Annotated in this window: 49 protein-coding genes and 4 pseudogenes (1 of these 53 running past the window's edge); 26 read left to right on the top strand and 27 right to left on the bottom strand. The window is 69.3% G+C overall.

Features of this window, described 5'->3' with window-relative positions; genetic code table 11:
- Positions 1-430: 430 nt before the first annotated feature.
- The 5 genes from IEZ15_RS32340 to IEZ15_RS32360 all read right to left on the bottom strand — a co-directional run bounded on the left by IEZ15_RS32340 (position 431) and on the right by IEZ15_RS32360 (position 5,914).
- Positions 431-598, bottom strand: a complete 168-nt coding sequence (locus tag IEZ15_RS32340; protein WP_189280539.1) for a hypothetical protein — start codon at positions 596-598, stop codon at positions 431-433.
- 133 nt (positions 599-731) lie between these two features.
- On the bottom strand, positions 732-1,094 hold the full coding sequence (locus IEZ15_RS32345; protein ID WP_189280540.1) for a hypothetical protein: 363 nt from the start codon (positions 1,092-1,094) through the stop codon (positions 732-734).
- Positions 1,094-2,344: an IS256 family transposase gene (locus IEZ15_RS32350; RefSeq protein WP_189280541.1), complete on the bottom strand. Its 1,251-nt coding sequence runs from the start codon at positions 2,342-2,344 to the stop codon at positions 1,094-1,096. The genes IEZ15_RS32345 and IEZ15_RS32350 overlap by 1 nt, the downstream gene beginning before the upstream one ends.
- Before the next feature lie 129 nt (positions 2,345-2,473).
- Positions 2,474-3,712 (bottom strand): IS110 family RNA-guided transposase, encoded by a 1,239-nt coding sequence (locus IEZ15_RS32355; protein ID WP_189280542.1) that lies wholly within the window; start codon positions 3,710-3,712, stop codon positions 2,474-2,476.
- A 603-nt stretch (positions 3,713-4,315) separates the two neighbouring features.
- Positions 4,316-5,914, bottom strand: a complete 1,599-nt coding sequence (locus tag IEZ15_RS32360; RefSeq protein WP_189280543.1) for an ISL3 family transposase — start codon at positions 5,912-5,914, stop codon at positions 4,316-4,318.
- Between the two features lie 256 nt (positions 5,915-6,170).
- Here IEZ15_RS32360 and IEZ15_RS32365 point away from each other — a divergent pair, with 256 nt between their 5' ends.
- The 7 genes from IEZ15_RS32365 (at position 6,171) to IEZ15_RS32395 (ending at position 14,797) form a co-directional block, all read left to right on the top strand.
- The gene (locus IEZ15_RS32365; protein WP_189280544.1) at positions 6,171-6,752 is read left to right on the top strand and encodes a hypothetical protein; all 582 of its coding nucleotides are present in this window, start codon (positions 6,171-6,173) and stop codon (positions 6,750-6,752) included.
- 153 nt (positions 6,753-6,905) lie between these two features.
- Positions 6,906-7,055 carry a hypothetical protein gene (locus IEZ15_RS32370; protein ID WP_189280545.1) on the top strand — a complete coding sequence of 50 codons (150 nt, stop codon included), beginning with the start codon at positions 6,906-6,908 and terminating at the stop codon, positions 7,053-7,055.
- A gap of 1,331 nt (positions 7,056-8,386) precedes the next feature.
- Entirely contained in the window at positions 8,387-12,553 is a 4,167-nt protein-coding gene (locus tag IEZ15_RS32375) for a hypothetical protein (protein ID WP_189280546.1), read from the top strand.
- Positions 12,554-12,615: 62 nt separating this feature from the next.
- Complete coding sequence (locus tag IEZ15_RS32380; protein ID WP_194535979.1) at positions 12,616-13,509, top strand: hypothetical protein; 894 nt, start codon at positions 12,616-12,618, stop codon at positions 13,507-13,509.
- A gap of 1 nt (position 13,510) precedes the next feature.
- The gene (locus IEZ15_RS32385) at positions 13,511-13,987 is read left to right on the top strand and encodes a hypothetical protein (protein ID WP_189280548.1); all 477 of its coding nucleotides are present in this window, start codon (positions 13,511-13,513) and stop codon (positions 13,985-13,987) included.
- 188 nt (positions 13,988-14,175) lie between these two features.
- Complete coding sequence (locus IEZ15_RS32390; RefSeq protein WP_189280549.1) at positions 14,176-14,370, top strand: hypothetical protein; 195 nt, start codon at positions 14,176-14,178, stop codon at positions 14,368-14,370.
- A gap of 43 nt (positions 14,371-14,413) precedes the next feature.
- Complete coding sequence (locus IEZ15_RS32395) at positions 14,414-14,797, top strand: IS5 family transposase (RefSeq protein ID WP_189280550.1); 384 nt, start codon at positions 14,414-14,416, stop codon at positions 14,795-14,797.
- Here the strand turns inward: IEZ15_RS32395 and IEZ15_RS32400 are convergent.
- On the bottom strand, positions 14,767-15,063 hold the full coding sequence (locus tag IEZ15_RS32400) for a hypothetical protein (protein WP_189280592.1): 297 nt from the start codon (positions 15,061-15,063) through the stop codon (positions 14,767-14,769). The genes IEZ15_RS32395 and IEZ15_RS32400 overlap by 31 nt on opposite strands.
- 184 nt (positions 15,064-15,247) lie before the next feature.
- Between IEZ15_RS32400 and IEZ15_RS32405 the strand changes: the two are divergent.
- The 5 genes and pseudogenes from IEZ15_RS32405 to IEZ15_RS32425 all read left to right on the top strand — a co-directional run.
- A pseudogene (locus IEZ15_RS32405) lies at positions 15,248-16,039 on the top strand (IS630 family transposase); the annotation flags it as partial.
- A gap of 573 nt (positions 16,040-16,612) precedes the next feature.
- Positions 16,613-17,863 (top strand): group II intron reverse transcriptase/maturase, encoded by a 1,251-nt coding sequence (gene ltrA / locus IEZ15_RS32410; RefSeq protein ID WP_189280551.1) that lies wholly within the window; start codon positions 16,613-16,615, stop codon positions 17,861-17,863.
- Positions 17,864-17,958: 95 nt separating this feature from the next.
- A pseudogene (locus IEZ15_RS32415) lies at positions 17,959-18,504 on the top strand (IS630 family transposase); the annotation flags it as partial.
- A 461-nt stretch (positions 18,505-18,965) separates the two neighbouring features.
- Positions 18,966-20,222 carry a hypothetical protein gene (locus IEZ15_RS32420; RefSeq protein ID WP_189280552.1) on the top strand — a complete coding sequence of 419 codons (1,257 nt, stop codon included), beginning with the start codon at positions 18,966-18,968 and terminating at the stop codon, positions 20,220-20,222.
- Between the two features lie 163 nt (positions 20,223-20,385).
- Entirely contained in the window at positions 20,386-21,423 is a 1,038-nt protein-coding gene (locus IEZ15_RS32425; protein ID WP_189280553.1) for an NUDIX hydrolase, read from the top strand.
- Here IEZ15_RS32425 and IEZ15_RS32430 read toward each other — a convergent pair.
- Together IEZ15_RS32430 and IEZ15_RS32435 are read right to left on the bottom strand one after the other, a co-directional pair.
- Positions 21,382-21,702 (bottom strand): annotated as a pseudogene (locus IEZ15_RS32430) (MBL fold metallo-hydrolase); the annotation flags it as partial. The gene IEZ15_RS32425 and the pseudogene IEZ15_RS32430 sit on opposite strands and share 42 nt — an antisense overlap.
- 382 nt (positions 21,703-22,084) lie before the next feature.
- On the bottom strand, positions 22,085-23,449 hold the full coding sequence (locus IEZ15_RS32435) for a dipeptidase (protein WP_189280554.1): 1,365 nt from the start codon (positions 23,447-23,449) through the stop codon (positions 22,085-22,087).
- 183 nt (positions 23,450-23,632) lie between these two features.
- Between IEZ15_RS32435 and IEZ15_RS32440 the strand changes: the two genes are divergently transcribed.
- Positions 23,633-24,847 (top strand): geranylgeranyl reductase family protein, encoded by a 1,215-nt coding sequence (locus tag IEZ15_RS32440; RefSeq protein WP_189280555.1) that lies wholly within the window; start codon positions 23,633-23,635, stop codon positions 24,845-24,847.
- 40 nt (positions 24,848-24,887) lie between these two features.
- Here IEZ15_RS32440 and IEZ15_RS32445 read toward each other — a convergent pair whose 3' ends face one another.
- A complete protein-coding gene (locus IEZ15_RS32445) occupies positions 24,888-25,340 on the bottom strand; it encodes a nitroreductase/quinone reductase family protein (protein WP_189280556.1) in 453 nt (150 codons plus the stop codon).
- A 128-nt stretch (positions 25,341-25,468) separates the two neighbouring features.
- On the opposite strand from IEZ15_RS32445, the gene IEZ15_RS32450 reads away from it, so the two are divergent.
- The 4 genes and pseudogenes from IEZ15_RS32450 (at position 25,469) to IEZ15_RS45335 (ending at position 28,843) form a co-directional block, all read left to right on the top strand.
- Positions 25,469-26,185: a TetR/AcrR family transcriptional regulator gene (locus tag IEZ15_RS32450; RefSeq protein WP_189280557.1), complete on the top strand. Its 717-nt coding sequence runs from the start codon at positions 25,469-25,471 to the stop codon at positions 26,183-26,185.
- 104 nt (positions 26,186-26,289) lie between these two features.
- Complete coding sequence (locus IEZ15_RS32455; protein ID WP_189280558.1) at positions 26,290-27,531, top strand: sensor histidine kinase; 1,242 nt, start codon at positions 26,290-26,292, stop codon at positions 27,529-27,531.
- Complete coding sequence (locus tag IEZ15_RS32460) at positions 27,528-28,193, top strand: response regulator (protein ID WP_114243129.1); 666 nt, start codon at positions 27,528-27,530, stop codon at positions 28,191-28,193. The genes IEZ15_RS32455 and IEZ15_RS32460 overlap by 4 nt, the downstream gene beginning before the upstream one ends.
- Positions 28,194-28,541: 348 nt before the next feature.
- A pseudogene (locus tag IEZ15_RS45335) lies at positions 28,542-28,843 on the top strand (MarR family winged helix-turn-helix transcriptional regulator).
- 78 nt (positions 28,844-28,921) lie between these two features.
- Here IEZ15_RS45335 and IEZ15_RS32465 read toward each other — a convergent pair.
- The 3 genes from IEZ15_RS32465 to IEZ15_RS32475 form a co-directional block, all read right to left on the bottom strand.
- Positions 28,922-29,677 (bottom strand): maleylpyruvate isomerase family mycothiol-dependent enzyme, encoded by a 756-nt coding sequence (locus tag IEZ15_RS32465; RefSeq protein ID WP_189280559.1) that lies wholly within the window; start codon positions 29,675-29,677, stop codon positions 28,922-28,924.
- A 21-nt stretch (positions 29,678-29,698) separates the two neighbouring features.
- Positions 29,699-30,067, bottom strand: a complete 369-nt coding sequence (locus IEZ15_RS32470) for an SCO4225 family membrane protein (protein ID WP_189280587.1) — start codon at positions 30,065-30,067, stop codon at positions 29,699-29,701.
- An 80-nt stretch (positions 30,068-30,147) separates the two neighbouring features.
- Positions 30,148-31,362, bottom strand: a complete 1,215-nt coding sequence (locus tag IEZ15_RS32475) for an MFS transporter (protein ID WP_189280560.1) — start codon at positions 31,360-31,362, stop codon at positions 30,148-30,150.
- 121 nt (positions 31,363-31,483) lie between these two features.
- Here IEZ15_RS32475 and IEZ15_RS32480 point away from each other — a divergent pair, with 121 nt between their 5' ends.
- On the top strand, positions 31,484-32,698 hold the full coding sequence (locus tag IEZ15_RS32480) for an ROK family protein (RefSeq protein WP_114243126.1): 1,215 nt from the start codon (positions 31,484-31,486) through the stop codon (positions 32,696-32,698).
- Between the two features lie 32 nt (positions 32,699-32,730).
- Here IEZ15_RS32480 and IEZ15_RS32485 read toward each other — a convergent pair whose 3' ends face one another.
- The gene (locus IEZ15_RS32485) at positions 32,731-33,300 is read right to left on the bottom strand and encodes a TetR/AcrR family transcriptional regulator (protein WP_189280561.1); all 570 of its coding nucleotides are present in this window, start codon (positions 33,298-33,300) and stop codon (positions 32,731-32,733) included.
- Between the two features lie 200 nt (positions 33,301-33,500).
- On the opposite strand from IEZ15_RS32485, the gene IEZ15_RS32490 reads away from it, so the two are divergent.
- Genes IEZ15_RS32490 through IEZ15_RS32500 form a run of 3 tightly spaced genes read left to right on the top strand, consistent with a single transcriptional unit; the run spans position 33,501 to position 37,160 of the window.
- On the top strand, positions 33,501-33,791 hold the full coding sequence (locus tag IEZ15_RS32490; RefSeq protein ID WP_189280562.1) for an SHOCT domain-containing protein: 291 nt from the start codon (positions 33,501-33,503) through the stop codon (positions 33,789-33,791).
- Entirely contained in the window at positions 33,788-34,585 is a 798-nt protein-coding gene (locus IEZ15_RS32495) for an ABC transporter ATP-binding protein (RefSeq protein WP_189280563.1), read from the top strand. Before IEZ15_RS32490 ends, IEZ15_RS32495 begins: the two co-directional genes overlap by 4 nt.
- A gap of 4 nt (positions 34,586-34,589) precedes the next feature.
- Entirely contained in the window at positions 34,590-37,160 is a 2,571-nt protein-coding gene (locus IEZ15_RS32500) for an ABC transporter permease (RefSeq protein ID WP_189280564.1), read from the top strand.
- Between the two features lie 51 nt (positions 37,161-37,211).
- On the opposite strand, the gene IEZ15_RS32505 is transcribed toward IEZ15_RS32500, so the two are convergent.
- The gene (locus IEZ15_RS32505) at positions 37,212-37,733 is read right to left on the bottom strand and encodes an ATP-binding protein (protein WP_229846243.1); all 522 of its coding nucleotides are present in this window, start codon (positions 37,731-37,733) and stop codon (positions 37,212-37,214) included.
- Positions 37,734-37,916: 183 nt separating this feature from the next.
- Positions 37,917-38,234: a hypothetical protein gene (locus IEZ15_RS32510; RefSeq protein WP_114243122.1), complete on the bottom strand. Its 318-nt coding sequence runs from the start codon at positions 38,232-38,234 to the stop codon at positions 37,917-37,919.
- A gap of 208 nt (positions 38,235-38,442) precedes the next feature.
- Between IEZ15_RS32510 and cds1 the strand changes: the two genes are divergently transcribed.
- Complete coding sequence (cds1, locus tag IEZ15_RS32515) at positions 38,443-39,576, top strand: L-cysteine desulfhydrase Cds1 (protein WP_189280565.1); 1,134 nt, start codon at positions 38,443-38,445, stop codon at positions 39,574-39,576.
- A gap of 38 nt (positions 39,577-39,614) precedes the next feature.
- Here cds1 and IEZ15_RS32520 read toward each other — a convergent pair whose 3' ends face one another.
- The 4 genes from IEZ15_RS32520 to IEZ15_RS32535 all read right to left on the bottom strand — a co-directional run bounded on the left by IEZ15_RS32520 (position 39,615) and on the right by IEZ15_RS32535 (position 43,162).
- Positions 39,615-40,094: an SRPBCC family protein gene (locus IEZ15_RS32520; RefSeq protein WP_189280566.1), complete on the bottom strand. Its 480-nt coding sequence runs from the start codon at positions 40,092-40,094 to the stop codon at positions 39,615-39,617.
- 87 nt (positions 40,095-40,181) lie between these two features.
- Positions 40,182-41,693 (bottom strand): SDR family oxidoreductase, encoded by a 1,512-nt coding sequence (locus tag IEZ15_RS32525; protein WP_229846244.1) that lies wholly within the window; start codon positions 41,691-41,693, stop codon positions 40,182-40,184.
- Between the two features lie 114 nt (positions 41,694-41,807).
- The gene (locus IEZ15_RS32530; protein ID WP_114243119.1) at positions 41,808-42,260 is read right to left on the bottom strand and encodes an SRPBCC family protein; all 453 of its coding nucleotides are present in this window, start codon (positions 42,258-42,260) and stop codon (positions 41,808-41,810) included.
- Positions 42,261-42,325: 65 nt separating this feature from the next.
- Positions 42,326-43,162, bottom strand: a complete 837-nt coding sequence (locus IEZ15_RS32535; RefSeq protein WP_189280567.1) for a DeoR/GlpR family DNA-binding transcription regulator — start codon at positions 43,160-43,162, stop codon at positions 42,326-42,328.
- Between the two features lie 270 nt (positions 43,163-43,432).
- On the opposite strand from IEZ15_RS32535, the gene IEZ15_RS32540 reads away from it, so the two are divergent.
- On the top strand, positions 43,433-45,742 hold the full coding sequence (locus IEZ15_RS32540; RefSeq protein WP_373302665.1) for a hypothetical protein: 2,310 nt from the start codon (positions 43,433-43,435) through the stop codon (positions 45,740-45,742).
- Here IEZ15_RS32540 and IEZ15_RS32545 read toward each other — a convergent pair.
- The 5 genes from IEZ15_RS32545 to IEZ15_RS45340 form a co-directional block, all read right to left on the bottom strand.
- Entirely contained in the window at positions 45,712-48,150 is a 2,439-nt protein-coding gene (locus IEZ15_RS32545) for a right-handed parallel beta-helix repeat-containing protein (protein ID WP_189280569.1), read from the bottom strand. The two genes, IEZ15_RS32540 and IEZ15_RS32545, sit on opposite strands and share 31 nt — an antisense overlap.
- Positions 48,151-48,302: 152 nt before the next feature.
- Positions 48,303-48,911 (bottom strand): Rv1733c family protein, encoded by a 609-nt coding sequence (locus IEZ15_RS32550; protein WP_189280570.1) that lies wholly within the window; start codon positions 48,909-48,911, stop codon positions 48,303-48,305.
- Between the two features lie 248 nt (positions 48,912-49,159).
- Positions 49,160-49,633 carry a DUF6643 family protein gene (locus IEZ15_RS32555; RefSeq protein ID WP_114243114.1) on the bottom strand — a complete coding sequence of 158 codons (474 nt, stop codon included), beginning with the start codon at positions 49,631-49,633 and terminating at the stop codon, positions 49,160-49,162.
- Positions 49,634-49,638: 5 nt separating this feature from the next.
- Positions 49,639-50,160 carry a transposase family protein gene (locus IEZ15_RS32560; RefSeq protein ID WP_189280571.1) on the bottom strand — a complete coding sequence of 174 codons (522 nt, stop codon included), beginning with the start codon at positions 50,158-50,160 and terminating at the stop codon, positions 49,639-49,641.
- Positions 50,161-50,245: 85 nt separating this feature from the next.
- A complete protein-coding gene (locus tag IEZ15_RS45340) occupies positions 50,246-50,470 on the bottom strand; it encodes a GNAT family N-acetyltransferase (protein ID WP_229846246.1) in 225 nt (74 codons plus the stop codon).
- Positions 50,471-50,865: 395 nt separating this feature from the next.
- On the opposite strand from IEZ15_RS45340, the gene IEZ15_RS32570 reads away from it, so the two are divergent.
- Positions 50,866-51,573, top strand: a complete 708-nt coding sequence (locus IEZ15_RS32570; RefSeq protein WP_189280589.1) for an ArsR/SmtB family transcription factor — start codon at positions 50,866-50,868, stop codon at positions 51,571-51,573.
- Between the two features lie 903 nt (positions 51,574-52,476).
- Here the strand turns inward: IEZ15_RS32570 and IEZ15_RS32575 are convergent.
- From IEZ15_RS32575 to IEZ15_RS32585, 3 genes are all read right to left on the bottom strand, one after another.
- The gene (locus tag IEZ15_RS32575; RefSeq protein WP_189280572.1) at positions 52,477-54,123 is read right to left on the bottom strand and encodes a pyruvate, phosphate dikinase; all 1,647 of its coding nucleotides are present in this window, start codon (positions 54,121-54,123) and stop codon (positions 52,477-52,479) included.
- 77 nt (positions 54,124-54,200) lie between these two features.
- Positions 54,201-54,833: a transcriptional regulator gene (locus IEZ15_RS32580; RefSeq protein ID WP_114243109.1), complete on the bottom strand. Its 633-nt coding sequence runs from the start codon at positions 54,831-54,833 to the stop codon at positions 54,201-54,203.
- Positions 54,830-56,035 carry a helix-turn-helix domain-containing protein gene (locus tag IEZ15_RS32585; RefSeq protein ID WP_189280573.1) on the bottom strand — a complete coding sequence of 402 codons (1,206 nt, stop codon included), beginning with the start codon at positions 56,033-56,035 and terminating at the stop codon, positions 54,830-54,832. The genes IEZ15_RS32580 and IEZ15_RS32585 overlap by 4 nt, the downstream gene beginning before the upstream one ends.
- A 444-nt stretch (positions 56,036-56,479) precedes the next feature.
- Between IEZ15_RS32585 and IEZ15_RS32590 the strand changes: the two genes are divergently transcribed.
- Together IEZ15_RS32590 and IEZ15_RS32595 are read left to right on the top strand one after the other, a co-directional pair.
- On the top strand, positions 56,480-56,623 hold the full coding sequence (locus IEZ15_RS32590; protein ID WP_157987047.1) for a hypothetical protein: 144 nt from the start codon (positions 56,480-56,482) through the stop codon (positions 56,621-56,623).
- 558 nt (positions 56,624-57,181) lie between these two features.
- Positions 57,182-57,245, top strand: partial view of a ParB/RepB/Spo0J family partition protein gene (locus IEZ15_RS32595; protein WP_189280574.1) — the start only. The gene runs 998 nt beyond the window's last position; the window shows 64 of its 1,062 coding nt (coding positions 1-64); the start codon lies at positions 57,182-57,184; its stop codon lies off the right edge, out of view.

Raw genomic sequence — 57,245 nt, forward strand, 5'->3', positions numbered from 1 at the left:
ACTCCCGCCTCGGCCAGATCAGCCCGATCGCCTACGAACAACGATCAACTACGCTGGCCACCGCCGCATGACAACCGGTGTCCACGATCAAGGGGAAAGCCCCTCCCTACCAGGTTGGATAGTTCCACGGATGCCTACGCCGGACGGCATATGCCAAGCTCCCCTCCGAGCCGCCGGGCCCACCCCAGCCCCCGGGGCCGCCGCCGTAATCCCCCGGACGGCTGCGGCCCCGTGTCGGTCCGGAGCGCCCGGCGGTTCTCCAAGACCCCTTGTGCCGAAGGCCAGCGCACGCCGCCCTCGGGGCAGCCGACGCTCGCAGGACCGGCAGGCCGGCACGCAGCTCCGCGCGGGGCAGCCTGCGCGAGCCCCGCAGCGAGGACGACCGTCACCCGGCCGCGGACCGGGTCATATCCCCCCGGGGAACGGCTCCTCACGCCGGGCGCTGTCGAGCATTCTGCGCAGGAACTCCATGAAGGGGCACGCCGCCGTCCATCCGCATCCGGTCCGGCTCCTCGTCGTGGTACCAGACGTGGACGCGGTCGTCACCCTCGTGCTGGAGCGAGAGCAGAGCGAAGTTCGCGTACCCGTCATGGCCCATGACCGGCATCATCCTCGTCATATCCGCGACGCCCGCGTTCTCCTCGTGCCAGCCGTCGTGCAGCCAGCGGGTGTAGACCGTGTGCGCCCCCGGAATGGAGTAATTGTCAATTCCTGTGGATCGGTGGTGCGCTTCAGCCTTCCTCGGGCTTCTGACCGTTGGCTTCGAGGAGGTGGCGGAGACGTCGGATCTCGGCGATCAGGCGGGGAATGTCCTGGCGGGCGTTGGCGATGAAGTTGGCGTTCTCGTCCCAGCGTTCGTCTGCGACGTCGACATATCGTGGCTGCTGAACCAGGGTGGCGGCCACGATCTGCCGGTGGTCGAAGTCTGGCCAGCGTTCGCCGGCTCCGGTGTCGGGGACAGTGCTGATGGCGACGAGGCTCATGGCGAAGTCGTCGTCCAGTTGGCGCACGTGCCAGGGGCCGGGAGTCGCAGCACTGGCAAGCTCCTCGATCACGGCGAGTTCCTCGTCGGTCAGCGGATTGGGGGTGTCCATCAGGCTGCCCGCTCCTCGCGCTCAACGAGCTGACCGCGTTTGAAGCGGGCTCCGGCCCGGACAAGGGCAACGAGGTGGGGTGCGTTCACGGCTCGCCAGCGGGCCTGAGCGGACTCGATTAGCTTGAAGGCCATGGTCAGTCCGGCCGCGCGGGAGCCGGCGCCCCTGGTGACCTTGGTCCGCAGACGCACGGTGGCGGAGGTCGACTCGATCGGGTTGGTGGTCCGCAGATGGATCCAGTGCTCGGCGGGAAAGTCGAAGAACGCCAGGAGTTCGTCCTCGTCGTCCGTGATCCGCTTGACGACCTTGGGGTACTTGGCCCCGCAGGCCCGTTCGAAGTCGCGTACGGCCCGGGCCGCGTGCTCCTTGTCCTCGGCGTTGTAGATCTCCTGGATCGCACGCTTGGCCGCGGGCTGGGCTGACTTCGGCAGCGCGTCCAAAACGTTGGCGGTTTTGTGAACCCAGCACCTTTGATGGCGGGTGTCGGGGAAGACCTCGCTCAGCGCGTTCCAGAAGCCGAGAGCGCCGTCGCCGACGGCCAGGACCGGGGCCCGCATGCCCCGGCGGGCGCAGTCCCGCAGCAGGCCCGCCCATGCCTCCGACGACTCGCGGTATCCGTCGGTCATCGCGATCAGCTCCTTCGTGCCGTCCGCGCGTACCCCCATCAGCACCAGGACCGCGGCCTTCGCCTCCTCCAGGCGGATGCGCAGGTGAACGCCGTCCGCCCAGACGTACACGTAGTCCGTGGCGGACAGCTCCCGGTCCATGAATGCCGTGTGGTCGGCCTGCCAGTGAGCAGTCAGCCGCGTCACGGTGGCGGGCGAGAGGCCGGCCGAGGATCCGAGAAACTGCTCCAGCGCGGGCACGAAGTCGCCGGAGGACAGGCCGTGCAGGTAGAGCAGCGGCAGTACCTCACTGATCTTTGGGGACTTGCGGCACCAGGGCGGCAGGATCGCCGAGGAGAACCGCTTGCGCTCACCCGTCGTGTCATCGACGCGCTTATCGTTCACGCGCGGGGCCCGCACCTCGACCGTCCCGGCGGCCGTGGTGACCTTCCTCGGCTGGTGGTAGCCGTTGCGCACGACCAGGCGGCGACCGTCGCCGCCCCGTTCACCGGCCAACTCGGCCATGTCGCTGTTGACTTCGGCTTCCAGCGCGGCGGCCAGCATCCGCCGGGCGCCCTCGCGGACGATCTCGTCGATCAAGGAGCCGTTTGGCGTGGAACCGTCAGCATTGACTACCGTGAGCACGGGCGTACCTTCCCGACCGACGCGCCAACGTCGGCCTACTCGATGACCATCACAGGATCATTCGGGAAGGTACGCCCTTCGCGTTGCCTCCCCGACACCGATCCACAGACATCCGAGCTTGGTAGGAAGTCAAGCTGCGAGCGTCACCGGCGCCGTGGACGCGGCGGGGAACGCCTTGCCGGGATCGAACTTCTGCCCGGTCTGCAGGCAGTGGTAGAGGCACCCCAGGAAGCGGTTGAAGACGTTGCGCATGGCGGCGGTGTGCCGGTCCCCAAGGTCCCGGCGTCGGTCGTATTCGGCCTTGACCTGTGAGGAGGGCAGTGCCCCGAAGATCCATACGTAGCCTGCGGCGGTCAGCCGCTGGTTCTTCACCCGCCGGTGGCGCACGAGGTGGCTCTTGCCGCTGGCGATGGTGACCGGCGCCGAGCCGGCATACGCCTTCAGGGCGCGGGCGTCGGCGAAGCGGGTGCGGTCGTCACCGATCTCGGCCAGAACGCGTGCGCCGGTGAGCGGCCCAATCCCGGGGAAGCTGCCCAGGATTTCGGCGTCCGGATGCGTGGCGAACGCCTCGGCCGCAGCCTCGGCGAGGTCGTCGGCCGCCCGGCAGGCGGCATCCAACTGGGCCACCAGCGCGAGGGTTTGCCGCCCCATCGCCTGCTCGATGAGCGACGGCTGGTGCAGGTATTCGCCGGTGAAAATGGTGCGCAGCCGTTCCGCCCAGACCTCGATGTTCCGCTGCCGTCCGGATCTGCGCAGGGCGGCCCGCAGTTGGGCATGGGTCAAGCGGGCGGCGGTGTGCGGGTCGGGTGCCACGGCGAGGACCGCGCGGGCCTCCCGGGAGTCCAGGCCCACGCCGCGGACGGCGAACGCAGCGAGGGCGGCCAGGTAGTACTGCTTGAGGTGCGAGCGCAGCTGGTTGTTGAGCTGGGCTCGGTTCCACACCGTGTCCTGCTGGGCGCGGGCGAGAACGGCGATCGCCCGTACCAGTTCGGAGTCGGCGGGCAGGGGCCGGTGCACGTCGGCGTCGGTCCGCAGGAGGTTGGCCAGTGTCATCGCGTCGGCGTGGTCGGACTTCGCGCGGGCGCTGCGGTGCCGCTCGCGGTAGCGTGCCACGGCCATCGGGTTGATCGAGTACGCCTTGCGGCCGGTGGTGCGCAGGCAGGCGAACAGCAGGCCGCGGGCGGTCTCCACCGCGACCGGTATCGGGGCTTGAGCGCAGTCACCGGCTTCAGCGAGCAGGGCAAGCAGCTGGCGGAAACCGCCCGCGTCGTCCTTGATGCGCTGCTTGGCGACCAGTTTTCCCGTCTCGTCGACCAGCGCCACGTCGTGGTGGTCTTCCGCCCAGTCGATCCCGCAGGTGATTGTCAACTTCAAGCTCCCTACTCTTCGTGCTCGTCCTGGTGTGAGCCTGCGCAGGGCGCGCCGCGACCTAATAGGAGGGCTCGACGGCCCGACATCCGATGAGCAGTTCGCAGCCCCAGCTCCCCGCACGGTCCCCGGTCTCTGGAAGGAGCTCGGCGGCTCGCGTGGTGAGGGAGAGGTGGCCGTACGGACGGCTCAGGTCACGATCATGACGTCATCGTGGAGATGTTTGACGCGCTTCGGCAGGTGCACGGTGACGGGGCCCTCTGCCTGTGGAGAGGAGTCCGGCTCCAGGCCTTGAGTAGGGGTCACCCGTCACCGTGCACAGCTATTAGGTCTTGAGCATTGCTCGGACCGGGGCGTGATCTCGTCTCTGCGATCTTGTGGTGGCAGGACAGGTGTTGGCGCGGTATTGAGGCTGCTGCGGACTCTGGAGACCTCGCGATGATCCGTCTCCGTGACGTTGGGGCAGTGACAGAGGTGCAGGAGGCGTATCAGTGGGTCTCCGATCACCGGGTCAATATGGATCGTGCCTTGCGCTGACCAACGGGGTGCCGGTCATCTCACGAACAAGAGCTGGTTATGGCTGAATATGGGCTGCCGCTCTCCTTACGACAGCAGAACTCGTTTGCGGAGAAGTTGGAAGCCGGCTCGGCCGAACATCTGGCGCTTGAGCATCTTGATCCGGTTGACGTGTCCTTCGACGACGCCGGAGTTCCAGGGCAGGGTGAGGCCGGCGATGACGGCGTCACGGTCGCGGTCGATGCCTGCGGCGAGGGTGTGGAGGCTGGGCAGGTTGTCCTTGCGGACGGCGTCGAGCCACTCCGGTAGCCGTTCGCCCTCGCGCTCGGTGAGCATTCGGGCGAAGGACCGGACGTGACCGGTGAGGGCGTTCAGCTCCGGGCAGTGGGCCAGCACGGCCTTGAGCCGCATCTGTTCGCTCTCTGTGAGGCTTTCGGGGTGCCGCAGAATCCACCCGGAGACCGTCCGAGGGGTCGGCGGCCGGGCGGAGGCCGTTCCGGGTGAGAGGCGTTTCTCCCGTAGGTAGGCGCGGACTCGCTGGTAGCTGCCCTTGTAGCCGAACGGCACGATCTCTTCCCACAATGCCCAAGCACTGGTGCATCCCTGGTTCCAGCGGTCGTCCAAGTAGGGCTTGTATTCATCAAGGACGGTGGGGCGGTTTTGCCACTGCCCCTGGAAGAGGTCTTCGGGGGCGGCGGCGTCAGCCAGGCGCTTGACGGTGCGGTGGGTCATGTGGAGCCGGCGGCCGATTGAGCGTCGACTGTGTCCTGCCGCCAGCAGGGTGTGGACAGTGGCGTGCCTGTCCCGAATACGGTCGGCGAACCGGTGCCCTGTTGGCCATGGTGATCCGGTCATCTCCTTGGGCGGTGGAGCCGCAGCATCTGACTCGGCTGGCTCACGAGCCAGGACTCCAAGGCAGCCGCGGTGCTGGGAAACGCACCGCTCGGCAGCCTCGCTCGGGTTGTGCCACAAGTGCCATCTGCCTGCGACTTGCACGGCCTGGGGCGCCCCGGCGGTGGCTCCTTCCGCGAAGAACGGTGCGCGGTCGCGGCAGACGACCTCAATGCCGGGGCGTTCGGCCAGCCAGGCGGCCAGGCTGGATGCTTCCCGGTCGGGCAGCAGGTCCACCGGCCGCCGGGTTTCGACGTCGACCAGAACGGTCCCGTAGAAGCGGCCCTTGCGCGTCGCGTACTCGTCGACGCCGACCACCCGCGGCACCGGTGGTTCGGGATCGGGCAGGGCCTTGACCAGCCGGAGCACAGTGCTGCGGCTGACGGACACTCCGAAGACACTGGCCATGCGGGCACCGGCCCGACCGGCGAGCGCGAGGCCGATCGCGGCCCATGTCGACCGCAGGCGCTCGGTCCACCGGCCATACCGCCGGGTCAGCCCGGCTATCTGCTCGACAAAGGTCCGCCGTTCACACAACGGGTTCTCGCAGACGAACCGGCGAACCCGCAGGCATAGCCGAACCCGCTTGCCTGCACTGGGCACGTCAGCGGGAAACCGCAGATAGGAGCTGTGAACCCGCTCCGACCAGCCGCCGCACCCAGCGCACTCGGCCCCAACCATCGTGCACCGAGTCTCGATCCGTATCGCCTCATTGCTCACGTCGACCGACAGCACCGCAATGTCCCGGACCGACGAGAACAGCAGCTCCTCCAACCGGAGCACCATCTCTTCCACGGACCCGAACTGTCAGCCATCCAAGATCGCCACTGATCATTTTCAGGCAACTTCCCGAAAGCCAACACGACCCCCGACCGTCACTCACAGTGCCCCCGTGACGGAATGTGTGCCGGAACCCGTACTCGTCGATACCGGGATGGGGACGCCGCAGGCGCCTCCCAAATCCATCGAGAAGCGCCTTCACTGCTGCTCGATAAAGCCACCGGCATGACCGTCGAGAACACGGAGGACCTTCCACTGTAGGAGGTCCTGCGTGCCCACGGTCTCCAACACGGGTTGCCCCTTCTCGGTACGCCACCACCGTCAGTGGGACGCCATGGTGAAGCAGCTCGCCGGCGGCATGACCCTCATTCAGCTGATTCGCGGCTCCTGGGTCGACCCCGTCAGCCAGGAGGACTTCGCCGAGCGGATGATCCCCGTCCGGATCATGTGCACCAGCGAGCAGATCGTCGGGATCTGCAAGGAGACCGCCCGGTTCTACGACGAGTTCTCCGTGCTCGCCACCCTCGTGGCCACCGAGCCGGTGCTGGTCAAGCCCCCCGCACGCCAGCAGGCCCGCTTCATCGAACTGACAGGAGGAAAGACATGCCCAGCCCTGATCACGACAAGTACCGGCCGCCGGCCGAGGAGCGCTGGACCGACGACATGCGCACGGAACCCGTGCAGATCACCGTGCGCACCGAGTGGCTTTACAGTGAGTACAACCCGAAGGCTCTCCTTCCTGAAGGCCGTACTCGCCATCCGTTCTCGCGCAGCGGCAGGGTCACTGCCTCGGATGTGCCCGGCGTCTACGCGCACATGCAGGACCTCGCCGCGCATCTGCACCGCGCCGTAGCCGCCTTCGGCGACGACAAGGACCTCGTGATCGAGGTTCGGCTCGCCGGGGACGGCCCCGCCGTCCCGAGAAGGCCGAGCGTTCCGCGACGCCCGGCCCAGAGATCGTCCCTTCGGAACCCGCGTCCTGCCCACCGGCTACCGGGAGTCCCCGTTGATCGATCAGCAGCACTTCCAACTGAGAGTCTGCTGGCGCGAGGTGGAGCCCGAGACCGGCGAGGACCGCTGGGCCGTGGTGCGCACGGGCTCGTACCTCGCCGCTGACGGGACCTGGGAGCACGAGCTGCTGCCGTCGACTGGCTAGCGCGCTACAAGTTCACGCGTGAGGAGGCGTTGGGGCTTGCCGTCTCCTCCGCCAACGAGGTCGTGATCAACGGCCACACGCTCGCCCAGTGGGAGCAGCACTTCGCGTCACGTTCCGATGGTTGATGGAGTGACCCCCTCGACTTTGCCACCTACAGGCGTCGGCCTCCGGGTTCTGGGTCGGCGTAGCCGACCCGGGTGCGCGAACATCCGGCCCGTTTCCTGCTTGTACGCCGACGTCTCGTCAGGGGCAGCACCGGGACTCGGGGATGCCCCTGACGAGACGTCTTGCTGCCACGGGCCGGACGCGAGGGCGACACCGATGACCGATGTACCGAGCCACACCGATGAGACCCGTCGGTGCTTCGGTCGGGACACCCATCGGCCGTCAACCAGACACGTAGGGCCTTTCTTCTGGATCAGGCTGGATCAGGGAGCGGGGTCCGGTGCGTGTGATCGCAAGGCGGAGGAGGGAGACAACGCGGAGCGTTGGCGACCGACGGCAACGCGGCGAGCGCGCGTACCGGGGCACGCGACCCCAGCAAAATCCAATAGACAGGCCCTAGGCCGGCGCCGCTCGCCCGCGTCCGGACACCTGCTGTCCGTCCCCTCTCCTCACCCGCGCTTCGAGGACCAGTGGGCCAACTCGGCTTGCCCGTAAGGGAAGAGAGCAGCGTCCCTTGATGCTGCCTTCGTGGTCCTTATCCTCCCGCGCCGGTTCGTGGAGGCTCGGCTCGGACGCTTCCGCACCATCGCTGACAGGACCGGCCTGCCGTGCACGCTCACGAAAGCGCGCCCGATAAAGACGACCCGAAAGCCCCGAAGCCGCAATCGGAGCCGCGCGAAGAGCAGCGGACTCGGCAGTCCGCGGTACGCGGCGGCGGCATGCCCGACGTCCGGTCCATTCAACGATTGCAGCGAGGCGCGGGAAACGCCGCTGTGTCGCGGCTGCTCACGGCGCAGCGGCCGCCCTCGTCACCGTCACGGCAAGGGCCGCCGGGTGGAACGGCCAGCCCGGCTGGTTCCGCCGGTCCGGCGGGCATGGCCGTGCCGGCTGGTCAGGTGGAGCAGCCGGGGCAGACGGGTCAGCCGGGGTACGCGGGGCAGGCGGCGACAGGGGTCGCCGCGCCGCGCTTCGCCACCCCTCGTACAGGCGCACCTGGTACAGCCGATGCTCCCTCGGGCAGCCTATCCGCCGCCAACCCCCCTTCCGTCCGGCGAGCGACGGATGGCGAGAAACCGGGGCGGCCGCAACGGGACAGTCCACCCGCGAGCGCGTCGACACTGCCCGAGGGGCTCCCCCAGGGCGGTGCCGCCGCTGCCGCCGCCACGGTGGAAGCGCGCCAGAGCGAGCTACAGGCGACCCGTACGAGGGAGCGTCCCGCCGTATCGCTCCTGAAGAAGCAGCGCGAGGCCCGGAAACAGCAAGGAGAAGGAGGGAAAGGAAAAGAGAAAGGGGGTCGGGACCACGACCCACATGGCGGCCCGTCTCCCCGCCACGGCCCCGGCCGGACCGCCCAGGACGACGCGGTCGGCGCCGGTCACCGTGAGGGCAGCGGGTCGGAGGTCGACTTCGTCGACCTGGACCTGGAGCCGCTGCTACCGCCGTTGTGGGGGCAGTCGCCACAGCAGCACGAGACGGAGGTTCAGGGCTACAAGCAGGGACTGGCCCAGGACCGGGGCGTCGCCAAGGAGAAGGTGGAGGCCTTCACCGCGAGCCGCCGGGCCAGATCGGCGGAGTTGGCCGCCCTCGGACCCCAGTTGACGCAGCAGGTCCAGGCGGCCGACGCGGCGGCACTGGCGAAGATCGGATCCGCCGAGACCTCGAGTGTGGCGAGGGTGCAGGCCGCGGTGCAGGGTGCCCGGTCGCGAATCCGAGCACAGGCGCAGACGGCCCGGGGGCAGGTGACGGCCGGTCATGCGGCGACGGTCGCGGCGATGGGTACGGCCGCCTCGGGGGCGCGTACGGCCATGGACGGCGGATTCCGTACGGCGGGAGAGGCCGTCACCGGCAAGCAGAACAACCAGATCACCAAGCTCGGCGAGCTGTACGGCCACACGGAACAGCGGATCCGGGACGCCGCGAAGCATGCGGGGGAACTGGCGGCCGGCGAGGGCAGGAAGCGCGCCGCGCAATACCGCTCCAAGATGATCCACCGCGACGACAACTTCTGGGACGGTCCGCTCACCGACAACCGGTGCAAGGCGCAGGCGGAGGCCGCCACCGCGGTCGGCGATGCCTACAAGGACGAACTGCCCAAGGCGGCGGACGAGCCCATCGCCGACATGCAGAAGGGCAAGCCGGACGCCGAGAAGACGATCGGCAAGATCGCCGATGACGTCCGCGAGAGCCTGAAGACCGTGCTCAAGCAGTGCCAGGAGGGCCTGGCCGACGGGCACAAGCAGGCGTCGCAGGGCGTGGACGGCGCCAAGGCTGCCGCGCTGGCGGGTATCGGGCAGGCGCAGAGTTCGGCCGAGGCGAGCCTGACCCGGCTGCAGAGTGCGCAGATCGCGGCGGTCAGGGCCCAGGCCGCGCAGCAGCGGCAGGCCGTCCAGCGGAACGCGGCCGCGGCCACCGCCGCGATCGGCAAGGGCGTGACGACGGCGCGCGGCGGACTGGACCGCAGCCTGAGGAAGTTCGTACGGATCCTCGGCCAGGACGCGGTGCCCGATCCCCAGCAGCTGGAGGAGGTGCTGCGGGACACCGGCGCGCAGTTCGACGAGCGGCTGGAGGGCGTGGCGGAGCGGTTGCGCGCTCAGGCGGCCGGGGCCGGCAAGGCGCTGGCCACGGCGGCGGAGGGCGCGGCGCAGGGAATGGCGAAGACCGCCGGGGCCGCGGCGGAGTCGGCCGGGCGGACCGCGACGTCCGCCGGCGCGGCACTGAGCCATACCGCTTCGCAGACGGTGAGCGGGCTGCGGCAGGTCCAGCAGTCCTTCGCCGAGACCGCCAAGGCTATGCAGAAGGGCTGTGCGGACGCCGACAAGCAGGTCCTCGAAGGGTTGGACAAGGCGTACACGGAGCTCGCAGGCAAGTTCAAGGAGGGGGCGGACGGGCAGGTCAAGGCCATCGCCGAGGCCTTGGAGAAGGCGGCCACCGGGACGGGCGAGAAGGACATCCATCCCAAGATCACCGAAGAGGCGGACAAGGCGCGCGCCAAGGTCAAGCCTCGCTGGCACACCGTCCTCACCTTCATCGTCGTCATCGTCGTCGTCATCGCGCTGACGATCGCGCTCGGCCCTTTGGTCATCGGCGCCGTGACCGCGGGGGCCACGGCCCTCGGCGCCGGGGCCGCGGCGGCCGCGATCGGGACGATCGTCGGTGGCGCCCTCGTGGGCGCGGCGGCGGGCGCCGTCGGCGCGGTGGTGAGCAACGTGATGAACGGCGCGCCGGTGCTGGAGGGGGTCGGCAAGGCGGCCCTGTTCGGAGCCATCGGCGGAGCGGTCGGAGGCGGCGCGTCGGCCGCAGTCGGCAAGACCGCACTGAGTACGGGTGCCCGGGTCGCGATCGAGATGGCCGTCGAGGTGACAGTCGAGGTCGGCCTGGAGGCCGGGGACGCCGCCCTCAGCGGCCGGGAGTACAGCTGGCAGCAGGCGCTGCTGACCGCGGCCACGACGGTGGCGGTCACCGGGGTGATGGCCCACCCGCGCGTCCACGCGCTGACCGGCCGGGTCCAGACGGGCACGGAGAACCTCCTGGGCAAGATCGGCATCAAGGTCCCGTCGCCGGGGGAGGTCGAGGCCCCCGGGACTCCGGATACCCTCGGCGCTCCCAAGGTCGATGTCCCGTCCCCCGATGCCGCGTCCGCGCCCAAGACTCCGGACGCGTCCGGTCCGTCCCCCGACGGCGCCACCGGCGGAGCCCCTGACGGCAGGCCGCAGCCGGGCCGTGGCCCCGACGGCGTGACGTCCTGGGACGGCTCCCGTATCGACCCGACGGGCGGTCAGGGCAGCGCGGACGGCCCGATACGTCCTCGCGACCAGGACGCGGTCGAGGCGGAACTCCGCAAGGCGCTGGGCCCGTTGGGCGACCAGGTCGACGTCAGGATCGACCCCAAGCTGCCCGGCCGTACCGTGCGCGTCCACTACGACGTCGACGACAACGGCCTGATCACCAACGTCCGCATGGCCGCCGGCCCTTCCGCCACGCCCACCGACATCCGGCTCCACACCCCCACCGCCCGCACGATGATGCGCTACGGCGGGCTGTCCGGGCGCGTACGCCAGATGCTGCGGCAGGTGGGCGCATGGGTCGGCGTCCATGGCTCACCCCCGGTCGGCTCCCGCGCCTGGGAGGCCCGCCTCGAACTCCGCAAGCTCCCCGACATCATCGTCGACCGCGCGCGTGCCTACGCGGACGCCGATCCGGCGGCACGCGCCGAACTCGAATCCGAACTCGACTCCCTCATCCGGCAATTCGAGACCCATGCCGAGACCCTCAAGCAGTGGAACCTGGATCCGGGGCGGGGGTACGTCGCCGCCGAGAGTCCGGAAGTGGCCAACATCAGGAAGAACTGGAGCAATCTTTCCGAATTCGACAAGACTAAATGGCCGAACGGTTTCCCGACGCCGAAAGAGGGGGAGTTCTATCGCTTCATGTCCAAAGATAAGCCACCCCGGCTCGAGTTCCGCGGGAAGGTCACCGCACCGGACGGCAAGGTGACGACAGAGGTGCTCCACCAGTGGAACACGGAGACGGGCGCCGAGATACCCAAGGGGCAGACCACGCCGCCCAAGAGGTTCGACCCCGATACCTCCCAGGAAGACGCCTTCCAGAAATTGATCGACGAGAGTCCAGGGTTCGAAGGGTACGTCAAGGCCCTTGAGGAGCTGGGCATCATCACAGATCGCAGTGAGATGCTCCGCAACATGCCGGACGATCCATCAGGCATGACCTACGATGACGTGCGGCACGCCTTGAAGAAGGACTACAAGGACAAGATGCTCGATGAAATCAAGGATCACAAGACATTCTTGAAGATCAGTCAGTTGCTCGGCGTCAAGGACAAGGGAAATCTCGGCGAGCGATGGTTCGCGAAGATGGAGGGCTTCGAAGGGCAAAGCGGAGTTCTCAGCGAGGTGCGCATACCGAAAGATGTCGTCGACCCGCCCCTCTCGTCGTCCCGAAGGATCGACCACTTCAAGGACGGCACTCTGTATGAGATCAAAAACGTCGAAGCGTACGACTCGGAGATCAAAGCACAACTGGATGACTACCTCCGGCTTGTCCATACGGATGTTCCCAACCTGGGGAAGCCCAGCCGGCTACAGGTAGTCTTCCTCAATCCGAAGGGGCTGACCGAAAACGCTTCCTGGCTGCGGGGATTGCTACGGGACAACGAGGGGAAGCTTGAGGTAGGCGTCTACGACAAAGACGGGAAGAAGTGGCCGGATAAAGATCCCATCACGGATTCCATGCTCGACTTCAAGGGCAAGAACGGGAAGCTGAACGAAAAAGCTCAAAGACTTTTGAATTTCCTGGATGGCAAGAGCGACGCGTAACGCAACCGATCGACCGATGCGAACAGCGGAGAAGGGTAAGTCCCATGCAAGGAATGATCGCGATGGCACTCGAGGGGAAAGATGTCGTCAGCCTGGCGGAGTCCGCACGAGAACGCCACCTCTGGGGACCTGGGGCGACACCGGAGAATGTCGAAGTGGACTCCCTGCCGGCGAAGGCGTCGGAGCGCTGGATCGAGCAGTACTCGGATACAGGAAAGAGAGTTTCCGCGTACTTCGACGAGAATTACGAAAACTACCTCATCATGCATCCCGCAGCGAAAACGGTTCGGGCTTCCTTCAACTTTTCAGGCGACCTCCCGAAGCTAATCGAACTATTGAGTGATCTACCTTTCGAGGTTGCGTCATTCGCGCCGAGATATCGCGTCTGGTACAACAAGTACAGGGATATCCCGGGTTTCGGCGGATACCACTTCACGCATGGCTGGGCCTGCGCTTTCCGAGGGGACGGACATGCCCGCCTGGCTTCCCGCCGCTGGTTGGATCACGGGCCCTGGCGTCTGTATCGCGGAGCGAACGACACCTCCTTCGTGCAATTCCACGACCTCGAACTCGACGAAGATCTCGCGTACGCCCAGGCGAAATTCGCTCATCAGCGTATGGGCATTACGGACGAGGGTGGGTACCTTCAGTCGGACTATGTATACCAGGACGATATCCGGGGGTTCTACAATTCGGCGCGGCGCGTGCTCGAACTAGTCGTGATCGGCCGGACCGTCTCGGCGCGGGAAATGCGCGACGCGTGTGCGGCACGCCGAGACCAAGTACTCGGCCCGGAGCAGCCGATCGACAATGTCGCCTTCGTCTTCCTCGACCCGTCCGAGGCCGACACGCACGTACCCAGGCTGTGGCCGTACGGGTTGGAGTGCTGGACGATTATCAATGAGGTCAAGACCCGCCTGGACAGCGAAGAACCGCCAGAAGGGACAGGTGCCTGACATGAGCCCCGATCACGTGGGTGACGAGGCTGCGGAGACTGCTCGGTTCCTGGGCTCGCTGCAGGCGCTCGCGGTCGCGGCCACGGCGCGGGGCAGGGATGCCCAGCGGGTACGGGAGGAAGCGGTCGCCGCTCTCTCCGAGTTGGCGGATCCGCCTGGCGAGGAAGAGCCGGCCGTTGACATCTCGCACATTCTGCGCGGCATCACCCCCGGTGACCGAGCGCTGCTCGGCGAAGCCTTGGAGATGTTCGCCCAGTGGATTCGGGAGCCGGGGGAGGAGAGCGGGCACGGGGTGGACGCCATGGTCCAGCGGTTGCGGAGCGAGTTGGGACCGTTGATCGTGCGGGATCGGGAAGCCGAGAAGGCGGCGGAGCGGGAGCGGCTTCGCCGGGAGGTGCGGGAGTCCCTCAGGTTTCGGCTTCGGGAGGCGGGGGTTGTGGGCGCCCAGGGCAGCTCGCGCGAGGGCGATTCGGAATAGTCGCCCGGACACGTCCTGGTCGTACAGGTCGGCCTGAACGAACTCCGCACCCGGGGTGCCGTGTGGGGGGCGCCGGTCCAGGAGGCGCAGCGGCACTCCTCGGTGGCGAGGTCGGCGGTGACGAGGTGCGGTAGGCCGGTTCGTTTGGGTCACTTCCGCTGGCCGAGGTTGTCGTTGATGATGTCCGTGTGACTCACCGCATCAGCGCTCTGATCTCGGCCTTCGGCGTCCTTGCCAGCGTGATACTGCTCGTTTTTGCCGTTCGTGAGTACCGCTCTGGGGCGTCGGTCCTCTGGCTCGTGGCTGGAGCCGCGATCTTCTTCGGCGCTTCGTACACGCTCGCGCGGGACGTGCGGCGGCTCCGCACCGGGCTGGCCGCCTGACAGTTGCACCGTTCCAACCAGCCCCGCCAGTCGTTGTTCGTGCGTGCCGTTGACTGACGCGCAGTGGGCGCGAATCGAGCCGTTACTCCCAGATCGGACACCGCGGCGGGGTGGCAGGTGGAGAGACCACCGAGAGGTGATCGACGCGATCGCCTGGAAGTTCCAGACAGGATCGCAGTGGATCCACCTCCCCGAGAAGTACGGCAACTGGCGAGGCGTCTACAACCGGCTGCGGATGTGGGCCATCGACGGCACCTGGGAGCGGGTGCTCACCACGCTGGTCGCGCAGGCCGACGCCGAGGAAGACCTCAACTGGGCCGTCTCGGTCGACTCGACCGTAGTGCGCGCACACCAGCACGCGGCCGGAGCCCGCAAAAAGTGCCCCTATGGGTTTGGTCAAGCAGCGGCGGTGGGTGCGGGGTCGTAGAACGTGCCGTCTCGGAGCATCGCGAAGAGCACGTCGATGCGGCGCCGGGCCTCACCGATGTCGCCGACCTCCGGCTGCGGCCGCCGGTGATGTTCGCCAAGGCCGCCGCGTCGCTGGAAGGAGATCCGGTCCGTGAGGGCGGACAGGTGGGAGATCAGGGTCCAGGCCTCAAGGTGACCGGGCTGGTACGGGTTGTCCTGGACGGCGATGTAGTCGAGGCCCGAGCCCTCCGCCCTGCGGGCCAGGAGCTTGTCGACGTTCCCCATGGTGACCAGCCCGCGCCGGGCGAGTCGAGTGGTGCCGGCCTGAGCCCGGAGGTCGTGCGAAAGGCGACGTTCGAGGAGGCTAGGCGGACGATGCCGAACGTCGCGATCGGCGACCTGGATGCGTTCGGTGAAGAGCTAGTGTGATGCGCCAGAAAAGTCGATCTTAAGTCTGTAGGCTGTTTTTATGTCGCATAGAGGCCCGCGTGCTGTCGAAGTCGTGCTGTCCGCTGGGGAGCGTGCGGAGTTGCTGCGCTGGGCGGGTGGCGGGGTGCCGGCCCGTGTGGCGGAGCGGGCGCGGATCGTCCTGGCTTGTGCGGACGGGTCGTCAAATACCTCTGTGGCGGCGGACTCTGTGGTCTCTGTGGAGACGGTGCGCAAGTGGCGTTCGCGGTTCGTGGCCCGGCGGCTGGCGGGTCTGGTGGATGAGCCGCGGCCGGGCCGGCGCAAGCCGGACCTGGTGCTCAGCGAAGCCGAGCGGGCGGAGCTGACGCGCTGGGCGCGGCGGGCGAAGACCGCGCAGTTCCTGGCCCTGCGCGCGAGGATTGTGCTGCGGTGTGCGGAGGGCGGGACGAACAAGGAGGTCGCGGCGGAACTCGGCATCGCCCACGCGACGGTGAACCGCTGGCGCTCCAGGTTCATCACCCTGCGTCTGGACGGGCTGATGGACGAGCCCCGCCCCGGCAGGCCGCCCTCGGTCCTGCTCGACCAGGTCGAGGACGTACTCGTGGCGACTCTGGAGTCCGTCCCGGGCAAGGACACGCACTGGTCGCGTGCCTCGATGGCGAAGCACAGTGGGCTGTCGAAATCGACCGTCGGGCGGATCTGGAAGAAGTTCGACCTCAAGCCCCACCTGCAGGACTCCTTCAAGCTGTCCACCGACCCGCAGTTCGTCGCCAAGGTCGTCGACGTCGTCGGCCTCTACCACCATCCGCCGGAGAAGGCGGTGGTTCTCTGCGTCGATGAAAAGAGCCAGATCGTGTGCCACGAACGCTGAAGGAGGCGTTGATGTAACAGCTTCTGGAAGCGGTGCTGTGCAGGAGATGGAGGTAGGTCCTCCGGAGTCGCTCTGCAGGGGGAGGCTCCAAACCACCGCAGGCTGCGTCGGTTAAATGCCGGTCGTGGTGAGCGCTGTGGAAAAGGCGCGGCAGTGATCGCGTCAGGTATGGGTCAGGAAGGCGAGCGTGAGCGAACCGCTGATGACGTGTCGTAATCTTTCTCATTGGCGTCGAAACCGGGGCATGATCTGGGCTCCGGGACAAGTCTGGGGGAAGCCTGTTGACTGCCCAGACGGCGTCCGGCATGGAGGCGGCGCGAGCCTGGCCCGGGCTCTTGCGCGGAACGTGGGAACCTGTCGCCCCGATACTGCGGCTGGCCTGGTAGGCCGGCGGCGAGAGGGAGAACCCCAAGCGGACAAAGCCGCGAGGGGTCGAGTACCGATGCGGGGCACGGGGGCGGACCGTCTCGTAGTAGCCGTGAAATCCGGTAATGCGGATGGAGCGAAGGGGACGGATCGTCCGGGTCTGCTTGGTGGCCAACCGGAGTGCCCGGGATGAACCAGACGAGCGGATCGAAGTCGTTCGAGATCTCGAAACACCTCGTGTTCGAGGCGTACTTGAGGGTCAAGGCCAACAAGGGTGCGGCGGGTGTCGACGGCGAGTCGATCGAGCAGTTCGAGGCGGACCTGAAGGGCAACCTCTATAAACTGTGGAATCGCATGTCGTCGGGCTGCTACTTCCCGCCACCGGTCAAGATGGTGGAGATCGACAAGCCGGGAGGACGCGGGGTCAGGGTCCTCGGCGTGCCCACGGTCGCGGACAGAATCGCGCAAACGGTGGTGGCCATGGTGCTGGAGCCACTGGTGGAACCTGTGTTCCACCCGGACTCCTACGGCTATCGGCCCCGCCGCAGTGCGCTGGATGCGATCGCGGCATGCCGGGAACGGTGCTGGAAGACAGACTGGGTGATCGATATGGACATCCGGGGGTTCTTCGACAACCTTGATCATGATCTCGTCCTCAAGGCCGTCGGGCACCACACCGACCAGCGGTGGGTCCTGCTGTATGTGGAGCGATGGCTCAAAGCCGCGCTTCAGAGGCGGGACGGCAGCCTGCAGGCCCGGGACTGCGGCAGCCCGCAGGGCTCGGCGGTTTCACCTGTGTTGTCCAACCTGTTCATGCACTACGCGTTCGATACGTGGATGGCCCGGGAGTACCCCGGCGTCCGGTTCGAGCGGTACTGCGACGACGTGGTGGTCCACTGCCGCAACGAGGTTCAGGCGCACCAGGTGCGTCAGGCCATCGGCGGGCGGCTGGCCGAGTGCGGTGGTCTGGAGTTACATCCGGACAAGACCCGCATTGTGTACTGCAAGGACCGGAACCGGCGTGGCTCGGCCGAGCACACGTCGTTCACGTTCCTGGGGTACGGGTTTCGCGTGCGAAGGCTCCGGACGAAGCGCGGAGATTACTTCTTCGGCTTCAATCCGGCCATCAGCGACGAGGCAGCCAAGCAAATCCGGATGCAGATTCGCCATTGGAGACTGCACCTGCGTAGTGACACGACCCTGGAAGAGCTCGCCCGGGAGATCAACCCGGTCGTGCGGGGCTGGATCAACTACTTCGGGCGGTTCCACCCGTCTGCGTTGCTCTCCACCCTCAACCGCATCAACGACTATCTGGTGCGGTGGCTCGTCCGCAAGTACAAGCGGTTCAAGCGGAAGCGAGCGAGAGCACGAGAGGCCCTGAACCGTCACGCCAGGCGGTTCCCCGGACTCTTCGCTCACTGGAAACTCGTCAAACCGTAACCGTGCACGACTGGACGATGGGAGCCGTGTAAGCCGAGAGGTTTACGCACGGTTCTGAGAGCGGCGGCGGGTGAAACTCCCGCCGCCGACTCACCCAGGCACTGGACCGCTCGCAGCCGGTACTGCCGATGATGCCGGGCATGCCCGAACGCCGCACCCACGACTACTACCGGCACGGGATCACCAGCCTGTTCGCCGCCTTCAACATCGCCGACGGCACCGTCATATCGGAACTGCACCGCCGCCACCGCGCCATCGAGTTCAAGAAGTTCCTGATCCGGATCGACAAGGCCGTGCCCACCGGACTCGATGTCCACCTGGTCTGTGACAATTACGCCACCCACAACACCGCCGAGATCAAGACGTGGCTGGGTAAACACCCCCGCTTCCACGTCCACTTCACCCCGACCGGCTCTTCCTGGATGAACCAGGTCGAGCGCTGGTTCGGCCTGCTGACCGACAAACTCATCCGCCGCGGCGTCCACACCTCTGTGACAGCCCTGGAGAAGGACATCACCGCCTGGATCGACACCTGGAACGAGAACCCGAAGCCGTTCACCTGGACCAAGACCGCTGACGAGATCCTCAAGTCCCTCGCCGACTACCTCACCAAAATCAGCCCACCCAGCACCAAAAACTAGCAGCAGATTTAGGACCGCCTTTTCTGGCGCATCACACTAGTCGAGGTCCTACGGAGGGGAGGGCATGTGTCGGAGTGAGATGTGGGTGAAGATGTCCGGCCGCACAACCGCTCGGCCGTTGCTGGATTGTGACGTTCCAGATTGAGGATTCCTTACATTCATTCCCCTGACGCACACTCGTTCGGCATGTCACTCTGGCCAGGGCCCACCCTGGGAGGTCTCCGTACGGGAGCTAGGGGGATCGGTGGGAAACGTCATCAGTCTGGAATTGGGGCCGCAGGACAGCCCAAGTAGCAGTAGAGGTGGTGTGTGTCCTGCCCTCCAGAATTGCCCAAGATTGCGGTCTTCAGGAACGCACGAGACAGCTCATGAAGGCACCGGGACTCGACTGCTCATCATGTCGCAGTTGCCTCGTTGGGTAAACGCAATAGGGCAGGCAGTGGGAGGTGCCGGCGGAAGGGATGCTCGCCAGCACCCCGCGCACCACTCGTCAATCATCGGTGGGATGGCAGGTGCCCTACATAGAAGTGCGCGGAAACAGCATCCGCGTGAAGTGGTGGAGCGGCGAGTACAAGCTCGGCGCTGACGGCAATCCGACGAAGAAGAAGCGGTACGAGTCCGCCAGCGGCCCCGAGCCCGGCGTGACGTTCCAGGACACGAACGAGGCGTACACCTACGGCCTCGACCGAGAGTCTGACGTCCGCAACAAGCGCAACCGCCGCATGGCGGGTGACCCTATGAACATGGCGGTCTACATCGACCGCTGGTTCAAGGAAGCAGACCTGCGGGCCAACTCGAACAGGACCAATGCGTCGCGGCTGAACGCGGTGATCAAACCGTACTGGGCGCAGTGGGACGTCGAAGAGATCACGCCGCTCGAGTACGACGCCTTCCGTAACTACGTTACCGGCAAGTACTCGGAAAACTACAGCAAGAATATCCTCGGGCTTTTCAAGATGCTGATGGACGACGCGGTCGTAAAGTACAAGCTCCGCGAAGAAAGCCCGATCGTGGAACAGCATCGCTGCGGCCGGTACAAGCGAAAGCAGACCCGCCGCGTCATGCGCAAGCTGTCCATCCAGTCCGTGCACCAGTTGGCCGTGAACGCCCACACGTTGTGGGGCTTCACCGGCTGGGCGTACATCTGGACCGTGGCTTTCACCGGCACCCGTCCTCCTGGCGAGATGTTCGGCCTCCAGCGGGGCTACTCGTCGCCCTACTGGCCCGCCTCCGAGCCTGATGACGAAGTGCGCGAGGAGGCCGAGCAGCGGTACGAGGCACTGCACGCGATGCGGGTGCAGTATCAGACGTACGTCGCGGACAAGCAGCACGTGCTGGCAGCTCCGAAGTACGACTCATGGCGAACACCGGTGATGCCGCCCGTCCTCCATGAGATGCATGTGGCTCTGCTGGCGTCTCATGAGAAGCCGTGGACGTTTCTGTCTGTCACGGGGAAGCCCCTTCTGGGGACGGATTTCGATCGGGACTACTGGTACCCGATGCGGGACGGCGACGAGGAACGGGACTCCGGGCCGCGGTATGCGCGGTGGGCGCGGCCCGCGATGCCGGCAGTCCCGGAGATGGCCGGGCAGGACATCTACCGACTGCGCCACTGGCACAAGGCGAAGCTGGATGAGTCGGGGACATTCCGCGCGTGGCGGTGGAGGCCCGAATGGGGCATGAGCTTCCGGGTGTGGAGGGTGTGTACAGCGAGGTGACGGTCGGGATGGAGGAGAGGATTGGGGAGTACCTTCAGCGTGTGTGGGAGAAAGAAGTAGTGGGTGCGGGGTTGTGGACGCCTCTTTTTCCCATGCCGCTCCCAGATGGCCTGCACGATGCTGCTCCGCCCCTGTTCAGTGGCCTACCAGTCCTGGAGTACGAATGATCGTCTGGATCAACGGTGCGTTCAGCGCGGGCAAGACGAGCGCCGCGCGCGAGCTGGTCGATCTGATCCCGAACAGCACGTTCTACGACCCTGAGCTGATCGGCGCAGGGCTGCGGTATCTGCTGCCCCAGAAGAGACTTGCCGAGGTGACGGACTTCCAGGACCTGCCGATCTGGCGGCGTCTGGTGGTGGACACCGCCGCGGCCCTGCTCGCCGAGGTGTCCGGGGTGCTGGTGGTTCCTATGACGCTGCTGCGACAGGAGTACCGCGACGAGATCTTCGGAGGGCTCGCCTCCCGGCGCATACCGGTGCGCCATGTACTGCTCTCACCTGAGGAAACGATCCTGCGCAAACGGATCGCCGACCGGGTGGAGTTCGCCGACGACCCGGAGCACAGCGAGCGCATCCGGCAGTGGGCCTACGAGCACATCGAGCCCTACCGGGCGGCGCTCGGCTGGCTCAACCGGGACGCCCACACCATCGACACCAGCGCGCTCACTCCGTACGAGACGGCCGAGCGGATCGCCGAGGCGGTCCGCACCGGAGCGGCCACCGCATGCGAGATCGTGCAGACGCCCGAGCCGACTGCGGAGACCGTCGCGGCCGGCGTGCTGCTCTTCGACGAACACGACCGGGTGCTGCTCGTCGACCCGACGTACAAGCCCGGCTGGGAGTTCCCGGGCGGAGTGGTCGAGACCGGCGAGGCACCGGCACAGGCCGGGATCCGTGAAGTGGCCGAGGAGATAGGCATCGATCTCGAACGGGTGCCGAAACTCCTCGTCATCGACTGGGAGGCGCCCGAACCACCCGGCTACGGAGGGCTGCGGATGCTCTTCGACGGCGGCCTGCTGCCCGGTGCGGACGCCGACCGGCTGCTGCTGCCCGGCTCCGAACTGCGCGGCTGGCGGTTCGTCACCGAGGAGGAGGCGGCCACCATGCTTCCTCCGACCCGGTACGAACGGCTGCGCTGGGCACTGCGCGCCCGGGAGCGGTCAACCGTGCTCAACCTGGAGGCCGGAGTCCCGGTCGGCTGAGGCACGCAGCACCGCGGCGGTGTCGACGGTGAGGGGATCGCCGTGCCCGAAGCAGACCGTGGCCGGTTCCGGAGCGGCCAGCCGTCGGAACGAGGCCACGGCCTGCGGCCGGTCGATGTTGAAGACGCCCAGCATCACCTGACCGGCCCCGGCCACGCAGTCGCCGGTGAACAGCACTCCGTGGTGCGGCAGATGGATACCGATGGAGCCGGGGGTGTGGCCCGGTACGTGGACCACACGGGCCCCCGATCCGAAGCGGATCTCGTCGCCGTCGGCCAGTAGGCCGGCACCATGCCGGATGTCAGCACAGGGACGCACGTCCGGCCGGTCACGGGGTCGTACTGCGAGGGGAGCGGGGCGGTGAAACCGGGGGTGTCGGCGTGCAGTCGGGCGACCATCACATGGAGCCGGCAGCGCGAGAGCGCGTCGAGGACCGCTTCCGTGTTTCTGCTCGCCCCGGACTCCTGCAGCAGTCGTTCGGCCTCCGTCGGCGGCGCCCGGCCGATCCCTGTCCCCGTTGTCACGGGCCGATCCTGTGAAACCGGGCCCGGACCGGCCTGTGGCGGGTGGTCCGGACCCGGTCCGCCGCGGACGGAGCGGCGGACCGGTCGGCCCTGCGAACAGGAGATCCGCAGGGACACGGGGCATCAGTGACGCGAAGTCAGGCCCGCTTGGACTCCGCGTAGTTCCGCAGGAAAAGGGCCTCGGCGAGCGAAAGCCGCTCCAGCTCCTCGGGTGACACGCTCTCGTTCACCGCGTGGATCTGTGCCTCCGGCTCGCTCAGGCCGATCAAGAGGATTTCGGCCTGCGGGTAGAGGGCGGCGAGGGTGTTGCAGAGCGGGATCGAGCCGCCCATCCCGGACGTCTGCATCTTCTCGCCGGGGTACGCGGCCTCCATCGCCTGCGCCATGGACGTGTACGCCGGGCTGGAGGTGTCCGCGCGGAACGGCTGGCCCTGGCCGACCTGTTCCACCGACACCTTGGCCCCCCACGGGGCGTGCGCCTTGAGGTGAGCAGTCAGCAACTCGGTGGCCTCAGCGGCGTCCTGGCCCGGCGGCACCCGCAGGCTGACCTGCGCCCGCGCGCTCGCCTGGAGCGACGGTGTCGCGCCGACCACCGGCGGGCAGTCGATACCGATGACGGTGACGGCGGGCCGTGCCCAGATCCGGTCGGCGACCGTACCCGTGCCGATCAGTCCGACGCCGTCGAGGACCTTCGCGTCCTTGCGGAACTCGGCCTCCGCGTACTGCAGCCCGTCCCATTCGGCGTCCGTGGCGAGCCCGTCGACGGTCGTGGTGCCGTCCTCGGCGCGCAGCGACGACAGCAGCTGGATCATCGCTGCCAGCGCGTCCGGGGCGGCGCCGCCGAACTGTCCGGAATGCAGGTTTCCTTCGAGGGTGTCCAGCGTGACCCGCAGCATCGTCATACCGCGCAGCGTCGCGGTCACCGTCGGCAGACCGACCCGGAAGTTGCCGGTGTCGCCGATGACGATCGTGTCGGCGGTCAGCAGTTCGGGGTGCGCCTCGGCGTACCGCTCCAGGCCGCCGGTGCCCTGCTCCTCGGAGCCCTCGGCGATCACCTTGACGGAGACCGGGACGCCGCCGTTCGCCTTGAGGGCGCGCAGGGCGAGGAGATGCATGATGAAGCCGCCCTTGCAGTCGGCCGCGCCGCGGCCGAACCAGCGGCCGTCGCGCTCCGTCAGCTCGAACGGCGGGGAGAGCCAGGCGCTCTCGTCGAGCGGCGGCTGAACGTCGTAGTGCGCGTAGAGCAGTACGGTCGGGGCGTCGGCCGGGCCGGGCAGGAAGCCGTATACCGACTGGGTGCCGTCGGGGGTGTCGAGCAGGGCGACATCCTGGAAGTCCTCGGCGCGCAGGGCGTCGGCGACCCAGTTGGCAGCCGCCTCGCACTCGCTCTTCGGGAACTGCGCGGGATCCGCCACCGACTGGAAGGCCACGAGCTCGGTCAGCTCCGCCTTGGCGTGGGGCATCAGCGAGGCAATGGTCTCGGAGATCGGACGGGCGGTCATGGGCACGCTCCTCGTGGGTGCGACGTTATGTGTACGAATCCGGGTACATGTACACCGAGTGTGCGGCGTTGCATGTAGGACGAACGCACGGTCGATCCTCCCACAGAGGGGGCCGGGCTTGGCGCGCCGTAGGATGCCGTGAGCAGCATGGGCCACTGGTGGGATCGGGAGCAGAAGCACATCGTGAGCAGCGAGAACGCAGACGCCGTACATGAGCACGAAGAGTCGTCCGTGTGGGACGTCGTCGTAGTCGGTGGCGGACCGGCCGGAGCCTCCGCGGCATACGCGGCGGCGGTCGCCGGCCGACGGGTACTGCTCCTCGAGAAAGCGGAACTGCCCCGCTACAAGACGTGTGGCGGCGGCATCATCGGGTTTTCGCGTGATTCGCTGCCGCCCGGATTCGAACTGCCGCTGCGGGACCGGATCCACGCGGTCACGTTCTCGCTCAACGGCAGGCTGGCGCGGACCCGCCGCTCCAAGCGGATGCTCTTCGGGCTCATCAACCGCCCCGAGTTCGACGCGGGGCTGGTCGAGGAGGCGCAGAAGGCGGGCGCCGAGCTCCGCACCGGAGCGACCGTGACGAGGGTCGAGCAGCACGGCGCCGCGGTGCCGGACCGGCGCACGGTCGCCGTGGTGCTGTCCGGCGGCGAGACGGTCCTGGCCCGCGCGGTCGTCGGTGCGGATGGCAGCGCTGGGCGGATAGGAGCCCATGTCGGGGTGAAACTCGACCAGGTGGACCTCGGCCTGGAGGCCGAGATCCCGGTTCCGGAGACGGTCGCGGAGGACTGGGCGGGGCGGGTGCTGATCGACTGGGGCCCCATGCCCGGCAGTTACGGCTGGGTGTTCCCCAAGGGCGACACCCTCACCGTCGGCGTGATCTCGGCGCGGGGTGACGGGGCGGGAACCAAGCGGTATCTGGAGGACTTCATCGCCCGGCTCGGTCTCTCCGGCTTCGAGCCGAAGATCTCCTCCGGGCACCTGACGCGCTGCCGCAGCGACGACTCGCCGCTCTCGCGCGGGCGGGTGCTGGTGTGTGGCGATGCGGCGGGGCTGCTGGAGCCGTGGACCCGAGAAGGCATCTCCTTCGCGCTGCGGTCGGGGCGGCTTGCCGGTGAGTGGGCGGTCCGGATCGCGGAGTCGCACGATGCCGTGGACGCCCGACGCCAGGCGCTCAACTACGCCTTCGCCATCAAGGCCGGCCTGGGTGTCGAGATGGGTGTCGGACGGCGCATGCTGAAGCTGTTCGAGCGCCGGCCCGGTGTGCTGCACGCGGTGCTGACGGGATTCCGCCCGGCCTGGAACGCGTTCGCCGGGATCACCCGGGGAACGACTTCGCTGGCCGAGCTGGTCCGTACGCATCCGCTGGCGCAGCGGGCCCTGTCCGCAATGGACCGCTGACACCTGACCTCTGACGCCGAGGGCGGGCCGGACCGCACCGTCAGCCCTCCATGGTGATCCGGAAGACGGGGTGGTCCGGGCAGGCGGCCTGGAGTTCTGCGTCCGTGGACTTTGCGGTGATGCCCTGGAAGTACTGGTTGACCTCCCAGCCCCACCGCTCCAGATAGGCGCGGACGATCAGCACCTTCTGCTCGTCGTCCGCGATCTCCACGGCCGTGAAGGTGCGGATCTTCCGGCCCACCCGCAGCTCGCCGCCACCGGCGACCCGCATGTTGCGCACCCACTGGGAGTGGCCCCGCGCGGAGACCAGATACTGCGTGCCCTGGTAGGTGTGGGAGTTCACGGGGATGCGCTGCATCTGCCCGCTCTTGCGGCCGCGCACCGACATCTCGGCCGAGCCGAGAAGGCTGACGCCGTGCCGGGCGAGCCAGCCGACGATGCTGTTCATCCGGACGTTGAACGCGTTGCCCTGAAGGTAGTACGGCTGAGACATGGTGACTCCCCCACTGTTTGAGAGCAGTGCTCTCGCTTGAGATCAGTGTGTATGGAAGTGGCGCTTAAAAGCAAGAGCAGTGCTCTCGTTGTTGGTCGGCGCTCTTTGTTCGTGGCAGACTGAAGACCATGAGCGCTATCCGAGGAGCCAGGGAACGGGCCCGCATCGAGGTCACCGCCGCCATCAAGGACGAGGCGAGGAAACAACTCGCGGCCGAGGGCGCCGCAAAGCTCTCGCTGCGCGCCGTGGCACGGGAACTCGGAATGGCGTCCTCCGCGCTCTACCGCTACTTCCCCAGCCGGGACGAACTGCTCACGGCCCTGATCGTCGATGCGTACGACTCCGTGGGCGAGAGCGCCGAGGCCGCCCACCGGGCCGCCCGTGCCGACGCCGCCCCCCACATCACCCGCTGGACCGTCGTCGCCCACGCCGTACGCGACTGGGCCCTCGCCCACCCCCATGAGTACGCACTGATCTACGGCTCGCCCGTGCCGGGTTACAGCGCACCGCAGGCGACGATCGGTCCCGCCTCCCGCGTCGGTCTCGTCCTGATCGCGGTCGTCGGCGAGGCCTACCGCACGGACGGTCTCGCCCTGCCGCCGCTCGCCGACGAGCTGCGCGCCGAGGCCGGGCGGATGGTCGCCGAGTTCGCCCCCGACCTTCCTCAGGAGGTCGTCGCCCCACTGATCGCCGCCTGGTCGCAGCTGTTCGGGCTGATCTCCTTCGAGATCTTCGGCCAGTTCAACCGGGTGGTGGAGGCCCGGGAGGTCTTCTTCCGGGAAGCCGTCACCGAACTGGCCCGCACGCTCGGCCTGCTCGGCCCCCGCAGCAGCCGGAGAGGATGAGGCACGTCCCCGCCGACCTCGTCCGACGTACTCCACAGGGAGTACGGGTGATCACCACGCCCGGCTGACGCCGCCTCCGCGGCTCGGGGTCTAGCGTGGCCGACATGGAAGAGCAACACTCACACTGGGCGCACGGCGGGCCGCCGCGCTGGCTGACAGGGGCGCCGGGGCACTATGCCTCCCGGCTGCCCTGGCCGTCGACGATCCTGCTCGGTGCCGTCGTCATGGTCGGTTCGACCATCGCGGCCCGGGGGCAGATGGACGAGCGGGCGCCGCTGGACATCTTTGCGCGGCTGTTGCTCTTCCTGGCCGTCGCCGTACTTCTGCTGCGCCACCGCCACCCCGTGGTGGCCGTCTTCGGCAGTTCGGCCGCAGCGATGATCTACCTCGCGGCCGGCTATCCGTACGGACCGGTTTTCCTTGCCGTTGCCGTGGGCTGCTTCAGCGCCGTTGTCTCCGGACACCGGCGGGCCGCCTGGACGGCCGTCGGGATGGTGTGGCTGGGGCACGTCCTGGTGGCCCACTGGCTCTACCGGTGGCTGCCGCCCTCCGACGATCACCCCGCCGCCTGGGGGCAGGAACTGGGCGTTGCCGCTTGGGTGGTGGCCATCATCGCCGCTGCCGAGTTCGTACGCGTGCGCCGTGAGCAGTGGGCGGATCAGCGCGCGGAGCGGGAGGCCGCGGAGCAGCGCCGGGCCGACGAGGAGCGGCTGCGGATGGCGCGCGAGCTCCATGATGTCCTGGCCCACAGCATCTCCGTCATCAACGTCCAGTCGAGTGTGGGTCTCGCGTTGCTGGACTCCGACCCCGAGCAGGCCCGTACCGCCCTCACCACCATCAAGGCCGCCAGCAAGGAGGCGCTGGGCGAGGTCCGCCAGGTCCTCGACACCCTGCGTACCCCTGGAGACGCCCCCAGGACCCCGGCTCCCGGACTCGACAGGCTCCCCGAGCTCGTCGAACAGGCGGCGGGCGCCGGGCTGACCGTCACCGTCGAGACCGATGGCGTACGCGGCGCGGTGCCGCCCGGCACGGATCTTGCCGCCTTCCGGATCGTGCAGGAGGCGTTGACGAATGTGGTCCGGCACTCCGGATCGCGCACCGCGCAGGTCCGTATCGGTTACGGGCCCGCCCGCATCCGGCTCCGTATCGACGACGAAGGCCCCGCCACCGGTGACGACGCAGGGGGCAGCGGCAACGGGCTGGCAGGAATGCGGGAGCGGGCCGCCGCACTGCGTGGCACGATCGAGGCGGGTCCCCGGGCCGACGGCGGCTTCCGGGTGCGTGCCGAGCTTCCGCTGTCGTCCGATTCGCCCGACGCGGCAGCGCACAAGGAGGAGACACCGTGATCCGGGTACTGCTCGCCGACGATCAGCTGCTGGTCAGGGCCGGTTTCCGGGCCCTGCTGGACGCTCAGCCCGACATCGAGGTGGCGGGGGAGGCTGCCGACGGTGAGGAGGCCGTACGCTTGGTGCGCGAACTGCGGCCGGACACCGTGCTGATGGACATCCGGATGCCGCATCTCGACGGCCTGGCCGCGACCCGTGCCATCACCGGGGACTTTGAACTGAGCGGCGTCAAGGTGGTCATGCTCACCACCTTCGAGCTCGACGAGTACGTCTTCGAGGCGATCCGCTCCGGTGCCTCCGGCTTTCTCGTCAAGGACACCGAACCGGAGGAGCTGCTGCGGGCGGTACGTGCGGTGGTGGGCGGCGACGCCCTGCTCTCACCGGGGGTCACCCGACGGCTGATCGCCGAGTTCGCGGCCCGGTCCAAGGAGCCCGCGGCGGCATCGGGGCTGAGCGAACTCACCGAACGCGAAAGAGAGGTGATGGCACTGGTAGGCATAGGGCTCTCCAACGAGGAGATCGCCCGCCGGCTGGTCGTCAGCCCGCTCACCGCCAAGACCCACGTCAGCCGCACCATGGTGAAGCTCGGCGCCCGCGACCGGGCCCAACTCGTCGTGCTCGCCTATGAGTCGGGGCTCGTACGTCCCGGCTGGCTCGGCTGACCCGGCCACGGCGGAGGGTGCGCAACCGCCTGTGGTCCGAACCGTCGCAGGTGCGGTGGCCGGCGGGCGAGAACTCCCCGTCGGCCACCGCACCTTCCCCCTCGCCGGGTGGTCGGTCGCGCACGGATACCTTCTGCGCGGCGGACGCCTCGGCTGCGGCGGGGGTCAGCGGGTTCGCGCTGCGCCGCTCGATGGTGACGAAGACGGTCAGCAGTACGGCGACAGCGAGGAACGACAACAGCGTGCGGCGGAGACCCAGTCGGCCTCCGGGCCTGAACGACCGTGAAACCCGGCAGCGGCATGGAAGCCGTGCCGGTGACGGCGCCCGGCAGGTCGTAGCCGCGGTGGGTGTCCTCGCGCTGCACGCACAGGACGCTCTGTGAGCTCGGCCGCGAGCTGCACCAACACGGCCTCGGCACCAGCGATTTCGAGGTGCTCGACGCCTCGCGGAGGGCGCGGCGGAGGACGGCAGCTCCGCCTGTCGTGTACAGGAACTGGCTGCCCGGGTCCACCTCGGCCAGAGCGCGCTGTCCCGTCCGGTCGCTCGCTTGGAGAAGGACGACATGGTGTGCAGCGGGGACCGGCGAGGTGTCCGGGTCGAGCTGACGGCGAAGGGCCGGGCACGTCACGCCGAGGTGAGACCGTCGTAGAGGCCGGTGCTCGCCCGCATGCTGAACGAACCGAGGCGCTGAGCGCCTCGCCGTGCGGTGTCCCGCCCCGGCCTGCTGTCACGACCAGGTGACTCCGGAGTTCTCGCACCAGAGCCGGGCCGGCTCCGGGTCGCCCGTCAGCGTGATCGCCGTGAGCGGCAGCCGGTTCCAGAGCATCAGATGGAGCTGCTCGGCCGTCGCGCTCAACTCGCAGTCCGCAGAGCCCTCTTCGGGTGCCGCTTCATGCCGTACGGTCTGCGGCGGTTCCGACGAGAGCCGCACGGTCCAGGTGGCATCCGTGTCCGTGGCCCGTACCCGCAGGGAACGCGGCTTTTCCGTACGCACTTTGCTCTTCGGGCGGGCGTGGAATCCGCGCAGCAGCTCGTCGATTCCGTCCACCGCGTGATCGGCCGCCAACGGTGACAACCGCCCGCCGCGTGCCGACTCCGCGTCCACCCGGTGAATCGTGGTCTCGTGCGCCTGCCGCCGGGCCCAGAAGGCCAGTGGCGACGGCGCGGGCATGAAGGTCCAGCACTCCAGTCCGGCCGGTGCGGCCGCCAGCGCGTCGACCAGGAGACCGTGGCCCTCGCGGAACCAGTCGAGCAGCTCGGGCCCGTCCAGCTCCGGTTCCCCGCCGTCCGGGTGGTACGACGTGTGGCCCTCGACGACGAACGCGGTCGCCCAGCGGTGCACCATCCCGGTGTGCCGGAGCAGATCGCGCACCTGCCAGCCCGGGCAGGTCGGCACCGGTGCCCCGGTTCCCGCACCCTGTGCCGCGGTCGCCAGCAGCTGTCCCTCGACGGTCAGGGACTTGATGTGGTCCGTGATTTCCATGGTCTCGATTGTGCCAGCGGTTCAGGCTCCCTGGGGGTGGGCGGTGCGAGTCCGGCTGCCGCCGCGCACCAGTCGTACGCACCAGCCGAGGGCGAGCGACTGCAGCACTACGGACACGACCAGGGCGAGGTGGACGAACCAGGCGGGTCCGGCCGCCTCCGCGCCCCACAGCGCGCTGCCGATGAAGAAGACGAACACGGTGGGTGCCGCAAGGAGGAACAGCCAGACCCCGGCGAACGAGGTGTCCTCGTGTGCGACGAACAGGATGTCCACGCTGACGAACACAGCGGCCGCCAGGACGAGGCCGAGGTAGATCAGCGAGGCGGTATTGCCGAAGGTCAGCCGCGCGAGCGTGCGGACGTGCTGCTTGTCGATGACCGGCTTGTTCATGGCCCGCTCCCCGTAGATGGATGACGCTTCCATCGTGTCTCCGGGGAGCTGTTCCTCCCTGAGTACGGCTACTTAATCGCTCATGTGTGCGCCGCGCTGCGTGCTCCGTACCCCAGTACCGCGGCCGCGGCGGCCAGCAGCGCCACTGTGGTGAGGGCCAGGGGGAGGGAGAACCAGTCGGCCAGGAAGCCGATCGCGGGCGGTCCGAGCAGCATCCCGCCGTAGCCGAGCGTCGACGCGGCGGCCACTCCACCGGGCCCGGCCAGCTCACCGGCCCGGCCGACCGCGACGGGGAAGATGTTGGCCAGACCGAGACCGGTGACGGCGAAACCGAGGAGCGCCAGCCAGGTGGTCGGGGCGAGCGAGCCGAGCAGCATCCCGGCGGCGGCCGTCGCACCGCCCGCGACGAGGGTCCGGGTCTGGCCGAGCCGTTCGAGCAGTGCCGTGCCGCTGAGCCGGCCGGCCGTCATGGCCAGTGCGAACAGGGAGTATCCGGCGGCGGCGATGCCCGGGTGGGCGTGCAGGTCCTGTTCCAGATGGAGGGCGCCCCAGTCGGCCAGCGCGCCTTCGCCGTACGCGGTGCAGAGCGCGATCACGCCGAACAGGAGCACCATGCGGCGGGCCCGCCCGGCCGGTCGCCGCGGCTTCTCGGCGTCGTCGGCCGTGGATGCGGGCTTCGGCGCCGGTTGGCGCAGCAGCACCGGTCCGGTCGCCGCGGTGACCAGGAGTCCGATTCCGGTGAGGACGAAGAGATGCGTGGCGGGGGAGAGGCCGCCCGCGACCAGTCCGCCGAGCCCGGCACCGACCATTCCGCCGAGGCTGAACGCGGCGTGGAAGCTGGGCATCACGGGACGCCGCAGGGCAGCGACCAGGTCGACCGCCGCGCTGTTCATCGCCACGTTCATCCCGCCGTACGCGGCGCCGAAGACCAGCAGCACCAGGCCGAGTGCGAGCGCCGAATGCGTCTGAGCGGGCAGGGCGATGCTGAGGGGGAGCAGAACACCGCAGACCACGGTCACCGGATGGCTGCCGAAGCGTCGGCACAGCCGGCCCGTGAGCATCATGGTCACCACGGCCCCGGCGGATACGCCGAGCAGGGCGAGGCCCAGGGTGGAGGCCGAGGCGCCGGTCTGGTGCTTGATGGCCGGGATGCGGACCACCCATCCGGCGAAGAGGAAGCCGTCGAGGGCGAAGAACACGGTCAGCGCGGTACGGAGGCGGGCCAACGAAGGTGGGGCGGTGTCTTTGCCCGGTCCCCCCGGTAGGGCCGTCCGCAGTTTGTTTAGTTGCGGCACAAACTCAGCATAGAGGCGTCCGGACAACGGGCGCAACATGGCCGCCCGCCGCGGCCGCACGGGGCGCAAGTGCGCCACCGGGGCGTCGGCGGCACCCGCGGATCGTGGGAGACTCGCCCCCATGAACGGCAAGGTGACCACCACCCGGACAAAGTTGGAGAGGGGCCGCAGCGCGCTCGGACCCGCGCTGGAACTGGTCCACACCGGACGCGCGCCCACCCGTGCCGTCCTCACCTCCGAGCTCGGGGTCACCCGGGCGACGGCCGGTGCGGTCGCCGCGGAACTGGAGGCGCTCGGCCTGATCCGGGTCGACTCCCGGCCGGGCTCCGCCGCCGGCTCGCAGGGCCGCCCCTCGCACCGGCTGGCCATCCGGGAGTCCGGGCCCGTCGCCATCGCCGCGCAGGTGCACGCCGACGGCTTCCGGGCCGCGCTCGTCGGGCTCGGCGGACGGCTCGTCGCCACCGCCCCCGGGTGTGTCACCGTCACGGCGGACCCGGCGCAGGTCATCGGCGAAGTGGTCGACGACTGTGCCCGGTTGTTGCGGGACAGCGGCCTGCGCTGTGTCGGTGCGGGCCTCGCGGTGCCGTCCGCGGTCGCCGAACCGGAGGGCACCGCGCTCAACCCGCTGCACATCGCCTGGCCGGCGGGCGCCCCGGTGCGAGAGATCTTCGCCGCCTGCGTACGGGAAGCGGGCATCCCCGGACCCGCGTTCACCGGGAACGACGTCAACCTCGCCGCGCTCGCCGAACACCGGCACGGTGCCGGGCGCGGTGCCCAGCATCTGCTCTGTGTGGCCACCGGTCACCGGGGCGTGGGCGGTGCCCTGGTCCTCGACGGCCGTCTGCACACCGGGAGTTCGGGACTCGCGCTGGAGGTCGGCCATCTCACGGTGAACCCCGAGGGCCGCCCGTGTCACTGCGGCGGCCGCGGCTGCCTCGACGTCGAGACCGACCCGCTGGCCTTCCTCATCGCTGCCCGTCGCGAACCCGGTCCGGAGGAGTCACTGCTCAAGCAGGCCGGCGATCTGCTGCGTACGGAGTACGAGGACGCGGCGGTACGGGGTGCGGCCGAGGAGCTGATCGACCGGCTCGGCCTCGGGCTCGCCGGGCTGGTCAACATCCTCAACCCCGATCGCATCATCCTCGGCGGACTGCACCGCGCACTGCTCGACGCGGATCCCGAGCGGCTGCGTGCGGTGGTGGCCGACCGGAGCCTGTGGGGGCGCAGCGGCAGTGTGCCCATCCTGCCGTGCACGCTCGACCACAACAGCCTGGTGGGGGCGGCGGAACTGGCCTGGCAGCCGGTGCTGGACGATCCGCTGGCCGCGCTTGCGTGAGGGGGCCTCGGGTGCGTTGTGCTCCTCGAGTGTCAGGCGGCGGTGTCACCGGGGGCGAGCAGCGCGAGCAGTCCACGCGCGCCCGCGTCGAAGGCGTCCGTCGAACCGGAGGCGCGGGCCAGCACATAGCCGCCCTGCACCGTCGCGACGATCGTCGCCGCCACGTCCTCGGGAGCCAGAAGGCGGGTGAACTCGCCCTGGTCCAGGCCCTCCTGGACGATCTCGGCGAGCCTTCCGCGCAGCCAGCCGATCGTCTCGTCGACCGGTGCGCGCAACTCGTCACTGGCGATGACTTCCGGATCCATCGTCAGCCGGCCGACCGGGCAGCCGCGCAGCACATCGCGCTCGCGCAGGAGATACGTCGAAATCCGCTCATACGCCGTTCCCGGGCCGTCGAACAACTGCCCGGCCGTCTCGCGCATCTGCGAGGCCGTGCGGCGGATGGCCGTGAGTGCCAGATCGGGCTTGCCCGCGAAGTGGTGGTACATGCTGCCCTGGCCCGCCCCCGCCTGCTGCTGTATGGCCTTGGGGCTGGTGCCCACATAGCCGCGCTCCCACAGGAGCTCCTGGGTGGCTTCGATCAGACGGTCCGGAGTGCTCATGACTCGACTGTACATACCAGTAGGTACAGAATCCGGTGATGTCGGCCCGACGACGGGAGCAGCCGCACATCCGCCACGTACTTCCGAGGGGGTACGCGCACGGCCGCCGGCCGTACGACGACTCCGACCCCTCCCGGGGTCAGGCTCGGAGGCGTCAGGAAAACCTGACTGCGAACCCTGAACCGAGGGAGTTGACCGAGATGAACACCCTGGCGTACAGCGGTGGACCCGGACCCTGGATCCTCCTCTTCCCGCTCTTCTGGGCGGCCGCCGCGATCGGCGGCGTCACCCTGCTGCGCCGTACCGTTCGGCGCGGCCGACGAGGCCCCTGGCAGGCCCGTACCACTCAGGAAGCACCCGCCGAAGGGTCACCGATCACCCTGCTCGGCCGCCGCTTCGCGGCCGGAGAGGTCGACGAGGACGAGTACTGGCGTCGGCTCTCCGTCCTCGACGAACAGTTCGGCCGCGGCAGCAAGGAAGGAGTGGCATGACCACCACCGTCCCCACCTCCGAGCCCACCCCCACCCCCACGTCCACCTCAGCCGCCTTTGCTGCCCGGGTCGTCGACGCAGTGAAGCTCTACGGCACCGGCGACACCCGGGTCAGGGCCCTCGACGGGGTGAGCGTCGACTTTCCGGCCGGCCGCTTCACCGCGATCATGGGGCCCTCCGGCTCCGGCAAATCCACCCTGATGCACTGCGCGGCGGGACTCGACACCCTCACCTCCGGCTCCGCCTTCATCGGCGACACCGACATCAGCGCCCTCGACGACCGCAGGCTCACCCTGCTGCGCCGGCGGCGCATCGGCTTCGTCTTCCAGTCCTTCAACCTCCTGCCGACGCTCACCGTCGCCGAGAACATCACCCTCCCTCTGGATCTTGCGGGGGAGCGACCCGACCCGGAGTGGCTCGACGCACTCGTCGACACCGTTGGACTGCGGGACCGGCTGCACCACCGGCCCGGCGAACTGTCCGGCGGACAGCAGCAGCGGGTGGCGGTGGCGCGGGCCTTCGCGGGCAGTCCCGATGTCGTCTTCGCCGACGAACCGACCGGCAACCTCGACTCCCGTTCCGGCCAGGAGGTGCTCTGGTTGCTCGGCCGAACCGTCCGGCAGGCTGCCCGCACGGTCGTCATGGTCACCCATGACCCGGTCGCCGCGGCCCACGCCGACGAGGTCGTCTTCCTCGCCGACGGCAGGCTCGTCGACCGGATGTCCGAGCCCACGGCGGAGCGCGTGCTCGACCGCTTCAAGTCCTTCGCCCCTCACCCGTCACGCAGGCGGTGACGACATGACCAGCACCCGGGCCTCCGTACGCCTCAGCATCTCCTCGCTCCGCGCCCACAAGCGCCGCTTCGCCGGTACGTTCGTCGCCGTACTGCTCGGCGTCGCGTTCCTCACCGGGACGCTCGTCATGGGCGACACGCTCCGCGCGAGCTTCGACACCATGTTCGGCAACGCCACCGCCGGTACCGATGCCGTCGTGCGCAGCTCCAATGTGGTCACGGTCGCCGGTGAGTCCCAGGGCACCCGGCAGCCGGTGAGCACCGGTCTCGCGAAGAGGATCGAGCAGACCCCCGGCGTCGCCGCGGCGGCCCCCGACATCCAGGGCGCCGGCCAGCTCATCGGCTCCGACGGCAAACCCGTCGGCGGTCAGGGGCCGCCCACTCTCGCCGGCAACTGGATCGACGACCCGAAGCTCAATCCGTACCGGCTCGCCGCCGGACGCGCCCCGTCCGCGCCCGGTGAGGTCGTCATCAACCGCGGCACCGCCGACCGGGGTGGGCTCGGGATCGGCGACACGACCGTGCTGCGCACCCCCGACCCCGTGCACGTCACGATCGTAGGACTGGCCACCTTCGGCGGCCAGGACGGCATGGGTCAGGTCACCTACACCGCTATGACGCAGGCCGATGCCGAGAAGTACCTCACGCCGAAGCCCGGCGAGGCATCGACCATCCAGGTGCGCGCAGGCCCCGGCACCAGCCAGCAGGAACTCGTCGACGCACTGCGCCCTGTACTGCCCAAGGGCGTCGAGGCCATCACCGGACAGGCATCGGCCGCCGAGAACCGGGACATGATCTCCGGTGCCTTCCTCAGCGTGTTCACCACACTGCTGCTGGTGTTCTCCGGGATCGTGCTGCTGGTCGCCACCTTCTCCATCCACAACACCTTCGCGATCGTCGTCGCCCAGCGGACCCGCGAGAACGCCCTGTTGCGCGCCCTCGGCGCCTCCCGCAGGCAGGTCGTCGGCTCGACCCTCGTCGAGGCGGCCGCAGTCGGTGTGATCGCCTCCGCCGCCGGTCTGGCCGGTGGCATCGGCATCGCTGCCGGACTGCAGGCGCTCTTCCCCGCCGTCGGATTCCCGTTCCCCGAGGGAGCGCTGGTGATCAGCGCCGTTTCCCTGCTGCTGCCGCTCGCCGTCGGCGTCCTCGTCTGCCTCGGCTCCGCCCTCCTGCCCGCTGTCCGGGCCGGACGCACCGCTCCGCTCGCCGCCCTGCGCGAGAGCGCGGCCGACGACTCCGCGGCGTCCCGGGCACGTGCCCTCGCCGGGCTCGTGCTGCTGGTGGCCTCCCTCGGCACCATCCTGACCGGCGCCCTGGCCGATGTGTCCGTCTGGCTGTCGGCCGCCGGTGCGGTGTCGGCACTCGCCGCGTTCGTAGTGCTCGGACCGGTCGCCTCCTCGTACGCCGTTCGGTTCCTCGGCGCCCCGCTCGACCGGCTGCGCGGTGTCACGGGCCGACTGGCCCGGCGCAACGCCCTGCGCAGCCCCCGGCGGACCGCATCCACCGCGACCGCTCTGATGATCGGCGTCGCCGTGGTCTCCCTCTTCACCGTCTTCGGCGCCTCCCTGAAGGCGACCATGAACGGGGCGGTCGACCGCTCCTTCGCGGGCGATGTCGCCATCAGCGCTCCCGCCTTCGGAGCGGGCGGCAGCGGCCTCAGCCCCCGGCTGGCCCCGGCCGTCGACCGGCTGCCGGAGGTCGCGACCGCCGTCGGTCTCGGCAAGGGGGTCGCGGAGGTCGACGGCGCGGGACGCGCGCTGACCGTCACCGACCCGGCCGCGCTCGGCAGGGTCTTCGACCTCGGCCGGGTCGACGGATCGCTGAAGGGGCTGGGCGTGAACGGGATCGCCGTGTCCGACATCGAGGCCGGCAAGCGCGGTCTGCACACCGGCTCCACCGCGCGGCTCGCCTTCACCGACGGCACGCAGCAGAACTTCACGGTCCGTGCCGTCTACGACCGGTCGGAACTGGCGGGCGACTACGTCATCACCCGCCTGGCCTGGGCCCCGCACCGTGCACAGGACTCCGACTCGCTGATCGCCGTCTCCTTCAAGCCCGGTGTCGCCACCGCCGTGGGCAAAGCGGCGGTGGCGAAGACAGCGGCTGCGTACGGCAACCCGGACGTACAGACCCGCAGCGAGTACGCGCAGTCCTCGGCCGGCGGCATCGACATGATGCTCACACTGGTCTACGCCCTGCTCGCACTCGCCGTACTGATCGCGCTGCTGGGCATCGCCAACACGCTGACCCTGGCGCTTCACGAACGCACCAGGGAACTGGGCCTGTTGCGGGCCGTCGGACAGACCAGGAGCCAGCTGCGGTCCATGGTCCGCTGGGAATCCGTTCTGGTCGCGGCGTTCGGCACGGCGGGCGGCCTGTTGCTCGGCGGCGTCCTCGGCTGGGTGCTGGTCGAGGCGTCCGTGGGCACGGGCGACACCGCCTTCGCCTTTGCGCTGCCGCCGCTGCGGCTCCTGGTGGTGGCCCTCGTGGGGATCACCGCCGGGGCGCTGGCGGGCCGGCGGCCCGCCCGCCGGGCGGCACGGCTGGACGTGCTCCGCGCGATCGCCGCCGAATAGCGCGACAGCGGGGCGCCGGACGGCGCCCCGCTCCGCTTTCCGCCGACTCTGCTAGCCGACCACCGACGACCGCGCGACGGAGGGCGTCCTGCTCTCCAGGTACGTGACGGTGTCCGGCTCGAACGGTCCGTCAGTGGTTGCCCCGTACACCGCGTGCAGCGGCTGTGCGGCGAACAGGGAGGGCGCCGGAAGAGTGAACCAGACAACCTTCCCGGCCCCGCCCCTCGGGCAGACCCCCCAGCTCTCGCTGACCGCGGCGATCAGCGCGAGCCCGCGCCCCGATGTACTGAACGCAGAGGCCTCGCGCACGGTCGGCAGCCGTGGGTCGTGGTCGTGGACGGAGACGGTCAGGCGTTCGAGCAGCAACTCGATCTCGACGGTGCATGACTTGTCCGGCTGGGCATGCTGGTGGACATTGGTCAGCAGTTCGGTGACGCCGAGCGCCGCATGGTCGATCAGAGGATCGAGATGCCAGTAGCGCAGCTGTGCCGAAACGATTCTGCGTACCTGCCCGATCCGCGACGGCAGGGCCTGGAGCTCCACTGTGCAGTGCCTGCTCGGCTCGCTGATCACGGCTGCGACTCCCCGAAATAGGTCCGGAAGAAGACGAAGGAACGATTCAGCAGATGACTGGCTGCTGATTCAGCTCCGGCGGTGCGGATCACAAGGTCACCGCCGGTAAACCATGAGTGACGTGTGACCAATGTCGCTCAGGGGGCACGGCTCCGCAACTCGCGGTGTACCGGCGGCGCCCCGTCAGATCATCCGGCCGCCCGCACTGCGCAGCGTCTCGAGAAATCTGCGGGCCGGCCCGGCCTTGTCCGGACCGTGGTTGCGCTGCCCCATCGTCAGTCGGTACCGCGTCCCGTTGAGGCGCGCCACGGCCGCACCGGCTCCGGCGAACCACGGCCTGCCCGCGCTCACCGCCCCCACCGGGGCGCTGTCGATCTCCCGGCCGTAACTGGTCAGCAGAGCCAGCCTGCCGTCCTTGACGATCACCTGCCCCGCCCTCGTGACCGAACGGGCCCACCGCTCGATCCGTACCCCCGTCGCACTGAACTCCGTTTCCGGCATGACTGCTTCGCCCCCTTCGTAACGCTTCTGATGGGCAGTCTGCACAAGCAGGGGCCGACGCGCCAGGCCGCGTCCCGGGTCGATGTCACAGCTGCCCCGCCCGCCAGGGCCAAGGCAGGGCTATGGACCATCAAAGCGAACATTTGTGCAGGTAGACGGAATATTGTTGACGGTGGAGAGTGACGGCGACACGAGGAGGAACGCGCTGATGGGCACCGCGATGCACAGAGATGACGGCCGGGCCACGGCGACCATCGACATCGACCGCTCCGACCCCGAGTACCGGGCCTGGCTCAAGGAAGCCGTACGGAAGGTCCAGGCCGACGCCAATCGCTCCGCCGACACCCATCTGCTGCGCTACCCGCTGCCCGAGGCGTGGGGCATCGACCTCTACCTCAAGGACGAGTCGACGCACCCCACCGGCAGCCTCAAGCACCGGCTGGCCCGCTCGCTCTTCCTCTACGGGCTCTGCAACGGCTGGATCCGGCCGGGCAAGCCGGTGATCGAGGCGTCCAGCGGTTCGACGGCCGTCTCGGAGGCGTACTTCGCCAAGCTGATCGGTGTGCCGTTCATCGCCGTGATGCCCCGCACCACCAGCCCCGAGAAGTGCCGCCTGATCGAATTCCACGGCGGCCGCTGCCACTTCGTCGACGATTCACGGAAGTTGTACGAGGAGTCCGCCAAGCTCGCCGCCGACACCGGCGGCCACTACATGGACCAGTTCACCTACGCCGAACGGGCCACCGACTGGCGCGGGAACAACAACATCGCCGAGTCGATCTACCAGCAGCTGGGACTGGAGCGCTATCCGGAGCCGACATGGATCGTCGCCACGGCCGGAACCGGCGGCACCTCGGCCACCATTGCCCGCTACGTGCACTACATGCAGTTCGACACCCGGATCTGTGTGCCCGACCCGGAGAACTCCTGTTTCTTCGACGGCTGGACCCACCACAACCCCCTGGCCACCAGTGACTGCGGTTCCCGGATCGAGGGGATCGGCAGGCCCAGGATGGAGCCGAGCTTTGTGCCCGGGGCCATCGACCGGATGATGAAGGTGCCGGACGCAGCCAGTGTCGCGGCTGTGCGCGCCCTGGAAAAGGCCATCGGCCGGAAGGCGGGCGGCTCCACCGGCACCGGACTGTGGAGCGCGTTCAAACTGGTCGCCGAAATGGTCGAGCAGGGCAGCGTCGGCAGCATCGTCACCCTGATCTGCGACCCGGGCGACCGTTACCTCGACAAGTACTACTCCGACAGCTGGCTCGCCGAACAGGGCCTGGACATCGCCCCGTACACGGAAACCATCGAATCCTTCCTGGCCGACGGCAACTGGCCCGGATAGCCCGGACGGAACGCGGCGCACCCGGTCCGCGGCCGCTCTCAGGCCGCGGGCCCGGTCAGCAGCCTGTCGAGATTGTGTACCGCGTCCCGGAACGCCCGGCCCACCCCCGGCCGGCCCAGCCGCAGCGCGAACCGGAAGGGTGCGGAAGCGTCCGCGGCGAACGTCCACTGGACCTGCGTCCCGGTCCCGGCCGGGGTGAGCCGCCACTCCTCCAACAGGGCCCGCAGGCCAGGGGCGTTCGACTCGTCGACTCGGTAGACGTACCGCTCGCCGGGTTCCGCCGCGATGATCGTCTCGCGCAACACCGTGCCGCCCTTGAGCCGGACCTCGCGACCTGCGCCGTCCTCGGTGGGCCGGGCCGCAGTCACCGAGGTGAACCAGCTGGGCCAGCCCGCCACATCATCGGCGAGCGCACGGTAGACCACCTCGGGAGGCGCTGACACCTCGGCGGCGAAGACCAGTCGCAGTGGAGCGGACTCGACGAAGTCGAGGTCCACGGAACGGAGTCGGCGCGGCACGGATCGCACCTCCCGTGCGGTCGGCGGCGGGCGGGGTGGCGCACACCATAACTGACGTATCGTCAGATGTCTTTGTGTGCAAGGGTATTACGTGGCGGAGCGATGCGGGACCGCCCGTGCAGCGGCGGTGATGTTGCGGGCCATACCGCCGAACACCACCGAATGGAACGGCCACACGCTCCACCAGTAGGCATGTCCGAGCAGTCCGTGCGGATGGAACAGCGCCCGTTGCCGATAGACCGTCCGCCCCTGCTCGTTCCGGTCCACCGACAGTTCGAGCCAGGCCGGACCGGGCAGCCGCATCTCCGCGCGCAGCCGCAGCAGCTCACCCGGAACGATCTCCTCCACACGCCAGAAGTCCAGTGAGTCGCCCACCCGCAGCCGCTGCGCGTCCCGCCGCCCGCGCCGCAGCCCGACGCCACCGACGATCCGGTCGAGCCAGCCCCTCACGGCCCAGGCCAGCGGGAAGGAGTACCAGCCGTTCTCGCCGCCGATGCCCTCGATCACCCGCCAGAGCGCGTCCGGCGCCACCGGCACCGTGAGTTCCCGTTCGTCGCTGTAGAGACTGCCGCCGGACCAGTCGGGGTCGGTGGGCAACGGGTCGCTGGGGGCACCGGGCACCGCCGCGGACGACCAGCGGGTATCGACCCGGGCATCCTTGATCCGCTGGAGCGCCAGCCGCAGCGCCTGATCGAAGCCGATGATGCCGCCGGCCGGATCGGGTACGTACCGGGCGATGTCGCGCTCGCGGCAGACCACCTCGTGGCGCAGCGACTGAGCCAGCGGCCGGGCGATGGAGGGCGGCACCGGTGTCACCAGGCCGATCCAGAGACTGGAGAGTCCCGGGGTGAGCACCGGTACGGGGAGGATCACTCGGTGGGGCAGCCCGGCGACCGCGGCGTACCGCTGCATCATGTCCCGGTACGTCATGACGTCCGGGCCGCCGATGTCGAACGTACGGTTCACGTCGGCCGGCAGGTGTGCGCATCCGACGAGATACCGCACCACGTCCCGTACCGCGATCGGCTGGATCGATGTGCGCACCCAGCTCGGGGTGATCATCACCGGCAGCCGTTCGGTGAGATGACGCAGGATTTCGAACGATGCCGAGCCCGACCCGATGATGACCGCAGCCCGCAGGACGGCCGTCGGCACCCCGGAATCCAGCAGAATGCGCCCCACCTCGGCCCGCGACCGCAGATGCGGTGACAGTTCCCGTTCAGGCACCCCGGCCGGAGTGAGCCCGCCGAGGTAGACGATCCGGCCGACCCCCGCCGCCCGTGCCTGGGCACCGAAGACCCGGGCCGCCTCGCGGTCCGTCTCCTCGAATCCGGGTCCGGAGCCGAGCGCGTGCACCAGGTAGTACGCCACATCCATGTCCCGCATCGCCGCCCGCACCGAGGCGGCGTCGGAGACATCGCCCTCGACCACTTCGACCCGGTCGGCCCACGGGTGGTCACGCAGTTTCCGCGGGGTCCTGGCCAGTGCGCGCACCCGGTGGCCGGCGTCGAGGAGTGCGGGCACCAGTCTGCCGCCGATGTACCCGGAAGCACCGGTCACCAGACAACGCAGCGGCGTACCACCGGAGGATTCGGTCACTCGTCCCAGTCTTCCACCGGACCGCCGTACGGGGCCCGGTGGAGCACTCCGAACGGCGGCACGCGGCCACCCGGTTTCACCGCACCGCCACCGGCCCCGCTCAACCGCGGCCACCTACGGATGCGACCCCGCCGGACGGTCCAGCATGCCGTCCAGCGCCCGGCCGAAGACCCGGCGGCCTGCTCCGGCGAGCAACGGGTCGGCCCACCGCGGCAGCAGCCGGACAGTCAGCTCCTCCACCCACACCACATGCGATCCGGAATCTGTCGGATACACATCGATCGACGCCCGGCCCAGCACCAGCGAACCGCGCTTCTCCAGTCGGCACAGCCCCGCACGCCCGGCCGCGGGCGGTGTCCACCGCACCACTTCCATCGGATCGTCGAACCCCAGCGGCCCCACACCCGTGCGCGCCACGAAAACGGTTCCGATCCGGGTCGTCAGCCCCGTGGGAACGGTGATCGTGGTCAGCGGTACATGCGCCGCGTGCCGCTCCCAGTCCGTCACCCGGCGCCAGGACTCGGCTGCGGGCAGGGGCGTGAAGCGCTCGATCCGGAAGACGGCCACAGCGCGATCCTAGGCCGTGTACCGTCCATCGCGAGCTGAGCGGAAGCCACGTACCGGCCGACGGTTCAGGAGTCGGCGTCCGCGATGCGGCCCGTCACCAGCAGGCCCGGAAGATGTTCCTCGATCTCCTCGCGGGCGGCGGCCGACAGACCCGAGTCCGTCACGAACGTGTCCACCTGCTCCAGAGTCGCGAACGAACTCAGGCCCACCTTGCCCCACTTGGTGTGGTCGGCGACCACCACCACACGCCGCGCCGACTGGACGAAACGGCGGTTGGTCTCGGCCTCCGCCAGATTCGGCGTCGACAGACCGGCCTCCACCGAGATCCCGTGCACCCCGAGGAACAGCACATCGAAGTGGAGCGAGGCGATCGCCTGATCGGCGACCGGGCCGACCAGCGAGTCCGACGGGGTCCGCACCCCACCGGTGAGCACCACCGTGGCCGCCCCGGTACGCGCCCCGCCCGCAGCCCCCGACCGCTGCGCGGAGTGGAACACATCGGCGACCCGCACCGAGTTGGTCACCACCGTCAGATCCGGTACGTCCAGGAGTCGTTGGGCGAGCGCGTACGTCGTCGTACCGCCGGAGAGCGCGATGGCGCTGCCGGGCACGGCCATCGCCGCGGCCGCCCGCGCGATGTCCTCCTTGGCGGTCAGCTCCAAAGCCGACTTGGCCTCGAAACCGGGCTCGTGCGTGCTGGCCTCGACCACCGGAACCGCCCCGCCGTGCACCTTCTCGATCACACCCTGGCGGGCCAGCGCGTCCAGATCCCGGCGGACAGTCATGTCGGAGACGCTCAGCTTGCGGGTCAGCTCATTGACCCGGACCCCGCCACGCCTGCGTACCTCGTCGAGGATCAGGGCACGCCGCTGCTCCGCGAGCAGGTTCTGATTCTCGCTCAACGCCGGTCCGGTCCTTCCCTCTGGCCGTGCAACAGTCTCTTCGGACGGGGTCATCCTGCCACGCGGTGTCGTAGGGCGTCGCACTGGGGAGATTCCGTGAGAGCGGTGCGTGCACCGGCCCTCTTCCCTGATTCTGGTGACCGTGCATCAGCACCCCCACGACCGAGAGAGCGAGTCACTCCAGTGCCACCTGTCACCCAGGCCCCGCAGAGTCCGGGGCCCGCGCTGGAACTGCTGGTCCATGGCGTGGGCGGAGCCACCCCGCAGGAGATGCTCGACGATCCGCGTCCGGTCCGGGTCACCGGCGACGCGACCGCCGCCATCTACCGCCGCGCCGAGGACATGGACGCCGAACAGCACCCGGAGCGGTACCGCGACCGGCCCATCGCCGAGGCCTACTGCTGGTCCAACCTCACATCCGGCAACGGCTCCCGCGCCCTGTGGCTGCTGCTGCTCCCGTTCATGGTGGTCAACCTCGCCCACTGGATGCGCCCCACCGCGCGGGGCCGTACCCGCGCGGTGCGCCTGTACGGCGTCCTCGTCCGGCTCGTCGCGCTCAGCCTCACGGTCCTGTTGACCGCGGCGGCGTGCGAAGTCGCGCTCGATCTGACCGCCTGGCAGTGCGCAGGCGTGCCGGACTGCTCGAACCGGCGGTCATGGCTCGGCTTCCTGTCGACGGCACAGGGCGGCTGGTGGTCCCAGCCGGGCCGAAGGCTCGCCCTTGCCGCTCTGGTGCCCACCGCCTTGGTGGGGCTGCTCTGGTTCCTGTCCAACCGGACATGGAGCGCGTACGAATCGCAGCGCCCGCTCACCGGATCCGAACCGGATGACGTCGACATCCAGACCGCTCACGACATGAACACCACCGGCACCGCGGTCGGCGGCCGCCCGGCTCTCGGCCGACCCGGTTTCTGGTACGGCCGCAGGCTGGTCGCCCGGCTGCGCGCCGCCCACACCGCCGCCGGATTCCTCACCGTCGCCGCATCGGTCGCGGGCGCCGCGGCCCGCCACGACCGCGCGGTCACCGGCCCCGTGCCCGAGATCCTCGGCAGGCTGGTCGAGGCGGCGCTGGTTGTGGGCGCGCTCGTCGTGCTCTGGGTCGTCTGCCGCCGCGGCCGCAGCGAACGACGTCTCGACAACCGGCTCGACCATGCCCTCATCACCTATCTGCCCGGCGCCGCCCTGGCCCTGCTCGTCCTTGCCGCGGTGTACGCGGCGTGGTCGCGCCCCGCCTGGGTCTCTGCGGGCGCCCTGCCCGGCGATGTCACCTTCAGTGTCGTCACGCTCGGTCAGGGGGCGCTCGTCGTCATCCTCGCCGTGGTGTCGCTGGGCCTGTACCGCCGGACCCCCGAACCCCGCACCGTCATGTACGGACTCGGCGGACCGGCCGTCGCCATGCTCGCGTGCGCTCTCGGCGGCGTCATGACCGGCGGGGTCGCCCAGCGCGTCGCCGACTGGCTCGACGGCTCCGGCACCCCGGGCATGGGCAGGAACTCCGCCATCGAGGGACCGCCGGTGCTGCTCAGCTGGCAGGCCTCGGTCATCCCCGTGCTTCTGGTGCTGCTGGCGGTACCGGGCCTTCTGCTGCTCGTACGCACATGGCTCGCCGCCCGAGCTCTGGAACCCGAGGTCGACCGGGAGTACGGGCCGCAGCGGCCGGACGCCGCCCGGACCCGGCAGATCGCCCGGATCCGGGCCACGGCGGCCCTCACCGATTCCGCGCCCTGGATCCTCGGCCCGGTCTCCGGCGCCGCGCTGCTGCTCGGTGCGGCGGCGGTCGGCGGGGCCTGGGCGAGCGGTGAGGTGCCCGGCCTCGCGATGGAGGGAAGCGGCCCGTTCGCCGAGTCCGCGGCGGAAGCGGCCCAGTCGACCGGCTCCTGGATGGTCGGACTCGGCTTCATACTCTTCGTCACCTGGGGACGGCGTGCCTACCGCGACGCCTCCGCCCGGCGCACCATCGGCATCCTCTGGGACGTCGGTACGTTCTGGCCGCGCGCCGCCCACCCCTTCGCACCGCCCTGCTACGCCGAGCGCGCCGTCCCCGATCTGGCGTCACGGATGTCCGGCTGGACCGGACAGACCCGCGGCAGGCTCGTCATCTCCGGCCACTCCCAGGGCAGCGTCCTCGCAGCGTCCGCGGTCTGGCAACTGTCCGCCGAGACCAGGAGCCGGGTCGCCCTGCTCACCTACGGCTCGCCGATCGAGCGACTGTACGCGCGCTGGTTCCCGGCCTACTTCGGCCCCGCACCGCTGCACGGACTGCACCGGTCCGTGCACTGCTGGCGCAACCTCTGGCGGGCCACCGACCCGATCGGCGGCCGGGTCCGGCTCGACGAGGGACCGGGGCCCGAGGTGGACCGGGGGCCGCTGAAGGACCCCCTGGTCTACGGGCGCACCCCCGAGCATCCGCTGCCCGAACCCGTTCTGGGGCACTCGGACTACCAGGCCGACCCGGTCTTCGCCCAGGAGCGGGCCGCACTGCTGGACCGGCTGGCACCGGTCCTGCCGCGCCAGGCCGACGGGGAGGGGGCCGAGGACACCCCACGGGCTCAGGGGAGCTCCGGCAGATCCTCCGGATAGAGCAGCGTGAGGTCGTCCGTGCTCGGCTCGGCGAGCTGGGCGACCCGGCCCGCATGCCGCTCCACCATCGACTCGAAGGTCTGCCGAGCCGTCCGCCCATTGCCGAAGGCCGGGCCCTTGGGAAGCTCCGTGAAGTACTTCAGCAACGCTTCCCCGGCCCCGGACGCCAGGGTGTATTCGTGCTCGTCGGCCTGCTGCTCGACGATCCGCAGCAGCTCGGCGGGCTCGTAGTCGCTGAAGGTGATGGTCCGTGAAAAGCGGGACGCCACACCGGGGTTGATGGTGAGGAACCGCTCCATCTCATGGGTGTACCCGGCGACGATGACGACCACCGCGTCCCGGTGGTCCTCCATCAGCTTCACGAGCGTGTCTATTGCCTCCCGGCCGAAGTCCCGGCCGGAGTCCTCGGGTGACAGGGCGTAGGCCTCGTCGACGAACAACACCCCGCCGCGCGCCCGGTCGAAGGCCTCCTGGGTCCGGATGGCAGTGGAGCCGATGTGTTCACCGACCAGATCGACGCGGGACACCTCGACCAGATGGCCGCGCTCCAGCACACCGAGCGAGGCGAGGATCTCGCCGTACAGCCGGGCCACGGTGGTCTTGCCGGTGCCGGGGGAGCCGGTGAAGACGAGATGGCGCCGGACCGACGCGGCCTTGAGCCCGGCCTCCTGACGTCGGCGGCCGACCTCGATCATGTCGGTGAGGGCGCGCACCTCCCGCTTCACGCTGTCCAGGCCCACCAGCGCGTCCAGTTCCCCGAGGACGGCGTCCGACGCGCGTACCGGCTCAGCGGCGGGCACCGTGGCCGGGGTGGGCTCAGCGGCACGGGGCCCGGGGACCGCGCCGAGCAGCCCGGATGCCGACTGGGTCGCCGTCAGCACGGTCGGGGCCGGGGGAGCGGGGGAGCGCAGCGCGCTCTCGTCGCTCGTGCAGTCCTCCACGACGGGCCCCGCTCCCGTGCCGTCGCCGTGGGCGGTGCCCCCCTCGGCGAACTCGTATCCACCGCGGGCACACCGCTCGGTACGGCAACGGGTCAGAGTCGTACGGCAGCCGTCCATCACATGGAAGCCATAGCCCTCGCTTCCGGTGACCCGGCAGCTGTGGAAGGTGCCGCGGCCCTCGGCGGAGACGTAGAAACCGGCCTCGGCGGGGGAGGTGACCGTGCAGCGCTCGATCGTCGGGTCGGCGCCCTTGGTGACGATCACTCCGGTCTGCGCGGCGTCGATGGTGCAGTTGTTCAGCGTGCCGCCGCTGCCGTGGTCGCGGAACCATGCGCCGGTGGACGCCTCACGGATGCGGCAGTCGTCGAGCTGGGCGGTCGCCCCGTCGCTCACCGACACCGCGGTATTGCGGACCTGGGACAGATCGCTGTCGACCACATCGGCGCGCGATCCCCGGTCGAGCACGAAGATGGCGTCCGGTACGTCGTGGACCCGGCAGGAGTCCAGTATCACGGTCGCCCCGTCGCTCACCCAGACCGCCGGGTAGTCGCCCGTACTGTCATGTATTTCGCACTGGTTGGCGTCGACCCGGGTGCCGGGGTCCCAGACGGACAGGCCGTTGCGACCGAACCGGCGCACCGTGGAGCGGGTCAGGGTGAGGACCGAACGGGAACGCAGATCCACCGCGTTCTCCGGGATGTCGTGGATGTCGCAGTCTGCGAGTGTCAGTACGGCGTCCGTGTCGAGCGTGACCCCGTCCGCCGAAGTGCGGTGCACCGTGCAGTCGGTGAGGTGGGCGGCCGCGCGAGCGGTCACCTGTATCCCACTGCCCTTGATCTCGTACACCTCGCAGCCGACGGCCTCCAGGCCGCTGCCCTCGCCGGTGACGCTCAGCCCCGCGCCCGACGCATGGTGGATCCGGCAGCGCTCCAGCCGCGGATGCGCACCGTCACGTACCGAGACACCCGACTGGCCGGCCGAGACGACCTCGCACTGCTCGAACACCCCGCCCGCACCGTCGAGTACGGCGATGCCGACCCCGGCCGGGTTGTCGACCGTGCAGCGGCGTACGGTCGGCCGGGCCGCACCGCGCACCTCGATCCCGGCGGCCGAACGCGTGACGATCCGCAGATCCGCGAGCTCCGGTGCGCCGTCCTCGACGAGCAGCGCCGGGGCCGTCGAGTCCTGACCCTCCACATGCAGGTCCGAGACGACGGCGGAGGCACGGACGGTCAGCGGCACGCCGTCGACCGGTGCGATCCGAACGGAACCGACCGCGCCTTCGGGGCCGCGCAGCGTCACCGCGCGGTGCAGCACCAGATTCTCCCGGTAGGTGCCCGGCGCGACGGTGAGGACATCACCGTCGGCCGCGGCCTCCAGGGCTGCGGTGAGGGAGGCGTATTCGCCTGTGCGGCGCCGCCACCGCGATGTGCCGGTGTGCGTCACCTGGACCGTGCCCTGTGCCATGGCGCTGTTGTGCCCCCACCTCGTGCGTATGTGATGCCCGTGTCACCGGCCTTGCGGCAGCGACGAACCCCGGGCCCGCCCACCGAGGAAGCGGGCGGGCCGGTCCACCGTAGCGCGCGCGGCGGGCGGGAGTTGACCCGATCGGCAGCTGATCAGCTGCCGGTCCCGGTCCTGCCCCAGTCCGGACCGGCCTTCGCCCAGGCTCGGTCGATTTGGGTGTACCGCCCCCGCACCATGCGCCAGACGATCAGGCGCCGACCGCCCTCGACCACTCCGACGGCGAGCAGCGTCGCCCCCACCCCGGCCAGAGCCGCATGCGTATGAGCCGTCGGTGCGTCCATCGGCCGCAGCGCGGGGCGGCCGTCGAGGTCGGTCCAGATCTTCACCTCGGCCCCGGGATCCGTCTTGCGGGAGGAGGTGGTCACCGTACCGCGGCGGTCCGTGCCGTCCGGGGCCTTCCAGCGCGCCACCACCGAGGTCTGCGTGGTGCGCTCCGAGGACACTTCGGGATCGGTGACGAGACGTGATGCTCCCGGGGCCCGGCGTACCACGACCGCGGTCGTGGTACGACGCTGGGCCTGCTGGGCCTGCACCGATTCCTGCAGGGCGTCGTCCGTGAGCGAACCGCACACCCAGCCCACTGCCGGTGCCGCCAGCACCATGAGAAGCAGTGCGACAAGAGCCACCCATGCCTCGCGCCGGTCAGTGGCGCGGCGCAGGGGATTGCGCCGCCAACGCCACACTCCCGTAACCGCTCGCACAGTCCTGCACCCCCTTCCGTATCCGTCTTAACCTGATACGGCACGCTTCGCTCGCCGGAGCAGCGAAGAGAGAGCAACCTCACCCTGACCAACGCGCGGACTGCCCCCGTGAGTTCCCCTGCCTCATCGGTCCGGGCTGACGGTCCGTCCGGGGCGTGTGCGACCGAGGGGCTGTACTGCCGGTGCGGGCACACCGGGGTCGCCGTCGAGTCCCCATGGCTCGACGGCGACCTCGTGCGATTCCCGGCTCAGTACCCCCGGCCCTGGTACGGGCGGTTGTACGGATCCTCGTAGGGCGAGGGTGCCGGGGCGGGGCGCGGTGACGCCGGACGCATCGCCTCGTAACCGGTGCCGGGTGCGGGCCGCTGCTGTTGCGGCGGGTAGGGCGCCTGGTACCCGCCGCGGGCCGCGGTCGGCTGCTGCGGGATGTACGGCGCCGGGGCGTGCTGCAACTGTGCGGGCTGCATCGGCGCGTAGCCCTGCTGGGCCGGCTGCTGGTAGCCGTACGACGGATTGGGCTGGGAAGGCGCCGCGGGAAGAGCCGGCAGCGCCGCCGGGAGAGCCGGCAGATAGCTGTTGCCGGTGTCATAGGCGGCAGGCACTCGGATCGGAGCGATCTGAGGGGTGCCCCGCTCCGCGACCAGGGAGTCGTAGATCGGAGTGTCGGGGAACGACGGTGCGGCGTAGTAGCCGCCGCCGTAGGTGGAGCGGGGGGAGGTCATGACACCTAAGTTAAGCCCACGATGTGCCGGTTGGGGAGACCCAATCTTGGGATCATCCGTTTTACGCTGGTTCTGTCTGTCTGACCTGCTGAAACATCGTCAAAGCTTCCGTTGACAGCGGGGGTGCGAGCGCGGGTCATCTCGCGGTGGGTGCGGCGTTGTCCGCGCTCGCGGGTTTCGTCCGGGGCGCTCGGGGAGAGGGGCGGCGGCCGCAGCTTGGCCAGGCGGGCGAACCCGGCCGCCGTGAGCGCTGCGGGATCGACGCGGGCGAACGCGTCACGCAACGTGCGCTCGCCGGGAACGCGGTAGCACCCGGCGAACGGATCGTAGGGGCAGCCGAGCCGGGCCAGGACCTCCTGCTCACACCGACGTGCCCATCCCGCAATCGCCACCAGGGAGTTGTGGTCGGCGCAGGTCATCGCGCAGACGCCGACGGCCAGCAGCGTTGCCAGGGCGAAGCGTCGCCCACGGCGATCTCGCGGATCGAGCACTCGGGCCAGTGCGTCGAGCAGCCCGGACGGCACCACTGCCCTGGACCGTGACGCCCCGGAGGCGGTCGGTGGCGGGAGCAGAGCGGACGGGAAAGATGATGAGGCAACGAGCACGGCGACCTTACCGGGGCCGGACCGAGTTGCCGGTCGGTGCGGCGAGTTCTTTGCTCATGAAGATGCGGCTGGTGCCCGGTGGATCGCAGGGGACCTCTCCCAGACGCTTCCACCCTTGTTTGTGATAGAAGCCGGGGGCCTGGAAGGTGATCGTGTAGAGCACTGTGCGGCAGCCGCGGGCGTGGGCCTCGTCCTCGGCCTGCCGAAGGATCTCTTCCCAGCCCGCTGCCACGCAGCTGAGGCGGCAGGTAGAAGAGGTCGATGAAGAACAGCCCGAGCGAGGTGCGCCCGGTCAGTCCGCCGACCGCCTGGTGCGTCTCGGGATCACGGACCAGGACGGCGAGCGGTTTGCGGTCGGCGATTCCCGTGAGCTCTGTGTTGAAGCGGTCCAGCGCGTCGGAGATTGCCGCGATGTCCGCTGGGATGGGGGCGTCGGTGACCACGAGGTCCGTCCGGGGTTCGGGCTGGGGTGACGCGGTCATGGTTGCTCCAGAGGTGAGCGGAGGCGGCACGGCCTCGCGGGCAGATGCAGGTGCGGGGTCGGCGAGCCCTGCGCACGTGCCGACGCTAGGACGTGGACGCTTCGACGAACGTCGAAGGGACGTCGGCGACAATGGGAACGTGGACATTCAGCGTGCAGGTCAGGATGTGGGTGTGGACCTGGCGGGCGTGGCCGGGTTGTTGGCCGACGGAACCCGGGCAGCCTTCTGCCTGGCGCTGCTCGACGGCCGGGCGTGGACGGCGAATGAGCTCGCGCGTTATGCCGGGGTCGCACCGTCCACCGCGACGTCGCATCTGAACCTGCTCGTGAGCGGCGGGCTCCTCGTCGAGGAGCGGCACGGACGCCACCGTTACGTACGGGTGGCCGACCGCAGGGTGGTCGAACTGATCGAGAGTCTTGCCGCGCTGGCACCGCAGGGCAGCGCCCGACCACGTTCGCTGTCGGCCTCCGGCCGACAGCAGGCACTGGCCCGTGCGCGGCTGTGTTACGACCACCTGGCCGGAGCCGTCGCGCTGGCGATCACCGACGCGATGATCGAGCGCGGCCTGCTGGAGTGGGGGCCCGAGCCGGGCCTGACCGGCAAGGGCGCCCTCTGGCTGGCCGAGGCCGGTATCACGGTGCCTGGCGGCTCACGCCGACCGCCGGTGCGCGCATGCCTTGACTGGACCGAGCGCCGTCCCCACCTGGCGGGCGCGGTGGGTGCTGCCCTGTGCGCCCACGCACTCGCCACCGGATGGATGACGCGCATCGGCACTACCCGCGCCCTCATCGTGACGCCCGCCGGCCGTCGGGCATGGCACGACCACCTCGGCCTGCCGCCAGCTGAACTCTGATCCTTTGGCGGTCGTCGACAATGTAGACGCGGCCGACCCCACGGCAGTCGGCAAGGCGAATGTTGTCCGATGCGCACCAGACACCCTCGTGATCTACAAGCTCCGCGCTCGTACTGAGTCCGGGCCACACCCACGCCCGTGACCAAGTTGGGCGAACAGGACTCTCCCCGGGGCCCTGGTGACGCCCCCGGGCCCCGTGGGGGCCGTCATGTGCGTCTTGGGCGTAATATCTGCCTGAACATGTCAAATGTCCGTCAGCTCGCGTCCCGGACTCGCGCTCCTGGGTAACCAACTCCCTTCGTAGGTAAGGGGATTCGAGAGCGGACATGGCAGTCCATCGCGGGCGACGGTGTTGTCGTGGCGTTGAGCGGGTGCTCCGGAGGCGGGGGAGCGCAGGAGCCTGCTGGGTCGCGATGCTCGTTCGACGCTGATTCCGGCACAGCGTCATGACGCTCGCTCGGCCGGCTGTCGAGCCCAAGCCGAAGATCCTGGCCGGCCCCCGCGGTCTCGATCTCGGTGGTTGCCAGTGCGCGGTTGCGGCACACGGAGAACCAGAAGGACCAGACGATCAGGAGACGCCCCCGAGGCCGGTGACGAGCCTGTTTATTCTGCGGTAGCGGACGTACATCGCGCCGATGCCGAGCGCGAGCCGGCCCACCCCAACCAGCCGTGGATCCAGCACGCTGCGGACGTCTCGCCCACTGACGACGCCCCGGCGCTCGCCGCTCGCCGCTCGTCCAGCACATCGCCTCGCTCTTGAGCGGGGGCTGCTCAAGGGTGAAGTGCCGGGGCTGACCGAGCGGCTGTGCGGCAGTACGAGCACTGCCGCCTCGGTCTCACCGCCTGCGGGTGTCATGTCCTCGACGGCAGCTGCCGAGTCTCGCGCCCCCCGTATGAACGCCGTCAGCTCTCCGCTCCGTCGCCGGTCCGCCGGAGGGCGGCCTGTGCCGAGGCGAGGCGTTCGGCTTCGTTGCGGCCCGTGGTCCTGCCGCCCGTGACGTCGTCGGCCCAGCCCAGCAGCCGGTGCAGCTGTGGGTCGGTCGAGGACGCGTCGATGCGGGGCTCGCCGACGACGACCTCTCCGCCCGTTCCGTCAAGGGCGATGAAGGTGCCTTCGGGCAGGGTGCGTCCGCCTGCCCGGACGCAGCCGTCGGCGGCGTCGACGGTGAGGTTCGCGGCACCCACGACGGCGGGTTTCCCCATCGACCGCGCCACCACGGCCGCATGACTCGTCGGGCCGCCGCGAGCGGTGACCACCCCGGCGGCGGCGGCCAGGCCGTGCATGTCGAGCGGGGAGGTTTCGGGGCGCAGCAGGACGACCGGCCCTCCCGCGGCGAGCCGGGCCGCGCTGTCGGCGGTGGTCGCCACTCGGCCGACAGCGACTCCCGGGGAGGCGCCCAGCCCCCGGGTGAACAGGTCGCGGGGTTCGATCGCCGTGATCCGAGGCGTACGTACGTGGGTGAGGTGCTGCGGTGAAACGCGGAGCAGCGCCTCGTCGCGCCCGATCGTTCCCGCGTCGGCCAGATCGACCGCGACCCGGACTGCTGCGCGCCCGACGAACCGCCCGCGGCGCACCTGCAGGATCCACAGTTCGCCCGCCTCGAAGGTGAACTCGACGTAGCACGCGTCGCGGTAGTTCTCCTCGAGCCGGGTCAGGGCGGACAGCAGGCGGGTCCACACCTCGGGTTCCCGGTCGGCCAGTTCGCTCAGGGGCTCGGTCAGTGACGAGCCCGAGACGACGTCTTCGCCTTGGCGGCCGAACAGGGCCTCACCGAACGGGACATGCTCGCCGGTGTTGGGATCACGGCTGAACGCGACGCCCGTCCCGCTGCGTTGGTCACGATTGCCGAACACCATCGCCTGTACGGTCACGGCGGTGCCGAGGTCGTGCGGGATGCCGTGCAGTTCGCGGTAGGTCTTCGCGCGCGGTGTGTTCCACGACGAGAACACGGCCTCGACGGCGAGCTCCAACTGGCGGGTGGCGTCCTCGGGCACGCTGTCGCCGCTGCGTTCTGCGATGAGCTGTTCGACGTCCTGGATCGCCTCGGCGAGGCGGCTCGTGTCGGTGTCCTGTCCGGCGAGCGCACGGTCGATGCCCGCCAGGCTCTCCGGGCCCACGCCGGCGACCTCGGAGGCGAAGCTGGTCAGAAACCTCAGCCGCGAGTCGAGTGCGAACCGCAGGTCGCCCGTCTCGTCGGCCAGGGTGGTGGTCGCCTCGGTGGTGAGCCCGAGGTTGAGGACGGTGCTCATCATGCCGGGCATCGACACGCTGCCGCCGGAGCGGACGGACACCGCAAGCGGTCGCTGTGGACCGCCGAGCCTGCGTTGCGTGGCGGCTTCGAGGTCGTCGACGGCGGCCGCCAGTTCGGCGTCGAGGCCGCTGGGCAGCCCTCCGGTGCGGAGGAAGGTGCGGCACGCCTCCGTGCTGATGACGAAGCCCGGCGGCACGGGCAGTCCCAGACGGCGGAGCACGACGAGACCGAGTGCCTTGCCGCCGAGGACTTCCGCCGTCTCCTCGACCTCGGCCGAAATCGGGTGAATCCAGGTCATCGCGTGGTCATCTCTGCGTCGCCTTTGCTGGTTCGGCTGCGGGGTCTGCGCCATGCGCGGGGTGGCGGGCGGCGAATTCAATGGCGCGGGATGCCGAGGGTGGCCAGCAGGTCCTCGTGCAGCTGGAACCACACGGTGTGATACGAGGACGTGCTGTCCGTCACGTACTCCAGAGCGCCGGCCCTCGCCCGGGCGAGCGCGTCGGCGAGCCGGACGGGGTAGCGCTGGAAGCGGAGCAACGCCGCGGACAGCTCGGCGCAGAGGGGCTCGGCACGCTGGTGGAACTCCGTGAACCGGTCGAGCACCCGGGCGTCGTAGGAGGGATCGCTGTGGTCGTTCATCGTCATGGAGCCGTCTACGGTGCGGGTCTGCCATGCCGTGCAGAGATCGAGCAGCTCGGGGTTGAGTACCAGGAACCGGTCGAACGCCGCGGTCAGTCGGGCCCGGGCTCCGGCTTCCTCCAACTCGTCGGCGATCTGCTCGGCGTCCGCGGCTCGGCCCTCCTCCGTAAGGCCCCATCCGCCGAAGTCGCCCGCGGCATGGGTGACGAGTCCGGCCACGGCGAGGTCGATCAGTTCCGATTCGACGTCGGACTCGGGGAGTCCCGACGCCCTGGCCACCCCGGAGAGGCCGGAGAAGCCGATGCAGCGGAGGGTGTGAAGCACCAGCAGGTCGGTGCTGGTGGTGTGGGACGAAACAGGCTGGGTCATGGCGCGGCCCCATCAGGTGTGGTGTGGGAGACATCTGCGGTCGTGAGATCGAAGGTGGCCGCTCCATGGGCGGCACCGGGTCCTTGGGCTCGGGTGACGATCGTGCCGTGCTGCACGCGTACCGCGTACTCGGTGGCGTCGTCGGCGTCCGGTACGCCGACGGCCGACGCCAGCAGACCGCGCTCGTCCAGGACGAGGCGGAGGCGTGGCCAGGCGCCGGGTTCGAACACGCGCCGCAGGCACCGGGCGAAGTCACCGGCCCTCAGCTGTACGAGGCGGCCGGTCTCGGCCGGGTCCGCCGTCGTGACGACCACGGTGATCCGGTCGCCGGTCCGTGCGGCGCGGACAGCCTCCTCGGCGGCTTTCAGGCGGTTGGTGCCGAGGAGCGTGATCACCCCGTCCTCGGCGAAGCCGACGGGGCGGTGCGTGATGAGATCCTGCAGCTCCTGCGGCGGGGACCAGCGGTCCCGGCAGGCTCGGGCCGGCGGGACGTAGGGCAGGTGCGGAGGGTTCCAGGTGTCGGCGAGGGCGAGCCCGCCCAGATGCGCGCAGGCCTGAACGATGTCGAAGGGGTCGCCGAAGCCGAGCGCCGGATCCGCCGAGGCCCCCGGGCCCTCCAGCAGCCTCAGGACCAGCTGGGCCCGCCGGACTTGGCGCACGAACGGGGCGTCGGCGGGCGCGTGCGACTCGAGCGCGAGTGCCAGCAGCAGAGCCTCGAGGTGGGTCACCTGTCCGAACGCGTCGCGGATCGGTTCGTCGTCGAGAACCCCGGCCGGCGAGCGGAGATGCGCCTGGCCGAAGGAGGGGGTGCCGTCGGCCAGGGGCATTCGTTCGAGCCAGGTCCGGGCGAATGCGCCCAACGCGTCGGCGATGGATCCCTCGGACGGTGCCGGAGGCTGCGGGACCGTGCTGGTGGTGCCAGACTCCGCGATGGCGTTCTGCTCCGTCGTGCCGCTCCGATTCGCGGAGTCGCTGTGCTCAGCCGTGGCGGCACGCTCGACCATGTCGACCAGCACCGCCAGATAGAGAGCGCGTTTGCTCGGGAAGTTCGAGTACACCGCGCCACGCGTCAGCTCGGCCCGCTCGGCGATCTCGTCCACCTTTGCCGCCGCGTAGCCGCGCTCGGTGAACTCCGCCTTCGCCGCGGCGAGTACGGCCGCGCGCGTGCGCTCCTGCTGCTGAGCCCGGGTCAGACGCACCATCCGCGACACCTCCCTGTCCGTTCGCCGCCGTTCACAGCAGAAGATACACGGAACATCCTGATGATGAGACCATCCGAGTCCCGGACCGTGCGAAGCGGACGGCTGTCGGCCGACCGGTTCAGGCTGCCGGTCGCCCAGGCCCGTAGGGGCCGGCCGGACGAGCCGTCAGAAAGCGCCGACCGGACCGGTGCGGTCGCCGTATTTCTCTATGGGTTCGTGAAGCTCCCTCCCTGCTGGGATGCACCGACTTCGGGATGCGCCAAGTAAATCCTTGCCCGAATCTTCAGGCGTTGAGATCCTCGATCGATGGCCGCACCTTATGGATTACTCAGCCGTAACGAGATCGAAGCCATTGCTTGCTGTGCCGTTCTCGGTGCCTATGAACCGCGACCGCGTTACTGTTTCGGGCTTTCTTTCATTGCGGTGGCTCCTGGAATTTCGCTGGTGGTGTGCCGTATAGCCTTCCGGCTCGCGCGTCGGCGTCTGCTGCGCCGGCTCCAGCGGTCCCACGGCGGTGTCCGGTTCGAGTGGCCGGACCTCCTCGCCGAGGTGCGCCGCCGTGATCGGAACACCTCCTTCCGCACGTGATGACCGTGTGTTTTGCCCTCCGGGTCCACCGGGATGATGGTCCGGTACGAAGGGTCATCATCGCTGTCTCGCCCTTGCGGCGCCAGGCTTCGACGGTGTCGGCGGCCGGAGAAATGATCAGCCCGCAGCGGTGCTGACGAATGCCCTGTACAGGATCTTCATCTTGACAGACATCGACCGAAAGCGATCAAATTTTCGCAGTGTCACGGTGCTCCGTGACCGAAGGGCGAGTAAGGAATCCGCTGGACGCGGATATTCTGCCATGGGGGGCGACTTTCGTATGCGAAGGCTGTGCGGTCTGCGCTTTTTCACCGCCACGACCATTGCTGTCGTCCTCTTCCCGCACCGGATCCGCCCGCGGCGGTATTACGCCGAAAAAGCATGGGTGAAATCCCATCGGTGTGCCCGCGCGGCGCCTGATTCCGTTCACGCCGGTTCGGCGCGGTGAGCCGCTGAGCCAAACCGGAAGCACCCACCACAGCAGCCCTCCCGGCTGCTCATTTCCTCCGACGCACGATCGCCCTCCGGCCCCCAACACGCACCCGAGGTGATTGATCAATGATCGGTAGATTGAAAGCCCATGCCGCGCGCACGCCGGAGGTGTCCGGCTTCGACGTGCCGG

The sequence above is a fragment of the Streptomyces atratus genome (genome assembly GCF_014648655.1).
Taxonomy (GTDB): Bacteria; Actinomycetota; Actinomycetes; order Streptomycetales; family Streptomycetaceae; genus Streptomyces; species Streptomyces atratus.

Excerpts from the sequence above, each read along its gene's own strand:
- IEZ15_RS32470 (WP_189280587.1), bottom strand. The coding sequence starts at position 30,067 with ATGAACAAGCCGGTCATCGACAAGCAGCACGTCCGCACGCTCGCGCGG.
- IEZ15_RS32425 (WP_189280553.1), top strand. The coding sequence starts at position 20,386 with ATGATCGTCTGGATCAACGGTGCGTTCAGCGCGGGCAAGACGAGCGCC.
- IEZ15_RS32500 (WP_189280564.1), top strand. The coding sequence starts at position 34,590 with ATGACCAGCACCCGGGCCTCCGTACGCCTCAGCATCTCCTCGCTCCGC.
- ltrA (WP_189280551.1), top strand. The coding sequence starts at position 16,613 with ATGAACCAGACGAGCGGATCGAAGTCGTTCGAGATCTCGAAACACCTC.
- IEZ15_RS32420 (WP_189280552.1), top strand. The coding sequence starts at position 18,966 with ATGCTCGCCAGCACCCCGCGCACCACTCGTCAATCATCGGTGGGATGG.
- IEZ15_RS32510 (WP_114243122.1), bottom strand. The coding sequence starts at position 38,234 with ATGCCGGAAACGGAGTTCAGTGCGACGGGGGTACGGATCGAGCGGTGG.
- IEZ15_RS32575 (WP_189280572.1), bottom strand. The coding sequence starts at position 54,123 with ATGACCTGGATTCACCCGATTTCGGCCGAGGTCGAGGAGACGGCGGAA.
- IEZ15_RS32580 (WP_114243109.1), bottom strand. The coding sequence starts at position 54,833 with ATGACCCAGCCTGTTTCGTCCCACACCACCAGCACCGACCTGCTGGTG.
- IEZ15_RS32495 (WP_189280563.1), top strand. The coding sequence starts at position 33,788 with ATGACCACCACCGTCCCCACCTCCGAGCCCACCCCCACCCCCACGTCC.
- IEZ15_RS32450 (WP_189280557.1), top strand. The coding sequence starts at position 25,469 with ATGAGCGCTATCCGAGGAGCCAGGGAACGGGCCCGCATCGAGGTCACC.
- IEZ15_RS32480 (WP_114243126.1), top strand. The coding sequence starts at position 31,484 with ATGAACGGCAAGGTGACCACCACCCGGACAAAGTTGGAGAGGGGCCGC.
- IEZ15_RS32485 (WP_189280561.1), bottom strand. The coding sequence starts at position 33,300 with ATGAGCACTCCGGACCGTCTGATCGAAGCCACCCAGGAGCTCCTGTGG.
- IEZ15_RS32385 (WP_189280548.1), top strand. The coding sequence starts at position 13,511 with ATGAGCCCCGATCACGTGGGTGACGAGGCTGCGGAGACTGCTCGGTTC.
- IEZ15_RS32555 (WP_114243114.1), bottom strand. The coding sequence starts at position 49,633 with ATGACCTCCCCCCGCTCCACCTACGGCGGCGGCTACTACGCCGCACCG.
- cds1 (WP_189280565.1), top strand. The coding sequence starts at position 38,443 with ATGGGCACCGCGATGCACAGAGATGACGGCCGGGCCACGGCGACCATC.
- IEZ15_RS32455 (WP_189280558.1), top strand. The coding sequence starts at position 26,290 with ATGGAAGAGCAACACTCACACTGGGCGCACGGCGGGCCGCCGCGCTGG.
- IEZ15_RS32490 (WP_189280562.1), top strand. The coding sequence starts at position 33,501 with ATGAACACCCTGGCGTACAGCGGTGGACCCGGACCCTGGATCCTCCTC.
- IEZ15_RS32340 (WP_189280539.1), bottom strand. The coding sequence starts at position 598 with ATGGGCCATGACGGGTACGCGAACTTCGCTCTGCTCTCGCTCCAGCAC.
- IEZ15_RS32345 (WP_189280540.1), bottom strand. The coding sequence starts at position 1,094 with ATGGACACCCCCAATCCGCTGACCGACGAGGAACTCGCCGTGATCGAG.
- IEZ15_RS32445 (WP_189280556.1), bottom strand. The coding sequence starts at position 25,340 with ATGTCTCAGCCGTACTACCTTCAGGGCAACGCGTTCAACGTCCGGATG.
- IEZ15_RS32540 (WP_373302665.1), top strand. The coding sequence starts at position 43,433 with ATGCTCGACGATCCGCGTCCGGTCCGGGTCACCGGCGACGCGACCGCC.
- IEZ15_RS32545 (WP_189280569.1), bottom strand. The coding sequence starts at position 48,150 with ATGGCACAGGGCACGGTCCAGGTGACGCACACCGGCACATCGCGGTGG.
- IEZ15_RS32435 (WP_189280554.1), bottom strand. The coding sequence starts at position 23,449 with ATGACCGCCCGTCCGATCTCCGAGACCATTGCCTCGCTGATGCCCCAC.
- IEZ15_RS32465 (WP_189280559.1), bottom strand. The coding sequence starts at position 29,677 with ATGGAAATCACGGACCACATCAAGTCCCTGACCGTCGAGGGACAGCTG.
- IEZ15_RS32400 (WP_189280592.1), bottom strand. The coding sequence starts at position 15,063 with ATGGGGAACGTCGACAAGCTCCTGGCCCGCAGGGCGGAGGGCTCGGGC.
- IEZ15_RS32585 (WP_189280573.1), bottom strand. The coding sequence starts at position 56,035 with ATGGTGCGTCTGACCCGGGCTCAGCAGCAGGAGCGCACGCGCGCGGCC.
- IEZ15_RS32380 (WP_194535979.1), top strand. The coding sequence starts at position 12,616 with ATGGCACTCGAGGGGAAAGATGTCGTCAGCCTGGCGGAGTCCGCACGA.